This window comes from Niveispirillum sp. FG156 (genome assembly GCF_057809555.1).
Genome location: NZ_JBMDKE010000019.1, coordinates 57,672 through 115,342, shown reverse-complemented (window position 1 = coordinate 115,342; position 57,671 = coordinate 57,672). Strand labels below are relative to the sequence as shown.

The window sequence follows — 57,671 nt, the reverse complement described above, 5'->3', positions numbered from 1 at the left end:
GTTCGGTCTCGTTCCGGCCACCAGCCTCCACCAGCAGGACCTTGTGCCTGCCGCTGGCGCTCAACCGGTCGGCCAGAACGCAGCCGGATGAACCCGCCCCCACGATGATATAGTCGTAAACGGTGTCGGTCATGATCAGCTATTCACGGTTGGGGTGGGGCGGTTGCCCGCCGGGATCAAGCGGGCCAGCAGGGCGAAGACCAGGGTGACACCACCCAGCGCCGTCATGGCCGGGGTCAGGCCACCCGTCAGGCCGGTGGCCAGAGCGACGATGGCACCGCAGGCAAAGGTGCCGCTGAAGAAGGCGGTGGCCCAGATGCCCATGCCACGCCCACGCTGTTCCAGCGGCAGGATCGCCTGCCCCCAGGCCAGCAGGGCCGGGATCACCATGCCGCCGCCAAGCTGCTGAATGGCCGCACCCACGGACACGATCTGCCAGGTCGGCCCCATACCGATGACCAGCTGTCCCGCACCAATCAGCAGTGCCGCCAGCCCCAGCAGACGGCCAATGGGCCAGTGATGCAGGCGACGATACAGGAAGGCGCCGGCGATATAGGTGAGGCTGGTCGCCGCCTGGATCAGGCCGATCTCTGTCGATGATCCGGCCCCCTTGGCATCCAGCACGCGGGCAATGTTCAGCGGTTCGACATAGTAGAGAACGGAGCTGATCAGGGTGACGGTGCCGATCAGCAGCGCCTGCTTCCACGGGAACGCCAGCTGGCGGCGGGTGCCGCCCTGTGCGCTGACCGTGGGGCGTGGTTCATCAATGAACAGCAGCGCCATGATCAGACCGGGAACGGCCGCCAGATAGATGGAGAACGGGCCACGCCAGCTGATATCCGCCAGCGCACCGCCCGCCGCAATCAGCCCCGTCCCCGCCACGGAGGTGGCGACGCCGACCCAGGCGGTCCAGCGGTGACGCTGTTCACCGAAATAATCGCCGATCAGGGCGCTGGAAATGGTGATGGCAAAGGCTTCGGCAATGCCCAGCACGGCACGGCTGGCGATGATCAGGCTCAGATCGGCCACGAACAAGGGCACCAGACCGGCCAACACATAAAGCGCCATGCCACCGATGAAACTGCGCCGCCGGCCATATCGGTCGGCGATGATCCCCGCCAGTGGGGCGAACAGTGCGGCACAGAGCGATGGCGCCGTGACGATGGCCGGGATCAGGAAACCGGCATTGGGATTGGACCCGAATTCCACAAACAGTTTGGGAATGGCGGGAAACAGCGAGACAATCGCCATCACCGGCAGAATCTGGGCATAGATCAGGGTGAGGCCTTTGGCCACCGTCCCCTGACCGGCTTTTGTCACGTCGGTCATGATCACATTCCCGTTTTCGCCGGCCCTGGGCACCATCGGCCCCGCCGGCGGTGAATTCATCAGCAGGCGTTGGCGCGCGCGATGGCACCCAGAACGGCGGCACTGGGCTTGGCCGTGCGGGCAAAGGTCTGGCGGTCCAGACTATGCAGCCCGAACTGCGGCTTGTACCCGAAGCCCCATTCGAAATTGTCGATCAGCGACCAGTGGAAATAGCCCTTCACCGGCACGCCCTCCGCCATCACCTTGTGCAGTTCCGTCAGGGCCGCCGGGATCAGACGTTGGCGCACACCATCATCGGGGCTGTTGACGCCATGCTCGGTCACGATCACCGGCACCTTGGCAACGGAATGGGCATAACGGACCACGCCCGCCAGGGAGGCCGGGTAAACCTCCGCCCCGCCCATGTTGCGGTCACCACCGGCTGGCGGGTTCACGCGGCCCTTGGCATCCCACAACGCGCGTTCATAGTTCTGCACACCGACATAATCATCCTGCTGTGCGGCGCGCAGCCAGGGGGCATAAAGCAGTTCCCGGACGCTGTCGCGCAGGCTGGTGTCGCTGCCCACGGCCTGATCATCGATCATGGCCAGCGTCACGCCGACCGGCAGGTTGCCACGTTCCGCCTTGATCGCCTGCCGACCCAGCGCATGGCCTTTCAGCAGATTGACCTGCACGGCGACCGGATCGGGATACCAGATGTTATTGCCGGTCAGGAAAAGCGGCACGCCGAACCGTTTGGCCACCGCCTCGCACGCGGCCTTGTCCGCCGGTACCAGCCAGTTGACCACCGCCGCCGGCAGCACCGCAGGCAGGTTGCCCGCCAGATTGGGCTCGTTCAAGGTGGCGGCATAGGCAATGCCATCCCCCAGATGGGCCGCCGCCTTGGCGCAGAAGCGGGCGAACAGGGCCGGCGCTTCGGGATTGTGCCAGCCGCCGGCCAGCGCAAACCAAAGCGGGTTGGAGAAATGGTTGAACGTGACCATGGGCGTCAGGCCGCGCACGTGGCAACCCTCAATGATGCGCTTGTAATGGTCCAGCATGGCGATGGAGAACTCACCCTGCCGTGGTTCGATCCGCGCCCATTCCAGGCTGAACCGATAGGATGTCAGGCCCATATTCTTGACCAGATCAAGATCGACAGACCACAGCATGAAGCTGTTGGCGGCATCGCCGGCCACATCGGCATAGGGCGATCCGGGCGCGCGTTCCGCCGTCCAGACGTCGGAATTGATATTGTTGCCTTCCACCTGATAGGCGGCGGTGGAGGCACCCCACAGGAAACCCTGGGGAAACTGACGCTGGCCCGTTGCCGCCAGACCGGGCAAGGGCCGGGCCGCCGCCGCAACACCAAGTCCAGCCAGACCCAAACCGATTTGCCGCCTCGTGAGCATGTTTCCAACTCCCTCATTCATTTTGTTTCGTTTGACCGTTTCAGGTGACCCGTCAGGGTGCCATGCTTTCCACCAGATCCAGGCGGGCGCGGTACGGGTCATCGATGAAACGGGGACCTTGCAGGGTGAAATCCAGTATCTTGTCCGCTGCGGGATCATAGGGGCGCCAATCTGGTCCCCCCTTTGCGCTGGGCACACCGTCGCGGGCAAAGGACACGACGTAATCGTGGAAGGCCGTTGACGTTGCCTCGTCCGCCGGCGTCACCTGCCCCGGAAACCGGACATTGATGGTGCGGAAGACAAACGGAATTTCGCTGGCATGCATCGCCCCCATCGCCGTCGCCTGCTGCGATTGCGCGATATAGGAAAAACGGTAGCTGTAACTGGTGGCGTTTCGCGCCGCTGCCGCGCGGACGACATACCGCGCAGGCTCGATAAACCCACGGTCACCGGCAATCTTCCAGACCATGATCAGGTCATTGGGGCTGGCATAAAGGCGGCTGGCATAAAGGCGGCTGGCCTCATCGGCCCTGGGGCCAAAGCTGGCAAGTGCCCGCGCCGGGTCGCGGTCCAGGGGAAAACCGTCCATGCCGGTCGCACCGACCATCACGGGGATGTGGGGCGACCCATGACCCGCCGCCAGCAGCCGCTCCGGCTCATCCGTCACGAACCGCCCGTCAATATGCGGGTTGATCATCAACTGATCACCGGTTTTCAGCAGGCTCGCCATGCTTGCATCCCCCAGCGTGGATGCCGGCAGCGCCCGCAAGGCTGCAAGACCGGCGGGTCCGGTATCGGTGATGCCGACGGACCGGGCGTAGACCACACCCTTTTCCTCCGCCGCCCTGCGATCCGTCATGCTCATCACGCTGCCGGGGCGCCCGGCGCCCGACATCATGATGGCCCGGCTGAAAAGCCCTTTTGCGGTATCCAGCGACTGCAACATATGCACCGACCGACCACCGGCGGATTCACCGAAGATCGTGACATTCGTCGGGTCGCCGCCGAAGGCAGCGATGTTGCGCTGAACCCATTTCAGCGCCGCAAGCTGATCCATAAAACCGAAATTGCCGGTCGGGCCATCGCCCGCCTCCGCCGTGAGCGCCGGGTGGGCGAAGAAGCCCAGACGGCCAACACGGTAATTGGCACTGACCAGGATGACACCGCTGCGGGCAAAGGCGCTGCCATCATAGACACCCGGCGACGTACCGCCATTGACGAAGCCACCGCCATAAATCCAGAACATCACCGGATATTGGACACCCGGCTTCGCGTCCGCCGGTGCCCAGACATTCAGGTAGAGGCAATCCTCTCCCAGGGGGCCACCCAAGGGTGCAGCATCCCCCGCAAACGGTAATTGCTGACAATCATTGCCAAAGGATTTCGCCTGCCGCACGCCCGTCCAGGAGGCGGGAGGGGCCGGCGCACGCCAGCGCAAGTTCCCCACCGGCGGTGCCGCAAACGGAATGCCCTTGAAAGTGCGGATACCATCCTGCGCCACACCTTCCAGCGTGCCCGCATCCACCCGCACCGTCACATCGGCGGCATGCGCGGCGACCGCCAGGAGAGGGAAAACAACAATAGATGCGATGATGTATAAACGCATTCAGCCCTCCCCAATAAAATCAGCCCATCAAGGCAGGATGATCGTGGCGTGCCGTGCATCGCGCACGAAAACCGGCTGGAACTGCGGCGGGAAATAGGGGTGGCGGAAACGGATGGAGCTGGCCACATGGTGAACGCCCGGCGCCAGACCACCTTCCTTGGGCACGATCACCGTGAAGAAGGTGCCGACATAGAGGCGGGCCACCGTTTCCTCGGCCATTTCCGCATGGCTATATTCCCGATCGCCCACCCGGATGCGGCTCTGTTCAGCGGGATATTCCACCCCGTCGATCACCAGATCGACCCCTTCAATCAGGCTGAGGCGGGAGCTGCGGTAATTGGGCTGACGGATACGCACCTCAAAGCCGGTGCGCGCACCAACGGGGCCGATATTGTGGAAACCGGTGCTCTGGATATGGCTGCGCTCAAGCATGGAGGCTCCCCCCGTGGGCGGCATCGTATTCGGCTTCAAGTTTGCGGATCAGGGCGTGCTGACGGCGCACCTGCTCAACCGATACCCAGGGGTCGCGGGCACCTTCATATTCGCTGGACAGGTAACCCGAATAACCCAGCTTCTTCAGCATGGGGATAATCCGATCCCACGGAATGTGGTGATCATGCAGGTTCTCATCGATGTGATGGAACTTGGCCTGGATGAAGGGCACATATTTGATGACATCGACCAGATGCTCCACCGGCACCTTGATACCGTTGAGGAAACTCAGTGCGCCTTTGCGGATTTCGTCCGTTTCCCCGCCGCCCCATTTGTTCAGGGGACGGTCCTGGAAGATGCCGGTATCGATCATCAGACCGAAATTCTTCGTGCCGGTCCGTTCGATGAAGGCGATGTAGGCATCGGTCACCGGATGGCGGATCGGCGTCGGCGAATGGATTTCCGGCAGGATCACGATGTCCAACTGCTGGGCCAGATCAAGATTGCGTTCCACAGCCGGCTCCCAGATCGGATCGGGGGTCAGGTCGCCATCGATCACCCCGAACTTGGGCCGCAGGAACTTGAAGCCCAGCCGGTGCGCCAGCCGCAGGTCCTGCGCAATCTGCGCCGTCCCCTCCTGCGCACTCATATTGCGGCCAATGGTGATGCGGGTATCCACCCAAGCCGCCATGTTGGTCGGCTCCAGCTTGTACCGGTCCAGCAGGGCGAACCAATTATCCAGCCAGGCCGATGTCGGCTCCGGATAAGTAGGAATGCTGGTTTCACCCAGGATTTCGATACCCGTGGAACCGGTGCCCGCGACATGATCGAAAGCGTCCTCCAGGCTCATCACGGTACCGAGATCTTCGGTGTAGCTATAGAGCGACACCCCGTATTTGAACGCGCTCAAGGCGTTGCACTCCCTCTTGGTCAGGAATTCCTGCATCGCCCCGTGGGGAAGCCGCAGCCTCCCCGCGGGGTCGTGAGGATCAGAAGTTCACGCCCATGCGCACGCCGAGGGTGCGGACGGAGTCGTAGTTGAACCGCTGGGTCAGAGACAGGGTCTTGGCATTGACGGCATCGCCGGCGTCATTGCCGATGGCGTAGGGCCTGATCTGGTTGAAGCAGTTCTTGCAGAACAGGCTGACCGACCAGCTTTCCGCCTTGATCCCCAGATTGGCGTCAAAGCGATCCGTGGTGGGAACCGTCATCCCCGGTGCAAAGCCGGAGTTCAGCGGCGAGCGGTGGTAATAGGTGACGCCCGTGACGCCATCCAGGCTGTCGGTCACCGGCACCGTGTAATCCGCCGTCAAGGTGCTGGTGAACTTGGCCGACAGCGGGACCCGCAAGCCGCCGGCGTCGAACGTGTTATTCACGGCACAGCTTGCATTGGATTGCAGCACATAGCACTGCGCCCCCGGATAGGAATTGAACTTCGCATCCGTGTAGGAAAGCGACGCCCCTAGCGTCAGGCCCCGTACCGGACGGGCCTGCAGGGTCAGATCCGCACCCTTGGTGGTCGCCGTGGCGGCGTTGTTCAGGGTGTTGGCCTGCAGCACCTCGTCAAATGACTGCACCTGAAGGTCGGTGAAACGGGTATGGAAGACCGACGCGGAGATGATCAGCTTACGGTCCAGCAGTGACGACTTGATACCAACCTCGCCACCCTTCGAAATCTCAGGACGCACGCTGATATCAGCGCCCGCCTTCGGTGAGGCGTTGGAGAAACCAGGTCCCTTATAGCCACGGCCATAGAAGCCATAGACGAGGGTGTTCGGGTCAAGGTCATAGTCCAGGCCAACTTTCCAGCTGAAGTTGGTGTTATCGACATCGCCCTTGCTGACATTGTTGGGAACGCCAAGCGTGACGAAATACTTCTTGATGTTTTCCACCAGATCAATGGAGGCCTTGTCATAGGTCAACCGACCGCCGGTGGTCAGCTTCAACTGCTCGGTCAGGGCGTAATTGAACTGACCAAAGGCAGCGTAGCTGCGCACCTGGCTTTCCAGCCGGGAATCCTGCCCCAGGAAGTAAAGGTTGCTGACACTGCAAGCCGGCGGCGGCCCCGCCGTGACGGTGGCGTTCACACAGAAGGGGAAGCGCGGCAGGACGGCGGCGGGCATGTTGTTGAGACCGCCGCGCTGTACCGCATTGTCGGTATTGCTCTGGAAGTAATACAGCCCCGCCTGACCGCCAAAGGGACCGTCATCGGGAAGCGCCAACCGCACTTCCTGGGAGAACTGATCATACTGCGTGCTGTTGGTATTGACGTTCAGGAAATTGACCGGAGTCTGATCGGAGTCATTCGCGTAGGAATGATCCATCTTCTTCCAGGCGGAAATGCTGGACAGCTCCATACCATCATCGAAGACATAGGCGAGCTTTGCCTGAACACCGCCCATCTCGATATCGCGCCAGGATTGGCCGTCCTGGGCGATTTCCAGGTTCTCAGCGCCGGGAACAACGCCGGCACCGCCAAGGATTGTCCGGTACTGCGTATTGGCACCCAGCGACCGGAAGGTTGTATCCCAGAAACCCGAGATGCCGGTGCGCTTGAAATAGTCACCGCCGAGATTGACGGTGAAACCATTGCCGGGATCGCTCAGGAACTTGAGGCGGACACCCTTCTCCTCGACGTCATCTTCATACCGGCCCACAGGTTTCACAAGATTGCGGACCAGCGAGTCCTGGGAACTGTACGTGCCGGCGATACGAAGGGCGCTGGTTTCCGTGACCGGAACATTCAGGGCCGCGCGATTGCGGATGCCCAGGCCGTTCGATCCGGGCCGGAAACGGCTGGTACCCTCCGCGTCGATGAAGCCGCTGGTTTCTCCCAGAACCGGATTAACGGTGGTGATGTTGACCAGACCGGCAGAGGCGTTCTTGCCGAACAGCAGGCCCTGCGGACCGTTCAGAACCTCAACCCGCGCAACATCATAGAAGGCATTGGCAGCAAAGGCGGGAATGCCCAGCACAACATCGTCAACAACCTGCGACACGGTGGACTCAACGGTCGGCGCATAGGTGTTGGTGCCGATCCCGCGAATGGAGAAGGTGTCATCGATGCCGGTCTGCAGGCTGGGCGTCAGCTTGGTGATCGAGGCAAGGTCATTGACCCCGTTGGAGGTCAGCAGGTCGGCAGACACCACCGCCACGCTGGTCGGCACCTTCAGCACGCTTTCGCTACGGCGCTGCGCCGTCACGATAATCTCGGCCAGCACATCATCCTGGACCGATGCCGCCGGGGCCTGCGCCTGGGCAAGACCGGGCACCATGGCGGCGCACGAGGCCAACAGCAGCATCTTGATCGACTGACACGTTCTCATTCTTGCATCTCCCTAATTTTATCTTGGTTTTGTGAGCCCCAATTCGGGCGTGACGGCGCAAAGCCCCGGAAGCACGCCGGGACCAAACATCACTTCCATCAAGAGACAGGGCCGACTGCCGGCCGCCGCAATTCCCTTGCGTCAAACTCGAATTGGAATATAATTTTAGTATGGCTGTTGAAGGACGATGTCAAGTGCCCTTGTTTGCCCCCCGAATGAATCATGCTCCAGAAAGCCGGCGGATCGCGAAGGGGGCGGATACGACAGCATAAGCCATTGTTCTGAAACAAATCCTCTGCCCACCGCGAGAAGCAGCCTGTAGGACAAAACCGACGGCGACAGAACAGTCGGCGGATCAAGGGGCAGAAAATCTCTCGCAACGGACGTTGCGAAATGTGCCGTCTTCGGAGTAAGCAATGCTTATGGTCAAACAGCTGAAATCGCCTGAAAACGGACAATCCCCGGCGCGGTCCCGCCGGGCTCTCGTCCCGTCGGGTGACCCGGTCCCGCTCAGCCTGGACCGGGAGCCGGTGCAGGGACGCAGTCAGGCCTCCTTGAAGCGCATGCTGGCCGCCGCCCGCGATCTGATGCTGGAACGCGATGGCGAGGAATTCACCCTGAACGAGGTGAGCAGCACCGGCAGCGTCTCCATCGGTTCCATCTATCATCGGTTCAGCAGCAAGGACGAACTGGTCCGCGCCGTCCTTGAAGCCGAAATGCATGAGATCGAAGCGGCGGAAACCCTGGTTCAGCAGCAGTCGCTTGACCGCTCCACCTCGCTGGATGAGTTCATCAAGCTCTATGTTCTTGATTTCTTTGAGGTATTGAAGCGCAACTCCCTTTTCATCCGCCTCAATATCCGCCGCGCCGCCACCGACCCGGCCGCCGCCACGCTGGGTGACCTGCATGAACAGCGGGCGGCGAAGCGGCTGCATGAAGCGTTGAAGAAATTTGCGGGCGACATTCCGGGCGATCTCGACCTGAAGGCGTCCTATGCGCTGCATATGATCTTCTTCGCCCTGGCCTGGCAGCTGACGCCGGAAACCCAGCGCCCGACCAAGCCGCAGCAGCACCCGGACTGGGTCGTCCAGGAACTGTGCAAGATGATCAGTTCCTATCTGAAGAACTGATCAGCGCCGGCGCCACGCTGCGCGGGCCTCAAGAACAATCCCCGGCTTTGGAAAGTGAACATCATGATCACGCCGAAGGGCCTTTGCGCCATTCGTCTGGCCGCAGCAATGCTGCTGGTGTCCCCGGTGCTGGCCGGGGAGCCGGATGGCACATTGGACCAGCAGTTCCGCAACCCACCGGCAGAGGCACGGCCGCATGTCTGGTGGCACTGGATGAATGGGAATGTCAGTGCCGACGGGGCGAAACTTGATCTGGAATGGATGAAGCGGGCCGGGATCGGCGGCGTCCAGCTTTTCGAAGGCAATCTGGAAACGCCGCAACTGGTTCCTGAACGGTTGGTCTATATGTCGCCGGCCTGGAAGGATGCCCTCCGCAGTTCTGTCGCGAAGGCACAGGAACTGGGGCTGGACGTCGCCATCGCCTCTTCCCCCGGATGGAGTGCAACGGGCGGCCCCTGGGTCACGCCCGAGGCCGCGATGAAGAAGCTGGTCTGGAGCGGCACCACCGTTACAGGTGGGCGAAAGCAGCGCATTTCCTTATCAGCACCGCCAGACGTGGCCGGCCCCTATCAGGACGTTCCGCAAAACCTCATCAAGCCGGGCAGCGGGGATGGACCCGCCTTCTACCGGGATATTGCTGTCCTGGCCTGGCGGACGCAGGCCGATCCCCTGCCCCAGGCGCAGTTCACGGCCAGCAGCGGCACGGTTCCCGCCCCCTTGATGAATGACGAACGCTATGGCGATACCGTCGACCTGCCCTTCGGTGGCCCGTCATCAGCCGCCTGGGTGATGCAGAGTTTTGAAAAGCCGGTCACCATCCGCTCCGTCGTGGTCGGGCAGCCGGGTGCGCGCGCGTTTGGTTCACCCGTCCCGCCACTGGTCCGCTTGGAGGCCAGTGACGACGGCGTCGCCTTCCGCGAAATCACCACCCTGCCCGCCACACGCTCCCCCGTTCGCTCCGCCTCCTTCGCCCCGGTGACGGCACGGTATTTCCGTCTTACTCTGTCGGTGGAGGCCTCTTCCGCCGGCGGTCCGCCCCCGGTGGCATCCGGCGTCGCCCTGCCTCGGTTTCCGGTTCCCCCGGCAAGCTACCGCCTTTCCGAATTCCGCCTGGACAGTGCCCCGCGCATCCATCGGGCAGAGGAAAAGGCCGGGTTTGCCACCGTTCCCGACTATTACGCCATCGCCACACCCGCCGAAGCCGTCGGCAGTGCCCCGGCGCCGGGGGACGTGATCGACCTGACCCGTCACCTGCGGCCCGACGGCACGCTGGATTGGACCCCACCCGCCGGACACTGGCGTGTCGTCCGGTTGGGATATTCCCTGACCGGGCATCAGAACGCACCAGCGCCGAAGGAAGCAACGGGGCTGGAGGTAGACAAGCTGAACGCGCAGCATGTCAGGGACTACGCCAACCATTATTTCGGCATGTACCGCGACGCGGTGGGGGTGGAACTGATGGGGGAGAAGGGCATCCGTGCCCTGCTTTCTGACAGTATCGAGTCCGGTCCGCAGAACTGGACCGACACGATGCTGGCCGAGTTCCGGTCCCGGCGGGGTTATGACGCCCTGCCCTGGTTGCCTACCCTGACCGGTGCCGTCATTGGCGGGGCGGAGGCCAGCGACCGCTTCCTCTGGGATTTCCGCCGCACCATCGCCGAACTGCTGGCCGAAAACCATTATGGCGTACTGGCCAGGGCCGCCCGCGACCATGGCCTGACCTACTATGCCGAAGCGCTGGAGGATCAGCGCCCGCAGCTTGGCGACGATATGGAGATGCGGCGTCATGCCGACATTCCCATGGGCGCCATGTGGACGCTGCCCAAGGGGGGACAGCCCAAGCCCACCTATGTCGCCGACCTTCAGGGTGCGGCATCGGTGGCCCACCTTTATGGTCAGAAACTGGTGGCCGCCGAATCCTTCACGGCTTTTGGACAGCCCTGGGCCTTCTCACCCCGCGACCTGAAACCAACCGCAGATACCTTGTTCGCCCTAGGCGTCAACCGGCCGATCATCCACACCTCACCGCATCAGCCCTTCACCGACGGGCGGGTCCCCGGCCTGGCATTGGCCACGGTGCTGGGCCAGTATTTCAGCCGGGGTGAAACCTGGGCCGAACAGGCGCGGGGCTGGACCAACTATCTCGCCCGCTCCTCCTACCTGCTGCAACAGGGGCAGTCGCAACGGGATATCGCCTATTTCCATGGGGAGGAGGCGCCGATCACCGGGCTTTATGGTGAACGCCCCCTGACCGATATCCCCGCCGGATACGCGTTCGACTTTGTCGGTGCAGATGCACTGCTGAACCAATTGTCCGTCGAAAACGGTGATCTGGTGGGCAAAAGCGGGGTGCGCTATCCCATTCTGGTGCTGGGCGGTTCCAGCCGGATGATGACGCTGCCCGTCCTGCGCCGGATCGCGGCCTTCGCGGCAGCGGGTGCCACGATTGTGGGTCAGAAACCCGTGGGCACGCCGAGCCTTGCCGATGATGCCGGTACGTTCCGGACACTGGCCGATCAGCTCTGGGCGTCAGACCGCCTTCATCCCGATCTGGACACAGCCCTAAAGACCCGCAACCTGACACCGGATTGGGATGCCGGTGCCTTGGCGGGGGATATTCAGGTGCTGCACCGCCGTCTGGACGATGGCGACCTTTATTTCGTCAGCAACCGCAGTACCGGCCCTCTCAACGGTGAGATCAGCTTCCGAATCAGCGGCAAGGCACCGGAACTGGCGCGGGCCGAAACCGGTCACATAGACCCGGTATCCTACCGGATCGCAGAGGGCCGCACATATCTGCCGCTGACAATGGATGGGCATGAGGCATTCTTCGTGCTGTTCCGCAAAGCCGCCCTGGTGGACAAGCTGGACCTGCAAACCCCACCCCTGCGGCCCCTGCTTGAACTGACAGGGCCATGGGAGGTGCAGTTCCAGGCGGAACGCGGTGCCCCCGCCCAAAGCCGCTTCGACCAGCTTATGTCATGGACGGAACGGACGGAACCGGGCATCCGCTATTTCTCCGGCACAGCCACATACAGCCGGACATTCGATCTGCCAAAAGGCCGGACCGGGCAAAACCAACCGGTACATCTCGACCTTGGAGATGTGCGCGATATAGCCGAGATCAGCATCAACGGCCAGCCGGCGGGTCTGCTATGGCATCCGCCTTACCGGACGGAGATCACATCCCATCTGAAGCCGGGCCGGAACCGGATTGAGGTGAAGGTGACCAATCTTTGGGTCAATCGCCTGATCGGCGATGCCCAGCCGGGGGCGGAAAAGATCACCTACACCCAGGCCCCCGCCTATAGTGCGGATGCCCCACTGCTGTCTTCCGGTCTTCTGGGACCGGTACAATTGCTGACGCGATAATACTAACGGTCAAAATTCTTGACCGTTAGTATCCGCGCCGACTGGCGCGGCGGCGGCCCATGCCGCCGAAGCCTTTAATCCCGATGAGTCGGGATTAAAGGCCGCCGGTATAAACCCACATTCCGGGTCGGCGAACCGACCCGGAAGCAGGACCCTGGTCAGAACCGGGCCTTCAGTTCCACGCCAACCGTGCGCGGCGGGGCCTTGGTGGTGAAGTTGAAGACGGTGGTGTTGGGCACGACCAGGACCACACCATCGACATTATACCGCTTGTCGAACAGGTTACGGGCATAGAGCGTGGCGCCCCAGGTCTCGTTCTCCACGCCCAGACGGACATTGACGAGGTCCAGGGCCGGACGTTCCGTGCCCGGCGTGTTCAGCGTGTCAAAGAACATCGGACCGGTGCGGTTATATTCCACACGCGCCGACAGATCATAGTCGGCGAAGACCGGGACCGTATACTGCGTACCCAGGATCACGTCATACTTGGCCGTGAAGGGGAAGCGGTTGCCCACAGTCTGCGGCAGTTCGGCGTTCTTCTTGATCTCGCTGTCCAGATAGCCATAGCCGAAGAACAGGTCCAGACCCTCGGCAATGCGCGCCTGCCCGTCCAGCTCGAAGCCCTTGATCTGATTGCGGTCCACGATGGAGATCACGCGCGACAGGGAGAAGGGGAAGAACTGGAAGAACTGTGCGTTCTCCACCTTCGTGCTGAACGCTGCGACATTCAGGGTCAGGCGCCCATCCAGTAGACGGCTTTTCACGCCGGCTTCATAAGAGGTGGAGCTTTCTTTGCCGAACTGATCCTGGACCGTGGTGTTGCGGACGCCATCGACATTGATGATGTTGAAGCGGCTGCCCAGCGGATTGAAACCGCCCGAACGGAAGCCCTCGCCATAGGTGGCGTAAAGCGACACATCCTCGGTGGCTTTCCAGCGCAGGGAGACGCGCGGCTGTGCGGCGCTGAAATTATCCGACCGGACCAGACCCGTGACATTGGGAATGGGGGAGTAGGCGGCCGGCGTCAGGTTCTTGGACTTGCGGTCTTCCTTGTCGTACCGCATGGCGGTGGAGATTTCGAGTTCGGGCGTGATGTCATAGGCCAACTGACCGAACAGGGCCCAGGCCTCGTTTGCATTGTCGGTCCAGGTAACGGCCACGATGGGGTTGGCGGGACCGCCCAGCGGATCGGATACGATCACGCCCTGACCCAGATCGTTGCCACGGTTCAGCACGACCTCGCGGTTGAACTTGATGTAATAGGCACCGGCGATATAGCGCAGGCGGTTTTCACCCGGCGAGGTGAAGCGCAGTTCGAAGGAGGTATCGTCCTGATTACGCTCCTGATACTGCGTCCCGTCGCGCAGGGTCGGGCCGTAACCTTCGATCAGGGCCGGATTGGTGAAGAAGGCCGACGGGGCCGGACCACCGGGGAACGGCACGCCGAACAGCGCCAGATCGACGGCGCCCTCACCGCCCATATTCTCTTTCAGGTCATGATAGGCGGCGGTGAAGGTCAGGGTGCCGGCATCGCTGTTCCAGTCGATCTTGCCCGACAGGTCGACACGTTCCTGATTGTTGAAGCTGCGGACATTGCCGGCATAGGGGATGGACGTGTCCTTGATGTTCACGCCATTGACGAAGCCGGGCGTACCCGCCGTCTGATTGTTGAAATTGAAGGCATAGCCCTCGATCTCGCCATAGCCGGCGGACAGATCGACCTCGATATCCTCCGTCGCCTTATAGACCAGACGACCGCGCACCAGGCTTTCAGTGAAGGGATCTTCCTTCTCCTTCAAGGTGATATTGTCGTAATAGCCCTTGCGATCCTTGTGTACCGCCGTGATGCGGGCGAACAGCTTGTTCTCCACCAGCGGACCGCCGACATAGCCGCCGACCTTGTATTCATTGCCGCGGAACTCATAACCAGCCTGCACCTGCCCCTCGGGCGTGTCGCCGGGCTTCTTGGTGTTGACCAGGATGGCGCCGCCAATGGCGTTGCGGCCATAGATCGACCCCAGCGGCCCCTTGATCACCTCGATCTGCTCAATATCCACCATTTCCTGGTTGAAGGCGTTGGGATTGGGCACCAGCACGCCGTCCAGCACATAGGCAAAGGGCGGTTCGGCATCGCGCGGCTGGATCACGCCACGGATATGCACCTGACTTTCGCCGACATTGGTGGTCTGCAGGAAACTGACATTGGGCGTCAGGGCCAGGAAATCAGCCGGGCCGGAAATGCCGGCCTTTTCAATGGTCTCTGATGTGAAGGCCGCCACGGCGACCGGGGTTTCGCGTGCCGTCTCGTTACGCTGGCGGGCGGTAACGACGATCTCCTCCAGCATGATCGGGTTGCTGGCGCCCGCCGACGGGACGTTCTGCGCCTGGGCCGGCATATTGGATACAATCATGGATGCACAGATGGCCGTGCCGGTCAGCAGGTGGCCTAAGGAAATACCGTTGCGCATGATCTCTTGTCTCCGCTGTTCTATGGATTTTATTGATTTTCTGGGGTTGGCCCGACTATTCGCCGTACCGCTCGCCTCAGCAAAAACTTATATGAGATTCCGCTTTCGGCAAGCACCGATGCATGACATTGTATACTTTATGGATGGAATGTGACGCGAAAGCCGCGCTGGCCCCCAAAGGCTGCGCAGCGCAGGGATCTGTCACTCAACGTACCGGCCCGGCAGAACGGATGGGTGGTGCGAACAGGGTTCCTTGCGCTAAGAACAAGCGTCACACCGCCGGGACGGAACCCACCAGGACATGCAGCGATGAGTAATGCCGTCGAAAAGGCCTATGCCGAAATCCGCGACGCCATCCATGCCGGCCGATTCCCCCCCGGCGCGCACCTGAAGGAAGGCGAACTGGCCGACCTGATCGGTGTCAGCCGCACGCCGATCCGCGAGGCGCTGCGCCGGCTGAATGCCGAGGGGGCGGTGAAGTTCATGCGCAACCACGGCGCCTTCGTCGCCGACTGGTCGATGGACGAGATCAAGGAAATCTTCGACCTGCGCGCCATGCTCGAAGGCTACGCCGTCGAACGCGCCGCCGAACGCGCCAGCCCGGAACAGGTGGTACGCCTGCGCCAGTTGGCGGAGGAGATGCTGGCACTGGAAGCCAAGGGCACACCCGACGCCCTGTCCCGCATCGCGGAGGCCAATGGCGAATTCCACCGCCTGATCATCCAGGCCGCCGGTACACAACGCCTGTCCTTGATGATGGCGCAGGTGGTGGAGGTCCCACTGGTCCTGCGCACCTTCCACCGCTACAACGCCGAGGCGCTGCGCCGCAGCCTGCGCCACCATATGGAGATTGTATCAGCGTTCGAGGTGCGCGACGGCGCCTGGGCCGGCTCCGTCATGCGCAGCCACATCGCCGCCGCCTGGCACGCGATTGAGGCAAGCCGAGCGGAGAAGGCGACGGGGGTAAGGGAGGCAGCGGAGTGAGGGGGACTGGTGGTAAGGCGGGTATTGCCTTACACTGCATGCTGATGGTGCGGGAGAACGGTCATGGGCGTGATGCTGACAGTTACGGCGAAGGGACAAGTGACCTTCCGCAAGGAAGTGCTGGAGCATCTCGGTGCCGGGCCGGGCGATCAACTTGAAGTTGAGATGTTGCCATCTGGCCGTGTAGAGGTCCGCGTCGCAGCCAAAGAAGGAATTGGGGGCTTCATTGGGTGCTTGCGCTCGACCAGAGCCAGTCCTCCTTCTATTGACGAAATGAATGAGGCGATTAGTAACGGGTGGGCCGGCAAGCCGTGATCGTTACCGCCGACACGAATATCCTGGTTCGTGCTGCCGCCATGGATGATCCGGTGCAGTCGCACAAGGCCGCTAAATTACTGGCTGAAAGTACGTCGATTATTATCACCCTGCCGACATTATGCGAGTTTGTTTGGGTGATGAGAAGGAGCTACGGACAAAATCACAGTGAAATTGCGTCAATCATCCGGCGCCTGTTGGTTACGAACAAGGTTCAGACGGATCGGGCTGCGGCAGAGGCGGGGATTCAGTTTCTCGATATGCATGGCGATTTCGCGGATGGCGTCATTGCCCATATTGGCGCCAAGGCAGGTGGCGAAGTATTTGTGAGTTTCGATAAAAAGGCGGTCAAATTAGTCGAACAAGCCGGACATAGAGCCTGGGACCTGAACACGGACAGGTGATTGGCGGGGCTTATCGCCCCGCCAATCACCCAAATCAAGCAGCACGTACACTCTCCTGCGTTGCCGGATCGACCGGGGCCGGCAGGCCGGTTTCGGCCTGGCAGCTCGCGCGCAGCTGGTCGATCGTGCCGCCGAAATTGAACAGGCTGGTATCGCCGCGTGCCGTGCGCAGGCTGTCGCGCAGGGCTTCGGTCGCGGTCGCGTCCACCGATCCATTGGCGGCCAGGACCACACCATAGCGCCGGGCACCATCCACCGTCACCAGGCCGCGCTTGACGTCCGCCGCCACCAGCGCGGGATCGCGGGCCAGGGGGTCGCCCCAGCCGCCGCCGCCCCAGGTATCGAAGATCAGCAGGTCGCCGGGGCGGACCTGGATATCGTCGATCTTGGCGGCCAGCACCTTTTCCGTACCATCTGCGCGGATGAGAACGCGGCGGGAGCGCCAGCCCGGCTCGCCGCCATTCACGCCCCAGGGATAGGTGAACCAGCGGTCATCATGGATGGCGATGGCGCCGGGTTCCAGGAAGCGATAGGCGATGCGGACACCATTGCCGCCGCGATGCAGGCCCGGCCCGCCGCTGTCAGGAATGGTTTCATACCGCTCGATCCGCAGCGGAAAATAGGCTTCCAGGAACTCGTTGGGCACATTGGTGAAATTGGGCCACAGGGAATGTCCGTCCGGCCCGTCACCAAAGGGCCGGCCCGGAATGCCGCCGAACCCGATCTGAAACAGCTGATAATATTTCCCCGACCCGCGATAGCTGCCCGACAGCATCAGATGTGGGGAGGAAGAGAAGCCGGCAGCGTTCAGGAATTCCGGCGTGCGTTGCCCCAGAAGTGCACCCAGCACGTCGAAGACGCGCCCGATGCCGTGGGTACGGCAGGACAGGGCCGCCGGATATTTCGGCTTCAGCAGCGATCCTTCCGGGATGCGCGTTTCCACCAGATCATAGAAGCCGTCATTGAACAGGATCTGCGGGTCGAAGACCATGATCATGTAGATGCCGAAGAACATCTTCAGCATGTTTTCATTGAGATAGAAGTTGATAGAGCTTTCCGACTGGGGCGAGGTGCCTTCCCAGTCCAGGATCACCTTCTCCCCCTCGCGCCACATGGTGGCCTTCAGCTTGTAGGGGCCATAGCCACGACCATCGTCGCAGATATAATCCTCAAAGCTGACCTTCTCCTCACTGATCGATGTGGCGATCAGCTTGACCATGGCGCGTTTGTTCCGCTCCAGCAACTCTCCTGTCGCAGAAACGAATATTTCTGTACCGAAACGGCTGCACAGCTCCGTGATGCGGCGCGCAGCGATGCGGCAGGACGCGATGATGGCGTTCAGATCCGACCGGCACCAATCCCGCGTGCGGGTATTGTTCAGGACCAGTTCCAGCAGATCCTCATTCAGCACACCCTTGCGGTACAGCTTTACCGGCGGGATGCGGATGCCTTCCTGGAAAATGGAGGTGGCGTCGGTGGGCAGGCTGCCCGGCACCTTGCCGCCGACATCGGTCTGATGTCCGAAATGGCAGGTCCAGGCGACCAGCTTGCCATCCTTGAAGACCGGCAGGATCACCAGCCAGTCATTCAGATGGCTGATGGCCCCTTCGACCGAATAGGGGTCGGACAGCCAGATGATGTCGCCTTCTTCGATGGTGCCCTTGTAGTTCTTCAGAAAGCCGCCGAGGAAGGAGCCGAATTGCCCCACCACCATCTTGCCTTCATTATTGGCAATCAGGGGGAAGGCGTCGCCCTGTTCGCGGATGCCGGGCGACATGGCCGTGCGGAACAGGGTGGCGTCCATTTCGGCCCGCGCATTGCGCAGGGCGTTTTCAATAATGTCCAGCGTGATCGGGTCAATGACGATCTTCTGAAACGGGGTCGGGTTGGTTTCGATGATCTTGGCAACCATGGGTCTATCCCTCTTTCCAGAAGTATCGTCAGGCAGCAGCGAGCGGGCGGATCAGGATCAGCCCGTAATCGTCAACCTCCGCCCCATGGTCGGGCAGCAGCACGGTCGTGCTGTCCATTTCACAGATGATGGCGGGACCCGTGATGAAATCCCCGGCCTTCAGCTTCGCCCGGTCATAGATGACAGCCGAATGTTCCTTGCCATCGGCCCAGATCGCATGGTCGCGTACCTTGGCCGCCGACGGATCGCCATCACCCTTGGGCAGCTTCTCCAACCGGATGGCCGACGCCTTGCCCAGGGCCGTGGCGCGCACCGTCACCAGTTCACGGTCACTGTCCAAGCAGAAGGTGAAAAGCCGCTCATGCTCCTTGTCAAACGCAGCGGCCAGTGCCTCCAGCCCGCCATCGGCAAACCCGTCCAGGGATACGGGCAGCGACACCTCGAACGCCTGACCGGAGTAACGCACGCCCGCCTCGAAGGTGATTTCCTGATCACCTTCTGCAACGCCCTCCGCCAGCAGTTCACGCGCCACGGCGGCACGCAGGTCGGCCAACAGGCCCGCCACATCCCCATTGCTGACATCGGCAAAAACCTTGCCCACCGACTTGGCCCGTTCGGCGCGCAGACGCGTGGTGGCGTCACCAAAGGCGCAAAGCACACCGGGGCTGGGCGGCACGATGACGGGCCAACTGCCCAGCAGCTTGCCCAGCGCATTGGCATGCAGCGGCCCGGCGCCGCCAAAGGCCACCAGCGCGAAATCGCGCGGGTCGTAGCCCTGCTGAACGGAGATCAGGCGCAGGGCACCCATCATCGTCTCATTGGCGATGGAGTAGATGCCATTGGCCGCCGTCGACAGATCAATGCCCAGCGTGTCGGCAATGCCCTGCACTGACGCCGCCGCCGCTGGCCGGTCCAGCCGCATGGTACCGCCCAGCAACTCCTCCGGCAGGTAACCCAGCACGACATTGGCATCGGTCACGGTCGGCTTGTCCCCGCCACGCGAGTAGCAGACAGGGCCAGGCACGGCACCGGCCGACGCCGGGCCGACGCGCAGCGCCTTGGTCAATTCCGGCACAAAGGCGATGGAGCCGCCGCCGGCCCCGACAGTGCGGATATCCAGAGAGGTGGCGCGCACCTTCAGGTCACCACATTCGGTCTCCCGCGCCAGACGCGGTTGACCATTTTCAATCAGCGCCACGTCGGTGGAGGTACCGCCGACATCAACAGTCAGCAGGTTTTTGAAGCCCGACTTGCCGCAGACCCACAGGGCGCCTGCCACACCGCCGGCAGGCCCGCTCATCAGCAGATTGACGGGATGATCCTGCGCCTTTTCAAAGCTCATCAACCCGGCATCGGAACGCAGCAGGTTCATCTGCCCGTTCATGCCGGCCTTGTTCAGCTCGGCCTTCAGGTTGCGCACATAATTGGCGACACGCGGGCGGACATAGGAATTGGCGACGGTGGTCAGGGCGCGTTCATATTCCTGCATCTCCGGCAGGACTTCGGATGACAGCGACACGGGAAGGTCGGGGAAAACCTCCCGCGCGATCTGTCCCGCCCGCACCTCATGCGCGTCATTGCGGTAGGCATTGATGAAGGCGATGGTCAGGGCCTCGATCCCCTCCCCCTTCAGCTTTTCCAGGGCGACGCGCAGGGCAGCCTCGTCCAGCGGCGTGACGATGGAACCATCCGCGCCAATGCGTTCCGGCACCTCCACAGTGCATTCCAGCGGGGCCGTCAGCGGCGGCTTGTTCCAGACGATCCAGCCGGCCAAACCACCGGGCACGAAGCTGCGCGCGATGTGCAGAACCTGGCGGTAACCATCGGTGGTCACCAGCCCCACCCGCGCCCCCGTGCTGGTCAGCACCGTGTTGGTGGCGACGGTCGTGCCATGCATGAAAAGCTGCACATCCTTGGGGTCGATCCCCGCCTTGGCGCAGATTTTCAGGGTGCCGGTGACAACGGCCACCGACGGATCGTGTGGGGTGGAGGGCACCTTGTCGCGGAAGGTTTCACCCGTCTCATCCTCGATCAGCAGCAGGTCCGTGAAGGTTCCCCCCACGTCCACGCCGAGCCTGTAAGCCATTCTAAAACTCCTGTTCCCGAATGTTTTCTGCTTTTGATGCGGCGTGGATTTTTCCCGCCGCTATTGCGTCTTGGCCGGCGGCGGAAAGATGCCCGCCCGGCCCAGCATCGCCGGATTCCGGCGTCCGATGATCCCTTCCAACCAACTAGCGGCCTCAATGACGGCGGCAAGGTCCACGCCGGTCCTGATCTTCATGCGGTTCAGCATGTAGACCAGATCCTCGGTCGGGATATTGCCCGTAGCCGCCGGCGCGAAGGGGCAACCGCCAATGCCGCCCAGCGAGCTGTCCAGCACACCCACACCCGCCATCACGGCGGCATAGGCATTGGCGATGCCGGTGTTGCGGGTATTGTGGAAATGGGCGCGCAACCGGATACCGGGCAGCGCCGCCGACACAGCGGTAAACCGTTCCACCACATCAGCGGGGCTGGCCACGCCGATCGTGTCGGCTAGCGCAATTTCATCCACGCCATGGTCGGCGGCACGTTTCGCCACCTCCACCACGCGCTCCACCGGCACCTCCCCTTCAAAGGGGCAGCCGAAGGACGCGCCGATGGTGATGCTGGTCGGCATCTTTGCGGCCTTGGCCGCCGCCGCCACCTCTGCCCAGCCCGTCAGCGTCTCCATCGTGGGCGCGCCATTGTTGCGCTGACTGAAGGTATCGGACGCCACCAGGACGTAATTGACCTCCGTCACCCCGGCGGCCAGTGCCCGGTCGAACCCACGGCCATTCATGGCCAGCCCGATATAGGAGATGCCATTGCCACGCGGCAACGCCGCCAGCACTGCCTCGGCATCGGCCATTTGCGGCACCCGCTTGGGGTTCACGAAGCTGGTCACCTCGATCCGCCTTGCACCCGCCGCAATGGCACGGTTGATCAGCTCCACCTTCTGATCGGTGCTGACGGGAGTGGCTTCGTTCTGCAATCCGTCGCGAGGGCTGACCTCGACGATTTCCACCTGGGAAGGCATCCGCTGCTTCCTTGCTACAGGCATGCGGGCCTGCCGCCCGACGCGCCCTGATCACACTCAAATGTATACAACCATGCGGCAAGCGGCCCTGACAAGAGGATTTAAACAGCAGATTTAAGCCCAGCCACCCCTTGCCATCTGGCCTTAATATGTGCATCTTTTAGCGGAATTCCAGTCGCCCGCCCTTCACCGGCGGACATGCTGACCGACAAAACCGAATGTATACATTGATCGGGAGATGATGGTGACGGACCAGGGCATCGACACCAATGACGGCACGGGACAGGTGGCCAAGCGCCAAGGCCCCCTGACGGACCTGCGCGTGATCGAGATGGGGCAGCTTTTGGCCGGCCCCTTCTGTGGTCAGCTGCTGGCCGATTTCGGGGCGGAGGTGATCAAGCTGGAACAGCCCGGCAGCGGTGACCCGATGCGCGAATGGGGCCGGGAAAAGCCGCATGGTAAGTCGCTCTGGTGGCCCGTGGTCGCCCGCAACAAGAAGTCGGTGACCCTTAACCTGCGCGAAAAGCAGGCGCAGCAAATCGTACGCGATCTGGTCGCCAAGTCCGACATCCTGATCGAGAATTTCCGCCCCGGCACCATGGAGCGCTGGGGCCTGGGTTATGATGTGCTGTCGCAGATCAATCCCAAGCTGGTGATGGTGCGCGTCACCGGCTTCGGTCAGACGGGTCCCTATTCGTCCCAGGCCGGCTATGGCTCCATCGGGGAGGCCATGGGCGGTCTGCGCTATGTCGTGGGTGATCCGTCCACGGCGCCATCCCGAATGGGCATTTCCATCGGCGACAGTCTGGCCGCCACCTATGCTGCCCTGGGCGCCCTGATGGCGGTCCATGCGCGCGAACGCACGGGTCGGGGCCAGGTGGTGGACAGCGCCATTTACGAGGCTGTACTGGCCATGATGGAAAGTCTGGTCACGGAATATGACCAAACCGGTTATGTCCGTGAACGTACCGGCCCCATTCTGCCCAATGTCGCGCCCAGCAATGTCTACCCGGCCAGCGACGGCCAGATGATCCTGATCGCTGCGAACCAGGACACCGTGTTCAAGCGTCTGGCCGAAGCCATGGGCCGCCCGGAACTGGCCACCGACCCGCGCTATGCCACGCATTCGGCGCGCGGTGCCGTGCAGCAGGAACTGGACGATCTGATTTCCGACTGGACCCGCACGGTCGAATCCGGCTTGCTGCTGGACCTGATGGAAAAGCATGGTGTACCCGCCGGTCGCATCTATCGCGCACCGGAGATGATGGAAGACCCGCATTTCAAGGCGCGGCAGAACATCATCAAGGTAGCGCATCCGATCTTCGGCAAGCTGGCCATGCAGAATGTGGCTCCGCGCCTGTCCGATACGCCGGGCGGGGTGGTTCATCCGGGACCGGAACTGGGTGAGCACACGGCGGAGGTGCTGGGCGGTATTCTGGGGCTGGGCGAGGACCGTCTGGCCGAGTTGAAAACCGCAGGGATCATCTGACCATGGCACAGGACCTGGATGCCGATTATGCGCAGGCGGGGTTCGGCAATCGGCTGGGCTGGGGCAAGCGCCCTGCCCTGCTGATCATCGATTTCGTGAACGCCTATCTGGACCCCGCCTGCCCCCTCTATGCGGGGGTGGAGAAGGTGCGGGGACAGGCGGCAACCTTGTTGCTGGCCGCCCGCGCAGCGCGCATCCCGGTCCTTCACACCAATGTCGCCTATACGCCGGGCGGTGTGGATGGCGGCATTTTCTTCCGCAAGGTCAAGGCCCTGTCCTGTTTTGAGCGCGGCCTGCATCCGCACTGGGCATCCTTCGCAGACGGCCTGGAACCCATTGCGGGGGAACCCGTCATCACCAAGCAGTATGCCAGCGCCTTTTTCGGCACCTCCCTGGCCTCCACCCTGGCGTCCAGTGGCATTGACACATTGCTGATCGCGGGCTTGTCCACCTCGGGCTGTGTCCGCGCGTCAGCGCTGGATGCCTGTCAGCACGGGTTTGTGCCCCTGGTGGTGCGAGAGGCCGTTGGCGATCGCGACACACGTGTGCATGAAGCCAACCTGTTCGACCTTCACGCCAAATATGCCGACGTCATCGGGCTGGAAGAAGCGGTCACCCACCTGGGTGCCCTGCGGGCCTAGGCACTCCTGCACCCCTTCTCCCAATGGCGATTTATTGGCCGGGCTGTCAATTTCCCCTTCATAAAGGCATGGGAAAGTGTCAATGTTGATTGACACTCTTCGGGGGAAACGTGTCCCATGCCTAAGCCGTTTCCATTCTCCGCCATCGTCGGTCAGGAGGATATGAAGAAGGCGCTTCTGCTTGCGGCGGTTGAACCGCTGCTGGGCGGGGTGCTTGTCATGGGTGACAGGGGCACAGGCAAATCGACCGCTGTACGCGCCCTGGCCGAACTTCTGCCCAAGATCGAGACGCGCACCAACTGCCGTTATAACTGCCAGCCGAATGACCCACAGCCGGCCTGCGCCCGCTGTCAGGCTGCGGGGGCGGAAAAGCCGGCATTGGTGAAAATCCGCACGCCCATGGTCGACCTGCCGCTGGGCGCGACGGAGGACCGGGTCTGCGGATCGCTGGACATTGAAAAGGCGCTGGTAGCGGGGGAGCGGGCGTTCGAGCCGGGCCTGCTGGCCGCCGCCAACCGCGGCTTTCTATATATTGATGAGGTCAATCTGCTGGAAGATCACCTGGTTGATCTGCTGCTGGACGCGGCGGCATCCGGCGTCAACGTGGTGGAACGGGAAGGGTTGAGCATCCGGCACGCCGCCCGCTTCGTGCTGGTCGGCAGCGGCAATCCGGAGGAAGGCGACCTGCGGCCCCAATTGCTGGACCGGTTCGGCCTGTCGGTGGAAGTACGCACCATCATGGACCTGAAGCAGCGGATTGAGGTGATCCGCCGCCGCGACGCCTATGAAACTGACCCGGAAGCATTCGTGGCAAGCTGGGCCAAGCGGGACACCGCCATCCGCAGCCGGGTCGTGGCCGCGCGCAAGATCATGAAGCAGGTCGTAGTACCCGATGCCATCCTGTTCCGCCTGTCACAGCTATGCATGCGGCTGGGCATCGATGGGATGCGCGGTGAACTGACCCTGATGCGGGCGGGGCGCGCATCGGCGGCGCTGGACGCGCGCTTGGAGGTAAACTGGACGGATATCGAGGAGGTGGCACCGATGGTGCTTTGCCACCGTCTGCGCCGCGATCCGATGGACGAGGCGGGAACCGCCCCCCGGATCGAACGCGCCCTGGCGGCCCTTGATGCCGGGCACGGCCATGCATGAAGATGGCGACGGCCCCTTCGACGCGTTGCAGCGGCAGAGCGAGGATCGCTGGCGCGACGCAATGATGGCGGCGCGGATTCTGACAGTGGCTGGGCCGGAGATCGGGGGGCTTTGGCTGACAGCGCGGGCCTCGGGTATCCGTGATCATTTCCTGGATCATCTCTGCGCCCTGACCCAGCCGCGCCGGGCAACAAGGCTGCCGCCGGGTACCACCGCCACGGCGCTGTGCGGGCATCTGGATATTGCCCGATCCACGGCGGCAGGGCGCATTGTCTGGGACAGCGGCATCCTGGCCGCGGCGGATGGGGGCATCCTGTTCATTCCCATGGCCGAACGGCTGGACCCCGGTGCGGCGGCCATGATCGCGGAGGCCATGGACACACGCACCTGCCCCCGTTTGCGGCCAAACGCCAACGAAGCACGGCACCCCAGCCGCGTCACCATCGTTGCCCTGGATGAGGCATCGGCACCGGAGGAGATGATACCGTCCTGCCTGTCCGACCGGCTGGGTCTGCATATCCAGCTGGATGGCGTGATGCTGCAAACCATTAAAGCGGTAGTGCCGGACACGGCACGGGCATCCGCAACGGACTGGCGGTCGGTTCGCCTGAACGATGGCATGTTGGAGCAGCTTTGCACCATCACAAGCGCAACCGGTCACATGTCTGTCCGTCTCCTCCATCACGTATCAAAGGTGACCCGCATCCATGCGGCCCTTGGTGGGCGGGTGGTTGCGGAGGCACAGGATGCCGTGGCGGCCCTGCGTCTTTGCCTGGGCGTCAGACTGACGCAAAGCCAGCCTTCAGCCGACCAGGCCCCACCGCCACCAGAGCCCGCCACCGCGCAGGATGCGCAGAACCAGCCCCCACCCGGAGAGGCCAGCGAAAGCGACGGCAATGGAATGCCGCGAGATTTGGACAGCCTGACGGAACTGCTGGCCGCTGTGGAACAGGGGGCGATCGACGGCCTGACTTTGACGGTCGGTGAACGGGCGGCACGGCAGGGAAGCCGTACCGGCAAAGGCGGGGCGACCGCCCGCAATGTCCGGCGCGGTCGTCCCTTCGGCAGCAGCAATACGCCGCCCTTCCCCGATGCCCGGCCCGATTTGGTGGAAACCCTCCGCGCCGCCGCCCCTTGGCAGCGGCTGCGTACCCGCCTGATGGTGGCGCAGACGGGGATCACCCCCACCGGCCTGCTGATCCGGAAGGAGGATTTCCGCTATCGCCGGCGGCAGCATCAACAGGCATCGACAGCCATCTTCGTCGTGGATGCCTCGGGCTCCACGGCATTGGAGCGGCTGGGGGAAACCAAGGGGGCCATCGAACAATTGCTGGCCAGTTGCTATGTCCGCCGGGATGAGGTGTCGTTGATCGCCTTCCGGGGCAAGGCCGCCGAAATCCTGATGCAACCGACCCGGTCGCTGGTGGCTGCCAAACGCAAGCTGGCGGCCCTGCCGGGCGGGGGACCGACGCCGCTCGCCTCCGGGCTGGAGCGCGGGTTGGAAATGGCGCTGGCCGCGCGCCGCCGGGGCAGCACGCCGGTCGTGGTGGTCATGACCGATGGCAGCGGCAACATCGCCCTGGACGGTACCGCCGACCGCGCATTGGCCGGACGTCAGACAGAAACCATCGCCCGGCTATATCGTGCACAGGGCCTGAAATCCATCTGCATCGATATTGCGCGGCGGCCGCGTGACAGCGTCACCAATCTGGCGGGTCTGCTGGGCGCGGACCTGCACCTTCTGCGTCAGGCCAACGCCGCCCACATGTCGGAGATTGTCCGCGCCTCCATGCATCGGGGGCCACCCGCATGATGGACGGCACCTGGCTGGACTGGAACAGGGACGGACTGGACTGGCCCCATCGGGCGGCCAGCCGCTTTGTCGATGTCGCCGGACTGCGCTGGCATGTGCAGGAAATGGGGCCTGCCGACGCGCCGGTCGTGCTGCTGCTGCATGGGACCGGGGCGGCCAGCCATTCCTGGCGTCATCTGCTGCCGATACTGGCCGCCACACACCGCGTCGTGGCGCCGGACCTGCCCTGTCATGGCTTCACCCGGCCACAAAGCTGGCCCGACCTGTCGCTGAACGGCATGCGGATGGCGGTGCAGGCGCTGATCACCACCCTTGGCATTGTGCCGGCGGTGATTATCGGTCATTCGGCGGGTGCGGCCATCGCGGTGTCGTTGGGCAGGGGCGACGCGGTCAAACCGCCCCCCACGGTGGTGGCCATTAATGGCGCCTTTCGGCCCATCCGGGGGGACCGGATCTTCTCTCCCCTGGCAAAGGCGCTGTTCGCCGCCCCCCTGTCGGCCAGCCTGTTCGCGGCGGCGGCGCGGGGCGGCTGGTTCGGCGATAACCTGCTGACGGCCACGGGATCAAAGATCGACAATGCCGGGGCAGTGCTCTATCGCCGCCTGCTCACCTCCTCCAGTCACGTGCGCGGTGCGCTGGGGATGATGGCAGCATGGGATCTGACACGGTTCGATGCCTTGCTGGCGGCCCTTCCCGTCCCGCCCACGCTGATCGCCGCAAAGGATGACCCCATGGTTCCCTGGTCAGACACGCGCCATGCGGGGGATATCGCGCGGGATGCAAGGTTAAGGCCGGTGGATCGTGGCGGTCACCTTCTGCATGAGGTCAGGGCCGATATGGTCGCGGGATTGATTGCCGACGCCATACGGGCCTGCCCCGCCAGCCGGGTGGATGCCGCATGAACATGATCACCCCCCATATCAGGCCCGACGCCCAGGCACCCGACCCGTCACGGCCCCAGGCCGTGGTCATCGGTGCGGGTGTGGGCGGCCTGTCGGCGGGTGCCCTGCTGGCGGCACGCGGCTACGGCGTCACCATCATCGATCCGCTGGATGCACCGGGGGGCCGGGCCTATGCCCACCGGCAGGATGGTTTCGTCTTCGATGCCGGCCCGACCATTATCACCGCGCCCTGGATGTTTGAGGATCTCTGGCGTGATTGCGGCGGGCGCCTTTCCGATGATGTGCAGATCCGGCCCTGCAATCCGTTCTACAAGATCCGTTTCGATGACGGTGCCTGGTTCAACTATTCCGGCGATCCGGCGGCCATGGAGGCAGAGGTTGCACGGTTCGACCCGCGCGACGTTGCGGGCTATCGCAGCTTCATGGATGAAAGCCGCCAGATTTATGAGGTGGCTTTTGAGCAACTGGCCGATCAGCCTTTCCACAGCCTTGCCTTCACCGCCAAAACCCTGGCAGGACTGGTCCGCCTGGGCGGATATCGTTCCGTTTATTCGGTTGTTTCCAAGCATTTCAGGAACGAACGGCTTCGCAACATCTTCTCCTTTCATCCGCTGCTGATTGGCGGCAATCCGTTTTCCGCCACCTCCTTCTATTGCCTGATCGCGCATCTGGAGGGGCGGTATGGGGTGCATTATGCCGTGGGGGGCACAAACGCCCTGGTCCATGGCATCGCCAATCTGGTCCGCCGCAATGGCGGCGTCATCCGGCTGGGGCAGACGGTTGAAACCATCCTGACGGAGGGGCGCCGGGCCACCGGTGTGCGCCTGAAATCGGGAGAGATTGTGCCGGCGGACATCGTCATCTCCAACAGTGACCCGGCCACCACCTATGGCAAACTGTTGAGCCATCACCCCCGCCGCCGCTGGACCGATGCCAAAATCGCGCGCGGTGATTATTCGATGGGGCTGTTCGTTTGGTATTTCGGCACCAACCGCCGCTATGACGATGTCTATCATCACACCATGCTGTTCGGCCCCCGGTACAAGGGCCTGTTGACCGACATCTTCAAGCGGCAGCATCTAGCCGATGATTTCAGCCTTTACCTGCACCGCCCCAGCGCCGTGGACCCCAGCGTGGCACCTGACGGCTGCGACGCCTTCTATGTGTTGAGTCCGGTTCCAAATCTGGGTGGCACCACGGACTGGCAGGACATGGCGGAAACCTATCGGCAGCGGATCGCGGCTCATCTGTCGCGCACGCTTCTGCCTGATCTGGAGCGCCATGTCGTCGTGTCCAAGATGGCCACGCCGCTGGATTTCCGCGACCGGCTTCTGTCCTGGCAGGGGGCGGCATTCGCGTTGGAACCCAAACTGCTGCAAAGCGCCTGGTTCCGCCCGCATAACCGCAGCGAGGAGTTGGACAATCTGTTCCTGTGCGGGGCGGGGACGCATCCGGGCGCGGGGCTGCCCGGTGTTCTGTCGTCCGCGCGGATCGTGGATGGGCTGGTTCCGGATGCCGCTGCGGTCACCGGTCACGGCAGGGGGAGCAACCGACCGTGAAGGACAGGCAACCCGCTAATGATTGCGACGATATCGGGATTTCATCCGACGGCTCTGACAAGGGCCGCTTGGCCCCGCGACGGACGGTGGACATGAATTACGGCTTTACCGGTGACGGGGTGGATCTGGATGCCTGCACCGCCTCCATCCGGCGCGGATCGAAATCATTTCACATTGCCTCCCTGCTGTTGCCACGCAGCACACGTCAAGCGGCCCACGCGCTCTACGCCTTCTGCCGCCATTCCGACGATCTGATCGATGATAAGGCCCGGCGGCCCGACGCCCTGCTGCGCCTGCGGCAGCGGCTGGACAGGATTTATGAGGGTGTGCCTTGCGACCATGCCTGTGACCGCGCCTTTGAACGCATCGTGGGCGGTCACAGCATTCCCAAGACCATCCCACTGTCCCTGCTGGACGGGTTTGCCATGGATATGGTGGACCGGCGGTACCGCAGCATTGCGGAGGTGAAGCAATATGCGGCGCGGGTGGCCTCTACTGTCGGGCTGATGATGTCGCTGGTCATGCGGACCGGCGATGCCTGGACCCTGGCGCGGGCCGCCGACCTGGGCCTTGCCATGCAGTTGACCAATATCGCCCGCGATGTGGGGGAGGATGCACGCAATGGCCGGCTCTACCTGCCACTGGACTGGCTGCGCGACGCCGGGATAGAGGGCGATGCCTTTCTGCGCAATCCCCGTTTCACGCCGGCGCTGGCCGGGGTGGTAAAACGGCTGCTGGATGAGGCGGATCGCCATTACCTGCTGGGCCATGCCGGTATCGCCCGCCTGCCCGCAGGCTGCCTGCACGCCATCCGCACCGCCGCCCTGACCTATCAGGATATCGGGCGCTGCATCGCCCAAAACGGCTATGACAGTGTTTCCCAGCGCGCCCGGACCACGCTGTCGCGCAAACTGTCCCTGGTGTTGCGGGCCAGCCGGCCTGTCATCCTGTCCCCGGATAGGGCCGCCATGGCCGCATCGGCGCCCGCCGATCCGTCGGTTGCTCGCCTTGTTGCCGCCGCAGCCGACGCCTTTGCAGCGGCGGAAAGCCAGCGTGTGGCGACGGAAAGTCAGGGATCACAGATTGAGCGGGTAACCAGCATCCTGATGGATCTCCACCGGCGGCGGCTTGAAGACCGGCGCGCACGACGCCTGCAACGCTGGCAGAAGGTGGCGCATCTTGGCTGAGAATTATTTTGGGCTGATCGAGGCGGGAATGGTCTTCGGCCTCGCCATCGCCTTCTACATATGGCAGCGGCGTGACCTGCGCCGGTATGAGAAGCAGGATCGCGCCGCGCGGGAGGCCAAGCAGGCCAAGACAGACGATAATACCCCGTGAATTCAGCCCGACCGGGCCTGACGCGGCATGCGGAATGGCAGCATCAACCGCACCAATGGATTGGACAGCCGGCGGCAATCCAGCGTCTCATGGACCATCTCCAGTCGTTGTCCACCCAGCGTGGTCTCTATGCAGGCCCGTGTATAAAAGGGCGAATCCTCCAGCCGCTTAACAAGCGTCGGGGACCAGTCCGCGTCACAGGCAACACCACTGCGCACGCCCCAGAACCCACGCGGCAGTTCCTGACGCACCGGCAGGTCAAGGATATCAGGCGTTCCTGAAGCGCTGTACCGAAGGGCCAGACGACGGGGCGCCCCAATGCGCGGTATGGCATCATAAAGGATGACGGCATCTCCCCCGGCACCCACATTGCCCCGCGCCCAGTCCCAGCCCATGAAATCCTGTTCAATCGGGCGCGGCCCATAATTCATGTCATGATAGGCACGCCCCCGCCAGCCACCGCCCGGCAGCGCATCGCAGCTGACAATCGCCGTGGCCTTGGGCATGCGGGGGGACCAGACATGCCGCCCCTCCGCATCCAGATCGACATGACCATCGCTGACAATATCCGGGTGCAACTCAACGCGGCCCGAGACGCGGCGTGGCATCAGCCGCTGCCCCGGCCAGGGCAGGGCCGTTTCCGTGAAATCGATCACCAGCCTGCCATCGCGCATGGCCATGCCGCTGGACCCGATCCGCAGGTGATCCCGCCCACGGTCCAGACTGGCCTGCCCGCGTTCGGTCATGCACCAGATATTGCCGTTCGGGCCATAGAGCGCGACGTTGAAGGCGACATGATCCTCGGGTCGCCCCCGCCCGGACCAATGATAATAGGGGGAGAAGACGGAGCCGACGAAGGCAATGATGGTCAGGGCGTAGTGTCCGCAATCACTGACCGCATCGGCATACCACCAGTGATAGCCACCGGGCGGGACCGGCCGATCAAAGCCCGGTCCGCCAGCAACCGTTCGGCTGCGATCTTGCCCGACAGGGCCGCCATCGGTACTCCCGGCCCCGGATGCACGCTGCCCCCCGCCAGATACAGGCCCTTGATCGGGCCCTGCGACGATGGCCGCCGGAAGGACGCCATGGCGCCATGCGATGCCATCCCGTACAGCGCGCCGCCCGTACCCGGAAACAGACGGTTGAAACCATCCGGTGCCGTTATCGACATCACCCGTCTGTCCAACGGCAGGGTCAGCCCGTTGCGGGCCAGACGGTGTTCCATCGAAGACAGACATCGGTCGATCTCGCTTTCCGTATAGGCATGGTCATCGCCGTCCGCCGGCATGTTCATCAGGCTATAAAGCCGTTCCCCGTTGCCCGCCGCCGTCCCGCGCAAGGCGCCGGCATCGCTGCGGTCCTGGGCACAGACATAGATTGTGGGGTCCGCCGGGGGGCGATGTTGACGCAGGATGGCGTCGAATTCCGCCTTGTAATCGTCGGAAAAGAAAACTGTGTGATGGGCCAGCGGTACGCCCGACGTGATGGCCGGACCGCAGGCCACCAGCGCAGACAAAGACCGCTGCCCCATCCGCCGGCGCGGCACCTTGCCCGGCTCCAACAACGGGACCAGGGCCGCGGCATCACCATTGAAGATCACCGATGCCGCCCTGATCTGCCGCTGCTGGTCAGTCGTGACACCCGTGACGGTACGGCCCGAACGGTCCTTATCGATGGACACGACATTCTCTGCGAACCGGAACACGACCCCCAGACGTTCCGCCACCGCCATCAGGCGCCGGGCCAGCAGATGCATGCCCCCCTGGACGATCCACACGCCATCCTGTTCCACATGCGCCACCAGCATCAGCGTGGCCGGCGCCAGGAACGGCGACGAACCGCAATAGGTGGCATAGCGCCCGAACAATTGCCGCATACGCGGATCGGCAAAATAGCCCGACAGCGCCGACCAGAGCGTGCTGTACGGCTTCAGCGCCAGCAGTGACCCTGGCCGGTGCAGCCCGATGCGGGCCGACAGCGATAGCGGATTGGGCCGGGGCGCATCAATGAAGCTGCGTTCCAGCAATCGATAGATGCGGGCGCTGTCATTGGCAAAGCGTCGGAAGCCCGCAGCCTCCCGCGCGCCCGCGAAATCGCCGATGGCATCGGCGTTGCGGCCCACATCCGCGAACAGGTCCAACCCGTCACCGCCCTGCCAGTAATGCCGGGCCAGCAGGTCGGAGCGGACCAATCCAACCTCCCTCTCCAACGCCGTGCCGCATCGGGAAAGAAGCGTATCGAACACCCACTTCATGGTCAGAACGGTCGGACCGGCATCGAATGAATGCCCGCCAGCCGCGACCTGCCGCAATTTTCCGCCCGGCCCCGCCGCGCCATCAATCACCACGACCCTAAAACCGGCACTGGCCAGAACCAGGGCAGCCGACAGGCCGCCCATCCCGGCACCAATAATCACCACGTCATTTTCAGTTCCGCCGCTCACGCCCGTCCCTCGCGGATTGACATTCGCTTAAGGTGTGTCAATTTAGATTTACACTTTTTATCGTCAAATGAAATTGACAAATAAGTGCAAGGAGACGGCCCCATGGATTTGCCAGAGCGCATCGAAACCGGACTGCAGCTCGCCCTGCGGCTGTCCACGGCCAATGGCTGTCCTCCACTTCTGGCCAAGGGGTTGCGCCACGCGGTCTTTCCCGGCGGCGCCCGCATCCGGCCCCGTCTGTGTCTGGCCGTGGCAACGGCCTGCGGTGACCAGGACCCAAAGGCCGCCAATGCGGTTGCCGTGGGGATTGAGCTGCTGCACTGCGCCTCCCTGGTGCATGACGACATGCCCTGCTTCGACAATGCCGCCACCCGCCGGGGACAGACATCCGTGCATACGGAGTTCGGGGAGGATATTGCCCTTCTGGTGGGTGACGGCCTGATCGTGGCGGCGTTTGAGACGGTGGCGCGGGAAACCCTGCACAACCCCCGCCTTACAGCGCCGTTGATTGCCACCATCGCCAAGGCCGTGGGGTCACCCTATGGGCTTGTCGCCGGCCAAGCATGGGAGAGTGAGCCGGAGATCGACATCACCCAGTATCATCGCGCCAAGACGGCATCGCTGTTCGCGGGCGCGGTCTCCGCCGGCGCGTTGGCCTCAGGCGGCAACCCGCAGGATTGGCTGACTTTGGCCGATGCCCTGGGTTCCGCCTATCAGGTTGCGGATGATCTTTATGATGCCATCGGCCTGACGGGCAGCATGGGCAAACCGGTGGGCCAGGATGGGCGCAATGGCAAGCCCAATATCGCAATCTCGCTCGGCATTCCCGCCGTGCTGAACCATCTGCGTACCCTGGTGGAAACGGCGGCGGACAGCGTGCCCGATTGTGCCGGACGCGATGCGTTCCGCGCGATGATCCGGAACGAGGCGACGCGGCTGATGCCAAAGACGCTCTCTGTCAGCGCAGCTTGACACAGGCATGTCGGCACAATCCGCCAAAAGCCAGATTATGCCGCCGGCCCTGACGGAGAACCTGCCGCTTGCCCTGCGCCTGCGGCTCTGGCGCAACCGGCTTGTGGCCTCGCCCCGGTTCCGCCGGCTGATTGCCCGGCTCCCCCTGTTGCGCAGCATTGGCAACCGCAAGGCCAATGACCTGTTCCGCCTGACGGGCGGCTTCATCTTCTCCCAGGTGCTGCTGGCCGGTGTCCGGCTGGGGCTTTATGAGACCTTGCAGGACGCACCGGCAACAACCGGGGCCCTGGCGGCGCGTCTGGGCATCCCGGAAGGGCGCCTGCGCGTGCTGCTGCGGGCCAGCACTTCCCTGAACCTTCTTATTGAACCGTCACCCGACTTCTGGGTCCTTGATGATGCCGGGGCCGTGCTGGCCAGTGACCGGGGACTCGGTGCCATGGTGCTGCACCATGCCATGCTGTATCGCGACCTGACCGAACCCGACCAGTTGCTGCGCACTGCCGGCGCACAGACGGAACTGCGCCAATACTGGGCGTATGTACGGGAAATGGGGACCGGGGGGCCACAGGCCGCAGAGGTCGATGGCTATTCCCTGCTGATGCGGGAAAGCCAGGCCATGATGGCCGACTGTATCCTGGCAGCCTATGATTTCGGACAGACGCGCATCCTTCTGGATGTCGGGGGCGGCGACGGCGCGTTCCTGGCAGCGGCAGCCGACCGCCATGCCGGCCTGGAACTGCGGCTGTTCGACCTTCCCGCCGTCGCCGACCGTGCCGTCCACCATCTGGAATCACTGGGGTTGGGCGCGCGTACACGGGTTCATGGCGGGGATTTCGTTCACGACCCGCTGCCCGATGATGCCGACTGCGTCACCCTGGTCCGGATTCTCTGCGACCATGATGATTCGCGGGTGGCGGCCATTCTCGCCAATCTCCACCGGTCGTTGCGTCCCGGAACGACGCTGATCGTCGCTGAAGCCATGGATGGAAAGTCGGAAGGCGCGCGGCTCAGCGCCGCCTATTTCGGCTTCTACTTCCTGGCCATGGGGTCCGGGCGTTGCCGTAGCGCACAGGAAATCGCCGGATTTCTGTCATCCGCCGGCTTTCAGGCGGTTCGCACGGTGACCACGTCGAACCCGCTGATCGCCACTTTGGTCACCGCGCGCCGATAGCAAGGCGGTGCCGGACGGTTAAAAAGTGTAAATATTGATTGACAGTTATATGTGTCAACTTAATATGACACTTGCGTAATCAGAAGCTATGCCTTGGGGAGGCGACAAGATGTACGCGTCGGCCATCGTGTTCGAGAAACCGGGAGAAGTCGCCGTTCGGCGGCTGGCTCTCCACGTTCCCGGCCCCGCCGACGTCGTGGTCGAGACGGTTGCCAGCGGCGTTTCCACAGGAACGGAGAAGATGCTGTTCCAGGGGACCATGCCGCGCTTTCCCGGAATGGCCTATCCCTTGGTCCCTGGGTACGAAACCGTCGGTCGCGTGGTTCAGGCCGGACCTTTGTCCGGGCATCAGATTGGCGAGATGGTGTTTGTACCGGGTGCCAGTTGCTATGCCGATGCGGCGGGCCTGTTCGGGGCCAATGCGTCACAACTGATCGTGCCGGGCACACGGGTATTCACGGTCGGCCCGGACCTGGAAGAGAATGGGGTGCTGCTGGCCCTGGCGGCAACCGCGCACCACGCGGTGATGCGGGCACGGGGGCCGGTTGATCTGGTTGTTGGCCATGGCGTGCTGGGGCGGTTGATCGCCCGCATTGTGATGGCCCTTGGTTTTGCGGCACCGACTGTCTGGGAAAAGGCGTCTGCGCGCCGTCCCGGTGCCACCGGTTACACAGTGACCGATCCCGGTGATGACGGCGATGCCCGCTACGGCACCGCCATTGATGCCAGCGGCGATGCCGCCGCCATCGACGGGATCATCACACGCCTGAGCAAGCCGGCGGAGCTGATTCTGGCAGGATTTTACGGAGAACGCGTTGGCTATGCCTTCGCGCCGGCCTTCATGCGGGAACTGACGTTGTCCATCGCTGCGGAATTCCGCCCGGAGGATGTTTCCGCCGTCATCGCGCTGGTGGAAACCGGGCGCCTGTCCCTCGACGGGTTGCTGACGCATCGGGCCGCACCGGCCCAGGCGTCATCCGCCTACTCAACCGCGTTCAACGACCTCGGCTGCCTGAAAATGGTGATCGACTGGAGGAAAGCCGCATGAGTCTTGATCTGGACGTCCGCAGCAGCCCGAAAACCATGAGCAGGCGCCTGCGTGAAGAGGCGGCCATCGAACCCGATGCGCCGCATGTCGGCAAGGTCACCAAGGAAACCCAGATCATTGCCATCTATGGCAAGGGCGGCATCGGCAAGAGCTTCACGCTCGCCAACCTGTCCTACATGCTGGCGCAGCTGGGCAAGAAAGTGCTGCTGATCGGGTGCGACCCGAAAAGCGATACGACATCGCTGCTGTTCGGGGGCCGTGCCTGCCCCACCATCATCCAGACGGCCTCGCGCCGCAAGGATGCGGGCCAGGAAGTGTCCATCTCCGACGTCTGCTTCAAGCGCGATGGCGTGTTCGCCATGGAGTTGGGCGGGCCGGAAGTGGGCCGTGGCTGTGGCGGTCGTGGTATCATCCACGGGTTTGAAACGCTGGAGAAGCTGGGGTTCCATGAATGGGACTTCGACTTTGTCCTGCTGGACTTCCTGGGCGATGTGGTCTGCGGCGGCTTCGGCCTGCCGATTGCCCGCGACATGTGCCAGAAGGTGGTGGTTGTCGGCTCCAACGACCTCCAGTCGCTGTATGTCGCCAACAATGTCTGCTCGGCGGTGAAGTATTTCCGCAATCTGGGCGGCAATGTCGGTGTGGCCGGTCTGGTCATCAACAAGGATGACGGCACCGGTGAGGCCCAGGCCTTTGCCGACGCCGTCGGCATCCCGGTCCTGGCCTCCATCCCGCAGGATGAGGATATTCGCCGCAAAAGCGCCAACTACCAGATTATCGGCACGCCCGATAACCGCTGGGGTCCGCTGTTTGAGGCGCTGTCCATCAATCTGGCCGAAGCCCCGCCGGTGCTGCCCCGCCCACTGGATCAGGATGGCCTGCTGGGCCTGTTCGATGCCAGCCAGACGGGTGGCAATTTCCAGCTGGAACCGGCCACGCCGGAAGATATGTGCCCTGCGGGTGCGCTGAAACGCGCCTCGCTCGAAGTCATCTACGACCGGGTCTGAGGGGCACATAAGATGGACGACCAGCCTTTGGACTTCACACGCGACGCTGCCGGCGAGACGGCCCTTTCGGGGGACGACGGACACTCTGCCACTGCCGCCGGGTGCCATGGCGGTGTCGAACTGTCACGTGCCGCTGCCCGTGCGGCTGGTAATGACGAGGTGATGGACCGGCTGGAACGCGACTACCCCAAGGGGCCGCATGACCAGCCGCAATCCATGTGCCCGGCCTTCGGGTCACTGCGCGTCGGCCTGCGCATGCGGCGGGTGGGGACCATCCTGTCGGGGTCGGCCTGCTGCGTCTATGGCCTCACCTTCACCTCGCACTTTTACGGTGCCAAGCGCTCTGTCGGCTATGTGCCGTTCAGTTCGGAGACGCTGGTCACCGGCAAGCTGTACGAGGATATTGTCGAGGCGGTGCATCAGATGGCCGATCCAGGCAAATATGATGCCGTCATCGTCACCAATCTCTGCGTGCCCACAGCCTCTGGCGTGCCGCTGAAAATGCTGCCGAAGCAGATCGATGGGGTGCGTATCATCGGCATCGACGTCCCCGGCTTTGGCGTGCCCACGCATGCGGAAGCCAAGGATGTGCTGTCGGGCGCCATGCTGGCCTATGCAAGGCAAGAGGCAGAGGCCGGCCCGGTGCAGATGCCGCGCGCCGGTCTGAAGGACAAGCCGACAGTGACGCTGGTGGGGGAAATGTTCCCCGCCGACCCGGTGGTGATCGGCAATATGCTGGAGCCGATGGGTCTGGCCGTGGGGCCGACCATTCCGGTGCGCGAATGGCGCGATCTCTATGGGGCGCTGGACTGCGCCGCTGTTGCGGCCATCCACCCCTTCTATACGGCGACGTTCCGGGAATTCACCGCCGCCGGTCGGCCCATCGTGGGGTCAGCCCCCATCGGGCTGGACGGTACCGATGCCTGGCTGTCGGCCATCGGACAGCGCTGCGGCGTGCCGCAGACGCGGATTGATCAGACGCGCAACGCCATGCGTGCGGCCATCACGGCGGGCCTTGCCGCCAACCGCATCAATGGCCGCATCACCCTGTCGGGCTATGAAGGGTCGGAACTGCTGGTCGGACGGTTGCTGGTCGAACTGGGGGCGGACCTGCGCTATGTCGGCACGGCCTGTCCCAAGACGCCGTACAATGCCGAAGATGCGGAATGGCTGAAGGCCAAGGGCGTGATCGTCCGCTTCCGCGCCTCCCTGGAACAGGATCTGGCGGCGTTTGCCGAGTTCAAGCCCGATCTGGCTATTGGCACCACGCCCGTGGTGCAGAAGGCCAAGGAAGCGGGAACGCCGGCCCTTTACTTCACCAACCTGATTTCCGCCCGTCCCCTGATGGGCCCGGCGGGTCCGGGGTCGCTGCCACCGGTCATCAACGCCGCCATTGCCAACAAGCATCGCTTTGATGCCATGAACGCCTTCTTTGAAGGTGTCGGCACCGGTGATGCCGCCGGTATCTGGGAAGATGTACCCCAGGACCGCAGTGCCTTCCGCCGCAAATACGGTGCCCGTGTCAACCAATCGCGCAATGCGGTCGAGAATGGAGATAGCGTCGGATGCTGATCCTCGACCATGACAGAGCCGGTGGCTATTGGGGCAGCGTCTACGCCTTTACGGCGATCAAGGGGCTGCAGGTGATCATCGACGGCCCCGTGGGCTGCGAGAACCTGCCTGTCACCTCCGTCCTGCACTATACCGACGCCCTGCCCCCGCATGAGCTGCCGATTGTCGTCAGCGGCCTGTCGGAGGATGAGCTGGGCCGCCACGGCACCGAAGGGGCGATGAAGCGGGCGCGTCTGGCGCTGGACCCTAACCTGCCCGCCGTGGTGGTGACTGGGTCGATTGCAGAGATGATTGGCGGTGGCGTGACACCGGAAGGGTCGAACATCGTCCGCTTCCTGCCGCGCACCATCGACGAGGATCAGTGGCAAAGTGCCGACCGCGCCCTGAAATGGCTGTGGACGGAATTCGGGCCCAAGGGTGGCAAGGTCCCCGCCCCACGGCGCCGGCCCGAAGGGGCCAAGCCGCGTGTCAACATCATCGGCCCGATCTATGGCACCTACAACATGCCGTCTGACCTGGCCGAAATCCGGCGTCTGGTCGAAGGCTTGGGGGCCGAGATCAACATGGTCTTCCCCCTGGGAAGCCATGTCGATGATGTGCGCAAGCTGGCCGATGCCGATGCCAATATCTGTCTGTACCGGGAATTCGGGCGCCTTTTGTGCGAGACCTTGGATCGACCCTATTTGCAGGCCCCCATCGGTATCCATTCCACCACGGCCTTCCTGCGCCAGCTGGGCGAGATGCTGGGCCTGGACCCGGAGCCGTTCATCAAACGGGAAAAGCACACGACGCTGAAGCCGCTCTGGGATCTCTGGCGGTCGGTAACGCAGGATTTCTTCGGCACGGCCAGCTTCGCCATCGTGGCGGGCGAGACCTATACGCGCGGCGTGCGCAATTTCCTGGAAGAGGAAATGGGCCTGCCCTGCGCCTTCGCGGTGCAACGCAAGCCAGGGGTCAAGACCGACAATGATGCGGTCCAGGACCTGATCACCGGCAAGCCGCCGATGGTGATGTTCGGTTCCTTCAATGAACGCATGTACATGGGCGAACGTAGGCAGCGGGGCAAGTTCATCCAGCTCTCCTATCCCGGTGCCATTGTCCGCCGCCATATCGGCACGCCGGTCATGGGCTATTCGGGGGCGGCTTGGCTGATCCAAGAGGTCTGCAACGCCCTGTTCGACATGCTGTTCGAGATCCTACCCCGGGCAGGTGAACTGGATGCCATCGAACCGACAACAACCCGGAGCGGCGCCATGCCCTGGTCGGCGGATGCGCAGGCGCTCCTGGAGCGTCGCATCCTTGCGGAACCGGTTCTGGTCCGGATTTCAGCTGCCAAGCGCATGCGCGAAGCAGCCGAACGTGAGGCGCGCCGCGACGGTGCGTCGGAAGTCACGCTGCGTCATTTCGACGGGGCGGCGAAGGTACACGCTTGAAGAAGTAATCAGAGGATGCCGTCAAGGGATGGCAGCGGGGAGGACAAATGATGTTCAGCATTGGACATGGGGGCGCCAGGGACCGCCAGTTGGAGCGCGCGGAAATGCGCCTCGTCTTCCTGATCTCCTATCCGCTCTGCCTGGTGGCCGCGATGGCCAGCCGGATCACCCACCTTTTCGACCGCCGGGCTGTGCGCCCGGTGCAGTCCATCTTTGCCGAGGCCCGTTCGTCGGCCCACGCCGCTATTGGTTACGCGTTCAACGTGTAACCGCTTCCTTGCCGGTGTGCTCGACACCGTCAAAAACCCGGTAATGCCGCCATGGTGGCACTGCCGGAACCCTGCCGCGGGGGCGCCGCGGCATTCGAGACTAGGAGGTGGATTTGATGGCTGACTCATCAAACGTCTCACTTTCGGGTCTGACCGAAAGCGAAGCTCGCGAGGTCCATTCGTTCTTCATCCAAGGCTTCCTGATCTTCACGGCGATCGCTATCGCCGCGCATGTTCTGGTCTGGATGTGGCGCCCGTGGATCCCTGGGCCCAATGGTTATGCCTCTCTGGAAGGCATTGGCCAAACGGCACAATCACTGCTGCCGATGATCGGCTAAGGAGAAAGCGACATGTGGAGAATCTGGCTGATGTTCGACCCGCGCAAGGCGCTGGTTGCACTGTCCGTGTTTCTGTTCACGCTCGCCATCCTGATCCATTTCGTCCTGTTGAGCACTGAACGGTTCAACTGGCTGGAGGGCAAGCCCCTCAAGACCAGCGCGATCGAACATTCGCTCTCCCTGGATGCGGATCAACCGAGCGTCGGCTGAGAACCTCAAGACGGCAGCAGGCGTGGCCGGTGACGGCCCCGCCCGCCGCCAACTTTCACCAAAAGACATCGCCAACTGGATGACCAACTGGCTGGCCTCTCTCGGAGGGCACGTACATGGCGCTGCTCAGTTTTGAACGCAAATATCGCGTGCGCGGTGGAACGCTGATCGGCGGCGACCTGTTCGACTTCTGGGTCGGGCCCTTCTATGTCGGGTTCTTCGGCGTCACTACCGCCTTTTTCGCCGCTTTGGGTACGGCGCTGATCCTGTACGGGGCGGCGATCGGGCCAACATGGAATATCTGGCAGATTTCCATTGCTCCCCCTGACTTGTCCTATGGGCTGGCGCTTGCGCCGCTGAAACAAGGGGGGCTTTGGCAGTTGATCACCGTCTGCGCCTTGGGGGCCTTCTGCTCCTGGGCATTGCGCGAGGTGGAAATCTGCCGAAAGCTGGGGATCGGGTACCACGTGCCTTTTGCCTTCTCCTTCGCCATCTTCGCCTATACGACGCTGGTGGTGTTCCGCCCGCTGCTGCTGGGCGCCTGGGGGAACGGCTTCCCATACGGCATTTTCAGTCATCTCGACTGGGTGTCCAACGTCGGGTACCAGTATCTGCACTTCCACTATAATCCTGCACACATGATCGCCGTGTCGTTCTTCTTCACGACGACGCTGGCGCTGTCGCTGCATGGTGGTCTGATCCTGTCCGCTGCCAATCCCGGTGCCTCGCTGGACGAGCCGGGCAAACAGGCAGAGGTGAAGACGCCGGAATATGAAGACACCTTCTTCCGCGACATCATCGGCTATTCGATAGGCACCCTGGGCATTCACCGGCTGGGCCTGATCCTGGCGCTGAATGCCGGCTTCTGGAGTGCCGTCTGCATCATCATCAGTGGGCCCTTCTGGAACAAGGGCTGGCCCCAGTGGTGGAGCTGGTGGCTTGAACTTCCGATCTGGCGCTGAGGAGGAAGTGTGATGGCACAATATCAGAACATCATCACCCCGATCCAAGTCAGCGGCCCCGCCGAAGAAGGCATGCCGCTGCCCCGGGGTGACAGTCCGCGCACCGGAAAGCCGTTCTTCGTGCGTCTGTTCGGCATCATCGGCAATGCGCAGATCGGACCGATCTATCTAGGATATCTGGGCACCCTGTCGCTGGTCTTCGGCTTCATCGCGTTCGAGATCATCGGTCTCAACATGCTGGCCTCTGTCGGCTGGGACCCGATTGAGTTCGTGCGGCAGCTTTTCTGGCTGGGCCTGGAGCCGCCGGCGGCCAAATATGGGCTGAAGGTGCTGCCGCCGTTGGCGGAAGGGGGATGGTGGCTGATCGCCGGCTTCTTCCTGACCCTGTCGGTTCTGCTCTGGTGGGTTCGCGTCTATCGCCGCGCACGCCAGCTGGAGATGGGCACGCATGTCGCCTGGGCCTTTGCGGCGGCGATCTGGCTGTTCCTGGTGCTGGGCTTCATCCGCCCGCTGCTGATGGGCAACTTCTCTGAGGCGGTACCATTCGGCATCTTCCCGCATCTGGACTGGACGGCCGCCTTCTCCATCCGCTACGGCAATCTCTACTACAACCCCTTCCACTGCCTCTCCATCGTCTTCCTGTACGGATCGGTCCTGCTGTTCGCCATGCATGGCGCGACGATCCTGGCGGTGGGCAAGTATGGCGGCGAGCGTGAGCTGGAGCAGATCACCGACCGGGGCACCGCCTCGGAACGTGCCGCCCTGTTCTGGCGCTGGACGATGGGTTTCAACGCAACCATGGAATCCGTTCACCGCTGGGCTTGGTGGTTCGCCATCCTGACCCCGCTGACGGGCGGCATCGGCATCCTGCTGACCGGCACCGTGGTCGACAACTGGTACCTGTGGGGCGTCAACCACGGGCTTGTCTCACCGCTGCCCGACATGTGGCCCAACGTCGTCGATCCGGCGCAATAAGGGAGGGAGGACCATGAAACTCTGGTTACCATTCGCCGCCTCCGCCGGCGCCCTGCTGGCCGTGGCCAGCTTCGTCGGGGCCGGCTGGGATGCACCGCCTGTCGCCACCGACCAGCTCGGGTTCCGCGGAACCGGTATGTATCACCACCGCGACGTGGAGACGGAGGCAGCCCTGAAGGCCGCCAACGTCGCCCCGCCCGCCCCGTGGGAGGCTGATCCGTCAGGTGACAAGGCCTCCGCCCTTTATCAGAACGTCCAGGTCCTGGGCAATCTGTCGGGCGACCAGTTCAACCAGTTCATGGCCTCCATCACCGAATGGGTGGCGCCGGAAGCTGGCTGTAACTACTGCCACAACCCGGACAATATGGCGTCGGACGAGATCTATCAGAAGGTCGTCGCCCGCCGCATGATCCAGATGACCCAATCGATCAATGTCGATTGGAAGGCCCATGTCGCACAAACGGGCGTCACTTGTTACACGTGCCATCGCGGCAAGGGCGTACCGGCCCAGGTGTGGAGCACTACCCTGGATCCCAAACCGGCGGGCAACATGACCTCCAACCGCAGCGGCCAGAATGTCGTCGCGGTCAATGCCGGCAAGACATCCCTGCCGCAGAATGCCCTGTCGGATTATCTGCTGGGTGACAAGCCGATCCGGGTCCATTCCACAACGGCCCTTCCCACGGGCAAGAATCCCGCCGGGACCAAGGAAACCGAAGAAACATGGGCACTGATGGTGCACATGTCGGAATCGCTCGGCGTGAATTGCACGACCTGCCACAACACCCGCGCCTTCAATGACTGGGACCAGAGCCCGCCACAGCGGGTAACCGCCTGGCACGGCATCAAGATGGCTCGTCATCTGAACGTAAACTATATGCAGGGTCTCACCCCGGTATTTCCGGCCAACCGCAAGGGGCCGGAGGGCGATGTCCTGAAGATCGGTTGTGCGACCTGCCATAACGGCGTGCAGAAGCCGCTCTATGGCGTGTCCATGCTGAAGGATTACATCGACGCGGTCGCGGTCAAGGGTTCGACCGACGTGCCGAACTTCAGCACCTATATTCCGGGCAAGACCGAAGTGCTGGGTGGCGCCGCCGCCACGCCCGTTACCCAGCCATAAAGGGCCTGCTGCGGGCACGTCCCGCAGCTTTCCCTGTCATGGGCCGTCGTTCCCCCATGACGGCGACAACTCCAGGGGGAGCCGCAAGGCTCCCCCTGTTTTCTTTTGTCCGGCACATGTGAAACGGGCCCGCAGTCGCCGGCGCTCATCGCTGATCCATGTCTTTGAAAGTCAGGCCGCCTGGCCAAAGGACAGGTCGGGAAACCGGTCCAGATAGATCCGCAGCCACGGTGTGAAGCTATCCGGATCGTGCGCGATTTCGCGCCGGAGGTTGGCCAAGCTGATCCAGCGGGTGGCTGCAACCTCTTCTGGGTCCGGCAACGGGACCAAGCGGGTCCGGTCGGCCGACGCGCTGAACAGCGTCACACGCTCATGCTCGCGCAGGCCGGCGCCGACATCGGCCTCATAATCGACGGTCTGGTGACGCCGCAGGGGCAGCGTGATCCCCAGTTCCTCCGTCAGACGGCGGACGGCGCAATCCTCCACCCTTTCCCGCCAGTGCGGGTGGGAGCAGCAGGTATTAGCCCAGAGGCCACCGCAATGATACTTGCCCTGCGCACGTTTCTGCAGCAGCAGCCGGTCCCCGTCAAAGACGAAGACCGACACCGCCAGATGCAGCTGGCCCGTGATATGGGCCTGCATCTTTTCAATGGGATAAAGCGATCCGTCGGCGGCCACCGCCGGGATGATGATTTGTCGATCAATCATGCCCATGGCCGCCTCCCGGGATCAGGCGACCTGGCGCGCCAGGGCACATTGCGACCAGAGCGACGACAGCGCATCGGCCAGATGCTTGATATCGGCATCCGTATGCAGCGGCGTCGGCGTGATGCGCAGACGTTCGGTGCCGACCGGAACGGTAGGATAGTTGATGGGCTGCACGTAGATCCCGAACTGATCCAACAGGATGTCGGAAATCCATTTGCACTTGGCAGCATTGCCCACCATCACCGGCACAATATGGCTGGGATTATGCATGTGCGGGATGCCGCGCGTGTCCAGCGCCTGGCGCACCTTGGCCACCGTCGCCTGGTGGCGGGCTCGTTCGACCTGGCTTTCCTTCAGATGCCGGATTGCCTCGGTGGCACCGGCGGCCAGCGCCGGCGGCAGGGCCGTGGTGAAGATGAAGCCGGATGCGAAGGAGCGGACGAAATCGACCAGCACTTCCGATCCCGTGATATAACCGCCCATGCAGCCATAGGCCTTGCCAAGCGTCCCTTCGATGACCGTGATCCGGTCCATCAGGCCTTCGCGTTCCGCCACACCGCCGCCGCGCGGGCCGTACATGCCGACGGCATGTACTTCATCGATATAGGTGATGGCACCGAATTCATCGGCAACGCCACAGATCTCCTTGATCGGCGCGATGTCGCCATCCATCGAATAGACGGACTCAAACGCGACCATCTTGGGCAGCTTGGGATCATCAGCGGCCATCAGCTTGCGCAGATGCTGATAATCATTGTGCCGGAAAACACGGCGTTCACAGCCAGAATGGCGGATGCCCTCGATCATCGAGGCATGGTTGAGGGCATCGGAATAGACAATGATGCCGGGAATGCGCGACAGCAGGGTGCCCAGCGCCGCCCAGTTGGAGACATAGCCGGAGGTGAAGATCAGGGCCGCTTCCTTGCCATGCAGGTCGGCCAGCTCCTTTTCCAGCTGCACATGGTAATGATTGGTGCCGGAGATATTGCGGGTGCCGCCGGCCCCTGCCCCGCATTTGGCGATGATTTCTGTCATCCGCCCGGTCACCTTGGGGTTCTGTCCCATACCCAGATAGTCATTGGAACACCAGACGGTCACTTCGCCTGTTTCGCCATCGGCCCGATGGACTGTCGCCCTGGGAAAGGCACTGCACTGACGCTCCAGCTCAGCGAAGACGCGGTAATTGCCCGCCGTCTTGAGGTTGAGCAATGCCTGCTGCATATGAGCGAAAACGTCCATCTTTAATCCCCTTTCCGTCCCTGTATCCCAGATTTATTGCTGCTTGTCGGCCGCCGGCCCAACAATGGGCGGGTGGCCATGTTTGCCCCCGCCCGGCACCGCCCAGCGCCAAAGCGCCGTATCGGAAACGGGAAGGACGAGAACCAGATGTTCAAGGATGGCCAGCGCCATGAAGGTCGCCAGCAGTGAGTGCCCGACCACGGAATGATCCTGTGTCGCCTCATTGGCCGCGATGACCAGAAGGACGAACAGGGCCACCGCCACCCCCATCAGAAGATAGAAAAGCGGCGTCAGGTGGTCGGTCTTGAAGTAGCTTTTCAGATGCGCGATGCGGCTTGGCATCAACTCGCTGATCGCATTGGGCGCCCCGAAGAAGATCAGCAGCTTTGCGGAAATCCGCATCCCCCACAGCAGTCCGAATGCCGCCAGACCGAACAGGTTGGGACTGTCCGACAGCATCAGCCACAGCACCAGCCCCGTGATCAGGATGGCGATCTCATGATCGCAGATCGCTTCCCACGCCGCCCGAAACCGCGCGAACCCGGACAGGGCCGGCGGGCATTCCCCGGACCGACCGCCCATCAGCACGCCGGTCAGGAACGCCGCCTCATGCCAGGCCCAGACCAGTAGCGCTCCGAAGAACCCGGCATAGGACCCGAACGAGGTTTTCTCCTGCCCCCCGATCCACATCAGACCGACGCCGGCGACGCCGAACAGCGTCATCAGCGGCATGACCTGCACCGGACCCCAGCCACCACGTTCGGTCCGATGGACCATGGCCAGCACAAGCCCGGTCGACAGCCACCAGACCCCGATGGCGATCAGCACAACGATGACCGGGTTGGCGATTTCCATGGCGCCCTACCAGACCGGCTGAAGGCGCGAGGTCGCGGGGATCGCGTTCGTCTTGGCCGGGATCATGTACATGCGCAGGAAGTTGACACCCGCCGCCGCAGCCCACCAGACCTTGCCGACCGCGCCCACCACGCCACCGCGCTGCTTGGCGGCCATCATGCGCTGGTTGATCCGTTCCATACGCCGGAACCCCTCGTGCAGGGCGGGATTGTCCAGATCCAGGACCAGCGGGAAGCATTGGCGCGAAATCTCCGACGTCAGGCGGAAGACGCGCATGTCGTAATCATCAATATTCACGCCCATGGCGGCATGGAAAGCCGGGCGCATATGGTCGCGCACATACATGGTGGCAAACACGGCCAATAAGAAAAACTTGATCCACAGCTTGTTGACGCCCTGCATCAGCCGTTCATCGGACCGGATGATCAGGGAGAACGCCTCACCATGCGAGAATTCGTCGTTACACCATTCCTTGAACCATTTGAAAATCGGATGAAACCGGCGATCCGGGTTCTTTTCCAGATGGCGGAAGATGGTGATGTATCGGGCGTAGCCGATCTTTTCCGATAGGTAGGTGGCGTAATAGATGAACTTGGGCTTGAAGTAGGTGTACTTCTTGGCTTTGGCCAGGAAGCCCATATTGACACCGATGCCGAAATCCTTCAGCGCGTCATTGATGAAGCTGGCATGGCGGGACTCATCCCGGCTCATATAGCCAAACAGCTCACAGATTTCCTTGTTGGTTCCCCGGCGCTTCATCTCCTTGTAAAGGACGCAGCCGGAAAATTCCGACGTCAGGGAGGAGACCAGGAAATCGGTCAACTCTTCACGCAGCGCCGGTTCAAGATCGTTGATGTCGATATTGTCCCAGTCGGCATTGCGGCGGAAATGTCCCCTGTTCGGGTCGCTGCGCATCTGCGCGATCAGGGCGTCCCATTCGGCGCGCACAGGCTCCACATTGATCCGATCCATCTCTTCGAAATCGGTGGTGTAGAAGCGCGGCGCCAGCATGGTGGAGACCATCGCGCTGCGCGTGGTGTCATTGACCGCAGCCAGCTTTTCCTCGATCGAGGGTTCATGGTCGTGGAGATCGGCCTTCAGTGCCTGGTTGCTCATGACAGCGTCCTCTCCGTGAAGTTGAATTCGCACAGTTCCAGCATATCCAGATCACCGGTCGCCCGCGTCCAGGCCCGCTCCAGCGCACCGGCGCGGGTGATGGTGGCCTGCCGCCGGAAGCTGCGGCTTTGCCCATAGGGAACCTGCACCGGTGCGCCATGCACCAGCACCTCGTCACCCGGATGGACGATGACGCCATTATCGAAGCGCAGATGAGCGCCCAGCGCTTCGAACGTATTGTTGATCTCGACAGTGCAGTCGACAGTTTCGCGCCGCCGCATCAGGGCAAAAACCGGGTTCATGGCTTTGCTCCCCCTTGCAGGCCGAGCAGGGCAGCAAAGGCTGCCGCATTGTCCCGGCCAAATGCGTCAAGATAGATGCGTTCACCCGTCGCGGTGTCGGACAGGCTGACCCGACCGGACTCCCAACGGATCAGACGATAGGGCGCGTCCTTGGGTGCGGCAGCCACATCGCGCATCCGTTCAAAGGCCCGTAACGAGCCACGAACGAACCCGCCCTCATCAACGGGATAGTCAGCGATCACCGCCCCCGTCGTGGCATCCGTGACCATCACCCTGTCACCTGCGGCGCGGGTGATGGTGATGTCGCGGATCGCGACAGGACGGCTCGCCTCCTCCCGCACCACGCCGATCCCCGTTTCCTGACCGAACATAACGGCGGCAGTGGCGAAGATCAGAAGCGTAGCGGTGGACAGCAATATCCAGCGCGGGAACCGGTTCGTCCCCCGCCGCTTCCGGCTGTCGAGATAACCCAGGCTAAGCGCGGATGGCATCATCCCCTCCTATTCCGCATCAACAGCATGCGGGATGGTATCAACCGAGTTGGCAGCCACCCGCAGACGCGGATGGTCGGACCGGACGCTGGCATTCTGTCCATAGGCCAGGGTCATAATGGCGGCCACCGCTTCGGCGTCGGCCAAGCAGATCAGGCTGGGTTCCGGGGATGCAAACCGCCAGCCGCGCACATGCGGCCATTGCACCATCCAGGACAGCCGGTAGCCCTTGCGCAGGGCCATGGCGATGGTCCCCGCCTTGCCGCCCAACCGGCCCAGCGCGACCGTATCAATCTGGCTGAAGGGCAGATTGAGGGTCATCGACAGGGCCACACCGAACCGCATCACCACCCGTTCGCTGGTGACGGTGTAAAGCGTCGTCCGCTCCACCGCCCAGGCGAACAGTTCCAGCAGCCCCAGCGCCAGTGCCGCCAGACCGATCAGGACAGCAACAGAGAACAGGATGCCACCCGCTGGCTGGCCGTCAGCCGCACCGGCAGCGGCCGCCCACAGGCCCAGGATGACGAAATAGCCGCCGATCCAGTTGCTTTTGAGCACATGCTTTGCCACCAGCCGGGCGGAGGGACGCCCCTGCCAGAGGATGTCCTCACCTGCCGGCAGATGCCCCGGCAGGCCGGGGATCGGCTCAATCTCATGTTCACGGGCGATAAATTGTTTCACAGCAGCGACTCCTGTCTGTCACTGACGGCGTACAGAAGACCGGCACCGAAATAGGCGGCGATCTTGTCTTCCTCACGCAGGGTCACGATCCCGTCCTGCGCCGTGGCCGGCACATCCGCGAACTGCGCCGCGGTGACCGCGTGAACATAAAGCTGACGCCGGTTGCGGCCCGCACCCTGCACCACGACGAAGTTGTTGGGCAGCAACACGTTGCGCGCACCAACAGCCACTTCGTAATAGCGGATCAGATGCTCTGACCGGTCCACCCAGACATCGGCAACGGTGCCCGCCACCTTGCCATCGCAGGCGACGACGGACAGGCCGCGCGGATCGGTTTCGCCTTCGGCAATCGCAAAGCCGGCGGCGTTGCGCAGCGGTACGATGCGTGCCTCACCATGGGCCGTCATATCAGGACGTTCCGCCCGCTCCGCCCAGGAACCGGGACCGATGCCAGCCAGAAGCGGGTTGCCCAGCGGCTCAATCGGGGAACCCGGTGCCTTGGCAAAACGCTTGGCCGACAAAGGCCGCGTGTCGCGCACAAAATCCGGCACCTGCTTGGCACCCTGACCATGCGGCAGAACGAAGGTCTTTTTCGGGGGAATGAACAGGAACGGGTTCTTGTTGTACCGTCCCGTCGCATCCTCCTCCAGCGGGTAGCCTTCCCGCCGGTCCTCCTGCCGCAGGTACCAGATAAGGCCCGCAAAGAAGAGCCAGAAGGCGTAGAGCACCATCTGCGCCACATCGAGGCTGCCGCCGAGAGAACCGGTCATTTTTGTCCCTCCAGTTGATGGCGCTTGCGCCGGCGTTCAGCCGGGCATCTCCGCCAGGCCCAAACGCATGTCACCAGAACCCACCGCCCGGTAGCGCAGGCCCGTCAGGGGTCCGATCACTGCCAGGCAGACGAAAAGCAGTACGATTTCAAAACTGTAGACAGTGAGATAGCCGGCAGCGCGGGTCGTCATCGCCTCACCCAGGCGCCCATCCAGCGCCAGGGAGTTCACGCCATTCTTGATCAGACCCGCCGCCAGCAGGGAGCAGCCCATGGCCGTGGACTGAACCGCCCCCCAGGCACCGACCACAATGCCGCTTTCCGACCGTGCCGATACCGCCATGGCCCCCAACAGGGTGCCCACGGAGAACAACCCGCCCCCCAGCCCGACACCGGCAGCACCCAGATAGAACAGGCTGTGAATTTCCAGCGGCTCCGCCAGGATGATCACCGAAAAGGCGCTGATCCCGATCAGCAGGCCGCGCGCGGCGATGCGGTACATCTCCCCGCCCCGGCCCAGGCTTTTCGCAGCCCAGGCGAAACCCGCCATGGTGCCCGCCGCCCAGAAACCGGTCAGCAGGGTCGTGCGCCCCACCGACATGCCCAGGATTTCACCGCCATAGGGTTCCAGCAGGATATCCTGCATGGAGAAGGCCGCCGACCCGACCGCAACGGCCAGCAGCAGGCGCACCGTTCCGGCATCGCTGCGATACTGGGCAAGTGCGTCCCAGAAGCCGGCGCGGGTACCGCGTTCGGCAACCCGGGCGGGGTTGCGGGCCTCCTGCTTCCAGATGGCGATGACATTGAGGACGATGGTGAAAACCGCTGTCCCCTGGATCACTTGGATCAGGTGCATGGCGGAGAAATCCACCAAGGCCACGGAGTAGAAGGCAGACGCCCCGATCATGCCGACCAGCAGCATGACATACAGCAAGGCGACCACACGCGGCCGCTTGTCCGCCGGGACCAGATCACTGGCCAGCGCCAGCCCAGCCGTCTGTGACATGTGCATGCCAAAACCGGTCAGCATGAAGGCACCGAAGGCGCCAACCGCACCCGCCCATTCCGGCCCCACCGTCTGCGATTGCAGCAGCAGCAGGGCGAACGGCATGATGGCCAGCCCCCCGAACTGCAACAGGCTGCCCAGCCAGACATAGGGCACGCGCCGCCAGCCAAGGACGGAGCGATGGGCATCAGACCGGTAACCGAAGAACAGGCGCAACGGCGCGGCCAGGACCGGGATGGCGATGGCCGCGGACACCAGTTCCACCGGCACACCCAGTTCCACGATCATCACGCGGTTCAAGGTGCCGTTCAGCAGCACCATGACGCAGCCGACCGAGATCTGGAACAGAGCCAGCCGCAGCAGGCGCGACAGCGGCATCTCCATAGACGCCGCATCCGCGAACGGCATGTAACGGGTCCCCAGCTTTTGCCAAAGCCCGATGATCCTGCGGTTGGCGGCGCCCATGCTCATGGCCGGAAGACCTCCATCGCCTGGGATTTATAGAAACCGATGGAAACGCGTTCCGTCCGCCCCACAAGCCAACCCGCCATGTCCGCGCTGGCGACGAGGTTGGCAACAAGATCGTCGGTATCCACCGGATAGATGGAAGGAGAGCGGTTGCCGCGCGGGAAGGCCCGGCCTGCCGCCAGCATGGTGCGCAGGAAGCGCGAGCCGGGCGCCAGCGTGAAAACCATCTTGCGGTCGGTACGCGCCGCCAGTTGTTCCAGCACGCGCGTCGCGTGCGCGGCCTCATAATGGATCAGCACATCCATGGCCATCACGGCATCGAACCGGCCATGCCGCGCATCCAGCATGTCGCCGCTGTCGAACCGCACCGTGCCTGCATGCGCGCCGGCAGACCGATACTCTGACGCGCGCTGACGGGCGAAGTCCACCATCTGCGCCGACAGGTCGATGCCCAGAACCTCGGCACCACGGTCCATCAGTTCCAGCGACATCACGCCCGATCCGCAACCGGCATCCAGAATACGCCAGCCCGTCAGATCCTTCGGCAGCAGGCCCATCAGTATCTGGCGCATGGTGTCCCGGCCCCGGCGGACGGTCGCGCGGATGCCGCTGACCGGCTGTTCACCGGTCAGCTTCTTCCAGGCGTCCAGTGCCGTGCGATCGAAGTAATGTTCGATCTCTCCGGTCCGGCGAATGTGATCGACATGCGTCATCGCGGGCTCCCCGTCACTCGAACCCAAGGAAATCAAAGATCTGCCGGTCCTTCATCGGCTCCACCAGCAGCCCCGGCGTCCCCGCCCACAGCGTTTCGGCCAGTTTCAGATATTCCTGCTGAATGGCCACGATCTCCGGGCTGTCACCCATTTCGAACAGGGTGCTTTTCTTCAGGCGGCTCAGGCGCACCTGATCGCTGTCCGGGATATGGGCCAGACGCTTCAGGCCGATGGCGGCGTTGTAGCGGTCGATCTGATCGGTTTCGCGCGACCGGTTGGCAATCACGCCACCCAGCCGCACCTCATAATTCTTCGACTTGGCCTTGATCGCCGCGACAATGCGGTTCATGGCGAAGATGCTGTCGAAATCATTGGCCGCCACGATCACGGCCCGTTCGGCATGCTGCAACGGCGACGCGAAGCCACCGCAGACGACATCGCCTAGCACGTCGAAGATCACGACATCGGTATCGTCCAGCAGATGATGTTCCTTCAGCAGCTTGACCGTCTGCCCCACCACATAGCCGCCACAGCCCGTGCCCGCCGGCGGCCCACCCGCCTCGATGCACTGCACGCCGTTATAGCCCTGGACCATGTAATCCTCGGGCCGCAACTCCTCTGAATGGAACCCCACCTTTTCCAGCACGTCGATGACGGTGGGGATCAGGCTTTTGGTAAGGGTGAAGGTCGAGTCATGCTTGGGATCGCAGCCGATCTGAAGCACCCGCTTGCCCAGCTTGGAAAAGGCGACGGCAAGGTTGGAGGAGGTGGTGGATTTGCCGATCCCGCCCTTGCCATAGACGGCGAAGACCTTGGCCCCGTCGATCTCCATGGTCGGGTCGAGATGGACCTGCACACTGCCCTCCCCGTCAGCGCGTTCGCGCAGCGACTGAACCAGCCGTGCATCCTGTTCCACGCTACGGGTATTGATTTGAATGTTCATTCGGCAGCCTCCCTTGCTACGCCTTCCAGACGGTCTTCCAGTTCCTCTCCCGCCCGACGCAGGGCATTGAGGGTTTCTGTGTCCGGCTGCCAGTAATTGCGCTCATGCGCCTCCATCAACCGGGCCGCGACGCGGGCCGTAGAGGCGGGATTAAGGCTCGACAGACGCTGGCGCATCTCAGGGTCGAGCACGAAAGTCTCGGTCATCTGCTGATAGACCCAGGGGTCGATGCCGCCCGCCGTGGCCGACCAGCCCAGCGTATTGGTCACCTGCGCCTCGATATGGCGCACGCCCTCATAGCCATGTTTCAGCATCCCCTCGAACCATTTCGGGTTCAGGGTGCGGGTACGGGTTTCCAACGCCACCTGTTCGCCGAGCGTGCGGACCTTGCCCTCACCCTGCGTCTGGTCGGAGATGAAGACCGGCAGGGTGGCGTCACCCTTGGCCCGCGACACAGCCTTGGTCAGGCCGCCCAGCGTATCGAAATAATGTTCGATGGTGGTGACCCCAACCTCGACCGAGTCCAGGTTCTGATAGGCCATGTCCACATCGCTGAGGATGGAGTCCAGCACGGCAGCCTGATGGCTGGTCTTGCCCTTGCGGTTGATCGCAAAGCTTTTGCGCTGGGTATAGGTCTCGGCAATTTCCTCATCATCCGTCCAGGAGGAGGAGCCGATCAGCATGTTCACATTGGCGCCATAGGCCCCTTCGGCATTGGAGAACACGCGATAGGCTGCCGCCTCCAGCACGCAAGCATGCGCCTCGCAATAGGCCAGGGCATGCTTGCGGATAAAGTTCATCTCCACCGGCTCATCCGCCGTGGCGGCCAGGTAGCTGGCCTCTGCCAGCATGCTGGCCTGGATAGGCAGCAGGTCGCGGAAAATACCGGACAAGGTCATGACCGCGTCGATGCGGGGACGCTTCAGCTCTGACAGCGGGATCAGTTCCGCTCCACAGACGCGGTTATAGGCATCCAGGCGCGGGCGGGCACCCATCAGGGCCAGGGCCTGCGCCATCGGCGCGCCGCCGGTCTTCAGATTATCCGTACCCCACAGAACAATGGCGACGGTTTCCGGCAGGCGTCCGTCGATCTGGCGATACCGCTCTATCACCCGGGCCGCCTGCCGTTCCCCATCCTGCAAGGCATAGGCGCTGGGGATACCGAACGGGTCGAAACCGTGGATATTGCGGCCCGTGGGCAGCAGGTCGGGCGTGCGCAACAGGTCGCCCGAGGGTGAGGGCATGATGAACCGCCCATCCAGGGCGCGGACCAGCCCGTCCAGTTCCTCATTCCGTGCCAGCCCGGCATTCATGGTCGAAAGGCGGGCAATGGTCGCACGCTTGGCGTCGTCGGCACCACGCAACACCAGATCGATAGTGCGGGCATCCTGATCGACAATGGCAGTGGTCAGGACGGTGTCACCGCGCAGGAAGGCAGCATCCTCCATCCCCGTCACGACATGCCCCAGCAGTTCAAGCCGCTGTGCCCGATCCATGCCCTGGCCCGCCACATGCAGGCCATGGGGGATCAGGGCATATTCCAACTCCATCATCTGCTGCATCAGATACTGCACCACCTGTGCCTCATCGGCGTCGGGCGGCGCGGGGCTGAGGTCCAACTGTTCGGCCTGGACGCGGATCAGGGCCATCATGCGGCTGCGTTCCACCGCCGCCTCGGGCTCGGTCGTGCGGTAACGGTCAAGGCTGACCTTCAACTCGCTCAACCCCTTATACAACCCGGCCTGGGTGATGGGCGGGGTCAGGTAGGAGACGAGCGTGGCCGCCGACCGGCGCTTGGCGATGGAGCCTTCTGACGGGTTGTTGGCGGCATAGAGATAGATATTGGGCAAGGCACCCAGGATGCGGTCAGGCCAGCAGGTGGCCGACAGTCCCGTCTGCTTGCCCGGCATGAACTCCAGCGCACCATGCGTGCCGAAATGCAGCACGGCATCGGCCCGGAACGTCTCGCGCAGATAGGTGTAATAGGCGGCAAAGGCATGGGTAGGGGCAAACCCGCCCTCAAACAGCAGCCGCATCGGGTCGCCTTCATACCCGAAGGAGGGTTGCAGCCCGACAAGCAGATTGCCGAACTGCCGACCCAGCACGAAGATACCGCGCCCGTTGCTGAGGATACGGCCCGGTGCCGGGCCCCACTGCACCTCGATATCGGCCAGATGGCGTTCCCGGCGCACATGATCGTCCGCCGATACAACGACATGGACATTGGCCTCCGTCCCGTGAAGGGCCGCATTGCCTTCCAGCAGCATGGTACGCAGCGTATCGACACTGTCGGGCACGGCGACGTCATAGCCTTCGGCGGCCAGACGCTGCATCGTGGCATACAGGCTTTCAAATACCGCCAGGAAGGCGGCAGTGCCGATGCTGCCGCTGTTGGGCGGATAGTTGAACAAGGTGACGGCGATGCGCCGTTCCCGCCGCTGCTTGCGGCGCAGGTCGACCAGGGCGGCCAGCCGACCGGCCAGCAGCTCCACCCGCTCCTCATCCGGCTGCATGCAGGCGCGGTTGGCGGGGCATTGGCCCAGCTGGCGGGCGCAGGTGCAGGTTTTGGGCTTGGTGCCCCCCTCCGACCGGCCACCGATGACCATGGCGCCGGTCGCCCCATCCAGTTCCGGAATGGCGACCATCAGCGTGGTCTCGATGGGGGTCAGGCCCTGGCCGGATTTCTGCCAGCCTTCCTTGGACTGAAACTCCGTCACGAAGGCGGACAGGTAGGGCACATCCAGCTTGCCCAGGGTGCGGGCGGCGGCGGCACTGTCGCTATAGGCTGGACCACCGACCAGGGAGAAACCGGTCAGCGAACATAGCGCGTCGATGGCCACACCGCCGCCATCCGTTTGCATGAAACGCTCCACCGCCGACCGCATGTCCAGGCCGGAACAGAAGGCCGGCACCACGCGATAGCCCCGCCCCTCCAGCGCGCTGATCACCCGGTCATAATGGGCAGTGTCGCCGGACAGGATATAGGTGCGCATCAGCAGTAGGCCGATGGTACCGCGCGGTGACGGCACGCCGGGCAGTGTCGACAACTGCGTCGTGACACGCGGGTTCAGGCGCGGATGGTAAAGGCCGACATCGGGATATTCGACAGGGTCGCCCGCCGTGACGCGGGTTTGCAGGCCTTTGCGGTCGCCGCGCGCATATTTGGCGACCAGCAGGCGGATCATGTTGGCGACATTGTCTTCCGACGCGGCGATCCGGTATTGCAGGGTCAGGAAATAGTTGCGCACATCCTGCGCCGTGCCGGGGATGAAACGCAGCAGCTTGGGCAAGCGTCGCAGCATGGCCAACTGCCGCTCGCCCGCCGTCTTGCCGCTGTCCCGGCCGCCACGCGAACTGGAGCCCCGGAGCTTCTTCAGAAGCGCCAGCGGGCCCTTCTGCTCGTCGCTCATCCGGAAGCGGCCCATGGTCGTGTATTTCATGACCGTGCCGGCAGACATGCAGCAGACCATGGCGTCGCATTCGCGGTGCCGCGCCTCAAGCACGTCGGCGATGGCCTTCACATGTTCTTCCACGAAGATCATGGAGACGATGATGATGTCGCCGGCCAGGATGTCCGACCGGCAGGCGGCCAGACGGCCCGCATTTTCCGCCCAATCCGTGGCAGCGTGGACCGTCAGCGTCAGCCCCGGCAATTCGCGCGTCAACGCCAGACGGGCGGCATCCACCGCCGCCACGATGTGATTGTCCAGCGTTACCAGCACCACCCGAACGGGAGTGCTGTCAGCGGGCGAAATGGGCTTTCGCGTCATACAGCGTCTCCACGGTTATCGGGTGAATCCCCTTGCCCTGGGCAAAGAGTTCGGTGTTGCGCCGGGCCTTGCCCCGGACAAAGAACGGGACTTTCTGTAGTTCCCTTTCAGCCTCCAATGTCCAGGCAGCGATGACCCCGGTCGGGGCGGCTGCCACCACCGGGGCCGGCGCTGCCTCCACCGCCTTGATGGCCGGTGCCTGCGGATGCAGGTGTGACGCGGTGGCGCCGTCGTTGAATTCGAAATCGTCCCGGAACATCTGCAACAGATGTTCCTCCAGCCCCATCATCAGCGGATGGACCCAGCTGTCGAAAATGACATTCGCCCCTTCGAACCCCATCTGGGGGGAATAGCGGGCCGGGAAATCCTGCACATGCGTCGGCGCAGAGATGACGGCGCAGGGAACGCGCAGCCGCTTGGCGATGTGGCGTTCCATCTGTGTGCCCAGCACCAGTTCGGGCCG

51 protein-coding genes (2 of these 51 cut by a window edge) are annotated in these 57,671 nt (G+C 63.2%); 25 read left to right on the top strand and 26 right to left on the bottom strand.

Translation table 11 applies throughout. From position 1 onward, the window contains the following. The 7 genes from ACODSP_RS14020 to ACODSP_RS13990 form a co-directional block, all read right to left on the bottom strand. Positions 1-133, bottom strand: partial view of a GMC family oxidoreductase gene (locus ACODSP_RS14020; protein ID WP_488966186.1) — the 5' portion only. The gene continues 1,481 nt to the left of window position 1, outside the view; 133 of the gene's 1,614 nt are visible here — the first part of the coding sequence; it begins with the start codon at positions 131-133; the stop codon falls past the left edge of the window. 2 nt (positions 134-135) lie between these two features. Next, complete coding sequence (locus tag ACODSP_RS14015) at positions 136-1,329, bottom strand: MFS transporter (RefSeq protein ID WP_488966185.1); 1,194 nt, start codon at positions 1,327-1,329, stop codon at positions 136-138. 59 nt (positions 1,330-1,388) lie between these two features. Continuing rightward, positions 1,389-2,720: a family 1 glycosylhydrolase gene (locus ACODSP_RS14010; protein WP_488966184.1), complete on the bottom strand. Its 1,332-nt coding sequence runs from the start codon at positions 2,718-2,720 to the stop codon at positions 1,389-1,391. Positions 2,721-2,772: 52 nt separating this feature from the next. Further along, positions 2,773-4,326 carry a carboxylesterase/lipase family protein gene (locus ACODSP_RS14005; RefSeq protein WP_488966183.1) on the bottom strand — a complete coding sequence of 518 codons (1,554 nt, stop codon included), beginning with the start codon at positions 4,324-4,326 and terminating at the stop codon, positions 2,773-2,775. A 27-nt stretch (positions 4,327-4,353) separates the two neighbouring features. After that, positions 4,354-4,758 carry a C-glycoside deglycosidase beta subunit domain-containing protein gene (locus ACODSP_RS14000; protein WP_488966182.1) on the bottom strand — a complete coding sequence of 135 codons (405 nt, stop codon included), beginning with the start codon at positions 4,756-4,758 and terminating at the stop codon, positions 4,354-4,356. After that, complete coding sequence (locus ACODSP_RS13995) at positions 4,751-5,668, bottom strand: sugar phosphate isomerase/epimerase family protein (protein ID WP_488966181.1); 918 nt, start codon at positions 5,666-5,668, stop codon at positions 4,751-4,753. The genes ACODSP_RS14000 and ACODSP_RS13995 overlap by 8 nt, the downstream gene beginning before the upstream one ends. 79 nt (positions 5,669-5,747) lie before the next feature. Then, complete coding sequence (locus tag ACODSP_RS13990) at positions 5,748-8,084, bottom strand: TonB-dependent receptor (RefSeq protein ID WP_488966180.1); 2,337 nt, start codon at positions 8,082-8,084, stop codon at positions 5,748-5,750. 416 nt (positions 8,085-8,500) lie between these two features. Between ACODSP_RS13990 and ACODSP_RS13985 the strand changes: the two genes are divergently transcribed. Both ACODSP_RS13985 and ACODSP_RS13980 read left to right on the top strand, forming a co-directional pair. Next, a complete protein-coding gene (locus ACODSP_RS13985) occupies positions 8,501-9,214 on the top strand; it encodes a TetR/AcrR family transcriptional regulator (RefSeq protein WP_488966179.1) in 714 nt (237 codons plus the stop codon). 63 nt (positions 9,215-9,277) lie between these two features. After that, complete coding sequence (locus ACODSP_RS13980) at positions 9,278-12,586, top strand: glycosyl hydrolase (RefSeq protein WP_488966178.1); 3,309 nt, start codon at positions 9,278-9,280, stop codon at positions 12,584-12,586. A 158-nt stretch (positions 12,587-12,744) separates the two neighbouring features. Here ACODSP_RS13980 and ACODSP_RS13975 read toward each other — a convergent pair whose 3' ends face one another. Then, positions 12,745-15,054, bottom strand: coding sequence for a TonB-dependent receptor (locus ACODSP_RS13975; RefSeq protein WP_488966177.1), 2,310 nt, complete (start codon positions 15,052-15,054; stop codon positions 12,745-12,747). A 309-nt stretch (positions 15,055-15,363) separates the two neighbouring features. Here ACODSP_RS13975 and ACODSP_RS13970 point away from each other — a divergent pair, with 309 nt between their 5' ends. The 3 genes from ACODSP_RS13970 to ACODSP_RS13960 all read left to right on the top strand — a co-directional run bounded on the left by ACODSP_RS13970 (position 15,364) and on the right by ACODSP_RS13960 (position 16,757). After that, entirely contained in the window at positions 15,364-16,038 is a 675-nt protein-coding gene (locus ACODSP_RS13970; RefSeq protein ID WP_488966176.1) for a GntR family transcriptional regulator, read from the top strand. Between the two features lie 63 nt (positions 16,039-16,101). Beyond that, positions 16,102-16,353, top strand: coding sequence for an AbrB/MazE/SpoVT family DNA-binding domain-containing protein (locus tag ACODSP_RS13965; RefSeq protein WP_488966175.1), 252 nt, complete (start codon positions 16,102-16,104; stop codon positions 16,351-16,353). Beyond that, entirely contained in the window at positions 16,350-16,757 is a 408-nt protein-coding gene (locus ACODSP_RS13960; RefSeq protein WP_488966174.1) for a type II toxin-antitoxin system VapC family toxin, read from the top strand. The genes ACODSP_RS13965 and ACODSP_RS13960 overlap by 4 nt, the downstream gene beginning before the upstream one ends. Before the next feature lie 34 nt (positions 16,758-16,791). Here the strand turns inward: ACODSP_RS13960 and ACODSP_RS13955 are convergent, their stop codons facing one another. The 3 genes from ACODSP_RS13955 to ACODSP_RS13945 are packed head-to-tail and all read right to left on the bottom strand — an operon-like array spanning position 16,792 to position 21,727. After that, entirely contained in the window at positions 16,792-18,669 is a 1,878-nt protein-coding gene (locus ACODSP_RS13955; RefSeq protein ID WP_488966173.1) for a hydantoinase B/oxoprolinase family protein, read from the bottom strand. A gap of 28 nt (positions 18,670-18,697) precedes the next feature. Further along, positions 18,698-20,755 carry a hydantoinase/oxoprolinase family protein gene (locus ACODSP_RS13950; protein WP_488966172.1) on the bottom strand — a complete coding sequence of 686 codons (2,058 nt, stop codon included), beginning with the start codon at positions 20,753-20,755 and terminating at the stop codon, positions 18,698-18,700. Between the two features lie 60 nt (positions 20,756-20,815). Next, positions 20,816-21,727 (bottom strand): hydroxymethylglutaryl-CoA lyase, encoded by a 912-nt coding sequence (locus tag ACODSP_RS13945; protein WP_488966171.1) that lies wholly within the window; start codon positions 21,725-21,727, stop codon positions 20,816-20,818. Between the two features lie 238 nt (positions 21,728-21,965). Between ACODSP_RS13945 and ACODSP_RS13940 the strand changes: the two genes are divergently transcribed. The 8 genes from ACODSP_RS13940 (at position 21,966) to ACODSP_RS13905 (ending at position 30,621) form a co-directional block, all read left to right on the top strand. Next, positions 21,966-23,216, top strand: coding sequence for a CaiB/BaiF CoA transferase family protein (locus ACODSP_RS13940; RefSeq protein ID WP_488966170.1), 1,251 nt, complete (start codon positions 21,966-21,968; stop codon positions 23,214-23,216). A gap of 2 nt (positions 23,217-23,218) precedes the next feature. Further along, positions 23,219-23,857 carry an isochorismatase family protein gene (locus ACODSP_RS13935; RefSeq protein WP_488966169.1) on the top strand — a complete coding sequence of 213 codons (639 nt, stop codon included), beginning with the start codon at positions 23,219-23,221 and terminating at the stop codon, positions 23,855-23,857. 117 nt (positions 23,858-23,974) lie between these two features. Next, a complete protein-coding gene (gene bchI, locus ACODSP_RS13930; RefSeq protein WP_488966168.1) occupies positions 23,975-25,009 on the top strand; it encodes a magnesium chelatase ATPase subunit I in 1,035 nt (344 codons plus the stop codon). After that, positions 24,987-26,822, top strand: a complete 1,836-nt coding sequence (locus ACODSP_RS13925) for a VWA domain-containing protein (RefSeq protein ID WP_488966167.1) — start codon at positions 24,987-24,989, stop codon at positions 26,820-26,822. The genes bchI and ACODSP_RS13925 overlap by 23 nt, the downstream gene beginning before the upstream one ends. Then, positions 26,819-27,724: an alpha/beta fold hydrolase BchO gene (gene bchO / locus ACODSP_RS13920; RefSeq protein WP_488966166.1), complete on the top strand. Its 906-nt coding sequence runs from the start codon at positions 26,819-26,821 to the stop codon at positions 27,722-27,724. The genes ACODSP_RS13925 and bchO overlap by 4 nt, the downstream gene beginning before the upstream one ends. Continuing rightward, positions 27,721-29,283: a phytoene desaturase gene (locus ACODSP_RS13915; protein ID WP_488966165.1), complete on the top strand. Its 1,563-nt coding sequence runs from the start codon at positions 27,721-27,723 to the stop codon at positions 29,281-29,283. Before bchO ends, ACODSP_RS13915 begins: the two co-directional genes overlap by 4 nt. Next, positions 29,280-30,470 (top strand): phytoene/squalene synthase family protein, encoded by a 1,191-nt coding sequence (locus ACODSP_RS13910; protein ID WP_488966164.1) that lies wholly within the window; start codon positions 29,280-29,282, stop codon positions 30,468-30,470. The genes ACODSP_RS13915 and ACODSP_RS13910 overlap by 4 nt, the downstream gene beginning before the upstream one ends. Next, complete coding sequence (locus tag ACODSP_RS13905; RefSeq protein WP_156344427.1) at positions 30,463-30,621, top strand: hypothetical protein; 159 nt, start codon at positions 30,463-30,465, stop codon at positions 30,619-30,621. The genes ACODSP_RS13910 and ACODSP_RS13905 overlap by 8 nt, the downstream gene beginning before the upstream one ends. Positions 30,622-30,623: 2 nt before the next feature. Here the strand turns inward: ACODSP_RS13905 and ACODSP_RS13900 are convergent, their stop codons facing one another. Both ACODSP_RS13900 and crtD read right to left on the bottom strand, forming a co-directional pair. Next, entirely contained in the window at positions 30,624-31,484 is an 861-nt protein-coding gene (locus ACODSP_RS13900) for a carotenoid 1,2-hydratase (protein ID WP_488966191.1), read from the bottom strand. A gap of 5 nt (positions 31,485-31,489) precedes the next feature. Beyond that, positions 31,490-33,067 (bottom strand): 1-hydroxycarotenoid 3,4-desaturase CrtD, encoded by a 1,578-nt coding sequence (gene crtD / locus ACODSP_RS13895; RefSeq protein WP_488966163.1) that lies wholly within the window; start codon positions 33,065-33,067, stop codon positions 31,490-31,492. A 102-nt stretch (positions 33,068-33,169) separates the two neighbouring features. Here crtD and ACODSP_RS13890 point away from each other — a divergent pair, with 102 nt between their 5' ends. From ACODSP_RS13890 to pufC, 12 genes are all read left to right on the top strand, one after another. Then, complete coding sequence (locus ACODSP_RS13890) at positions 33,170-34,039, top strand: polyprenyl synthetase family protein (RefSeq protein ID WP_488966162.1); 870 nt, start codon at positions 33,170-33,172, stop codon at positions 34,037-34,039. Positions 34,040-34,046: 7 nt separating this feature from the next. Next, positions 34,047-35,210 carry a methyltransferase gene (locus ACODSP_RS13885; RefSeq protein WP_488966161.1) on the top strand — a complete coding sequence of 388 codons (1,164 nt, stop codon included), beginning with the start codon at positions 34,047-34,049 and terminating at the stop codon, positions 35,208-35,210. 109 nt (positions 35,211-35,319) lie between these two features. Further along, on the top strand, positions 35,320-36,258 hold the full coding sequence (gene bchC / locus ACODSP_RS13880) for a chlorophyll synthesis pathway protein BchC (protein ID WP_488966160.1): 939 nt from the start codon (positions 35,320-35,322) through the stop codon (positions 36,256-36,258). Between the two features lie 35 nt (positions 36,259-36,293). Further along, the gene (locus ACODSP_RS13875) at positions 36,294-37,265 is read left to right on the top strand and encodes a chlorophyllide a reductase iron protein subunit X (protein ID WP_054166382.1); all 972 of its coding nucleotides are present in this window, start codon (positions 36,294-36,296) and stop codon (positions 37,263-37,265) included. A 12-nt stretch (positions 37,266-37,277) separates the two neighbouring features. Beyond that, on the top strand, positions 37,278-38,837 hold the full coding sequence (gene bchY, locus ACODSP_RS13870; RefSeq protein WP_488966159.1) for a chlorophyllide a reductase subunit Y: 1,560 nt from the start codon (positions 37,278-37,280) through the stop codon (positions 38,835-38,837). Next, positions 38,831-40,270: a chlorophyllide a reductase subunit Z gene (bchZ, locus tag ACODSP_RS13865; protein WP_488966158.1), complete on the top strand. Its 1,440-nt coding sequence runs from the start codon at positions 38,831-38,833 to the stop codon at positions 40,268-40,270. Before bchY ends, bchZ begins: the two co-directional genes overlap by 7 nt. Before the next feature lie 47 nt (positions 40,271-40,317). Then, positions 40,318-40,539 carry a hypothetical protein gene (locus ACODSP_RS13860; protein ID WP_488966157.1) on the top strand — a complete coding sequence of 74 codons (222 nt, stop codon included), beginning with the start codon at positions 40,318-40,320 and terminating at the stop codon, positions 40,537-40,539. Positions 40,540-40,655: 116 nt separating this feature from the next. After that, a complete protein-coding gene (pufB, locus tag ACODSP_RS13855; RefSeq protein ID WP_054166378.1) occupies positions 40,656-40,877 on the top strand; it encodes a light-harvesting antenna LH1, beta subunit in 222 nt (73 codons plus the stop codon). Positions 40,878-40,889: 12 nt separating this feature from the next. After that, on the top strand, positions 40,890-41,087 hold the full coding sequence (pufA, locus tag ACODSP_RS13850) for a light-harvesting antenna LH1, alpha subunit (protein WP_054166377.1): 198 nt from the start codon (positions 40,890-40,892) through the stop codon (positions 41,085-41,087). 116 nt (positions 41,088-41,203) lie between these two features. Beyond that, a complete protein-coding gene (pufL, locus tag ACODSP_RS13845) occupies positions 41,204-42,049 on the top strand; it encodes a photosynthetic reaction center subunit L (protein ID WP_488966156.1) in 846 nt (281 codons plus the stop codon). A 12-nt stretch (positions 42,050-42,061) separates the two neighbouring features. Further along, positions 42,062-43,024 (top strand): photosynthetic reaction center subunit M, encoded by a 963-nt coding sequence (gene pufM / locus ACODSP_RS13840; RefSeq protein ID WP_488966155.1) that lies wholly within the window; start codon positions 42,062-42,064, stop codon positions 43,022-43,024. Positions 43,025-43,037: 13 nt separating this feature from the next. Continuing rightward, positions 43,038-44,147 (top strand): photosynthetic reaction center cytochrome PufC, encoded by a 1,110-nt coding sequence (gene pufC / locus ACODSP_RS13835; RefSeq protein ID WP_488966154.1) that lies wholly within the window; start codon positions 43,038-43,040, stop codon positions 44,145-44,147. 171 nt (positions 44,148-44,318) lie between these two features. On the opposite strand, the gene idi is transcribed toward pufC, so the two are convergent. The 13 genes from idi to bchB form a co-directional block, all read right to left on the bottom strand. Then, positions 44,319-44,861 (bottom strand): isopentenyl-diphosphate delta-isomerase, encoded by a 543-nt coding sequence (gene idi / locus ACODSP_RS13830; protein ID WP_488966153.1) that lies wholly within the window; start codon positions 44,859-44,861, stop codon positions 44,319-44,321. 15 nt (positions 44,862-44,876) lie between these two features. After that, positions 44,877-46,094: a 5-aminolevulinate synthase gene (gene hemA / locus ACODSP_RS13825; protein WP_488966152.1), complete on the bottom strand. Its 1,218-nt coding sequence runs from the start codon at positions 46,092-46,094 to the stop codon at positions 44,877-44,879. 33 nt (positions 46,095-46,127) lie between these two features. Next, entirely contained in the window at positions 46,128-46,949 is an 822-nt protein-coding gene (gene puhE / locus ACODSP_RS13820; protein ID WP_488966151.1) for a putative photosynthetic complex assembly protein PuhE, read from the bottom strand. A 6-nt stretch (positions 46,950-46,955) separates the two neighbouring features. Beyond that, entirely contained in the window at positions 46,956-48,065 is a 1,110-nt protein-coding gene (gene acsF / locus ACODSP_RS13815; protein WP_488966150.1) for a magnesium-protoporphyrin IX monomethyl ester (oxidative) cyclase, read from the bottom strand. Continuing rightward, complete coding sequence (locus ACODSP_RS13810) at positions 48,062-48,367, bottom strand: hypothetical protein (protein ID WP_488966149.1); 306 nt, start codon at positions 48,365-48,367, stop codon at positions 48,062-48,064. The genes acsF and ACODSP_RS13810 overlap by 4 nt, the downstream gene beginning before the upstream one ends. After that, a complete protein-coding gene (gene puhC / locus ACODSP_RS13805; RefSeq protein ID WP_488966148.1) occupies positions 48,364-48,858 on the bottom strand; it encodes a photosynthetic complex assembly protein PuhC in 495 nt (164 codons plus the stop codon). The genes ACODSP_RS13810 and puhC overlap by 4 nt, the downstream gene beginning before the upstream one ends. Positions 48,859-48,867: 9 nt before the next feature. Continuing rightward, complete coding sequence (gene puhB / locus ACODSP_RS13800) at positions 48,868-49,539, bottom strand: photosynthetic complex putative assembly protein PuhB (RefSeq protein WP_488966147.1); 672 nt, start codon at positions 49,537-49,539, stop codon at positions 48,868-48,870. Beyond that, a complete protein-coding gene (gene puhA / locus ACODSP_RS13795) occupies positions 49,536-50,309 on the bottom strand; it encodes a photosynthetic reaction center subunit H (RefSeq protein ID WP_488966146.1) in 774 nt (257 codons plus the stop codon). The genes puhB and puhA overlap by 4 nt, the downstream gene beginning before the upstream one ends. Before the next feature lie 36 nt (positions 50,310-50,345). Next, positions 50,346-51,785, bottom strand: coding sequence for a BCD family MFS transporter (locus ACODSP_RS13790; RefSeq protein ID WP_488966145.1), 1,440 nt, complete (start codon positions 51,783-51,785; stop codon positions 50,346-50,348). Further along, a complete protein-coding gene (gene bchM, locus ACODSP_RS13785) occupies positions 51,782-52,495 on the bottom strand; it encodes a magnesium protoporphyrin IX methyltransferase (RefSeq protein ID WP_488966144.1) in 714 nt (237 codons plus the stop codon). Before bchM ends, ACODSP_RS13790 begins: the two co-directional genes overlap by 4 nt. 13 nt (positions 52,496-52,508) lie before the next feature. Then, positions 52,509-53,327: a ferredoxin:protochlorophyllide reductase (ATP-dependent) iron-sulfur ATP-binding protein gene (gene bchL, locus ACODSP_RS13780; protein ID WP_444732431.1), complete on the bottom strand. Its 819-nt coding sequence runs from the start codon at positions 53,325-53,327 to the stop codon at positions 52,509-52,511. 107 nt (positions 53,328-53,434) lie between these two features. After that, positions 53,435-57,208, bottom strand: coding sequence for a magnesium chelatase subunit H (locus ACODSP_RS13775; protein ID WP_488966143.1), 3,774 nt, complete (start codon positions 57,206-57,208; stop codon positions 53,435-53,437). Beyond that, a protein-coding gene (gene bchB / locus ACODSP_RS13770; protein ID WP_488966142.1) for a ferredoxin:protochlorophyllide reductase (ATP-dependent) subunit B crosses the window boundary here: on the bottom strand, positions 57,180-57,671 show its 3' end. It continues 1,053 nt past the right edge of the window; the window shows 492 of its 1,545 coding nt (coding positions 1,054-1,545); its start codon lies off the right edge, out of view — the gene reads right to left on this strand; its stop codon occupies positions 57,180-57,182. The genes ACODSP_RS13775 and bchB overlap by 29 nt, the downstream gene beginning before the upstream one ends.

Bases quoted from the DNA above. Each gene is read 5' to 3' on its own strand.
- pufC (WP_488966154.1), top strand. From the start codon at position 43,038: ATGAAACTCTGGTTACCATTCGCCGCCTCCGCCGGCGCCCTGCTGGCC.
- ACODSP_RS14000 (WP_488966182.1), bottom strand. From the start codon at position 4,758: ATGCTTGAGCGCAGCCATATCCAGAGCACCGGTTTCCACAATATCGGC.
- ACODSP_RS13985 (WP_488966179.1), top strand. From the start codon at position 8,501: ATGCTTATGGTCAAACAGCTGAAATCGCCTGAAAACGGACAATCCCCG.
- bchY (WP_488966159.1), top strand. From the start codon at position 37,278: ATGGACGACCAGCCTTTGGACTTCACACGCGACGCTGCCGGCGAGACG.
- ACODSP_RS13775 (WP_488966143.1), bottom strand. From the start codon at position 57,208: ATGACGCGAAAGCCCATTTCGCCCGCTGACAGCACTCCCGTTCGGGTG.
- ACODSP_RS13990 (WP_488966180.1), bottom strand. From the start codon at position 8,084: ATGAGAACGTGTCAGTCGATCAAGATGCTGCTGTTGGCCTCGTGCGCC.
- puhA (WP_488966146.1), bottom strand. From the start codon at position 50,309: ATGACCGGTTCTCTCGGCGGCAGCCTCGATGTGGCGCAGATGGTGCTC.
- ACODSP_RS13955 (WP_488966173.1), bottom strand. From the start codon at position 18,669: ATGGTTGCCAAGATCATCGAAACCAACCCGACCCCGTTTCAGAAGATC.
- ACODSP_RS13975 (WP_488966177.1), bottom strand. From the start codon at position 15,054: ATGCGCAACGGTATTTCCTTAGGCCACCTGCTGACCGGCACGGCCATC.
- ACODSP_RS13970 (WP_488966176.1), top strand. From the start codon at position 15,364: ATGAGTAATGCCGTCGAAAAGGCCTATGCCGAAATCCGCGACGCCATC.
- acsF (WP_488966150.1), bottom strand. From the start codon at position 48,065: ATGAGCAACCAGGCACTGAAGGCCGATCTCCACGACCATGAACCCTCG.
- ACODSP_RS13980 (WP_488966178.1), top strand. From the start codon at position 9,278: ATGATCACGCCGAAGGGCCTTTGCGCCATTCGTCTGGCCGCAGCAATG.
- ACODSP_RS14015 (WP_488966185.1), bottom strand. From the start codon at position 1,329: ATGACCGACGTGACAAAAGCCGGTCAGGGGACGGTGGCCAAAGGCCTC.
- ACODSP_RS13935 (WP_488966169.1), top strand. From the start codon at position 23,219: ATGGCACAGGACCTGGATGCCGATTATGCGCAGGCGGGGTTCGGCAAT.
- ACODSP_RS13810 (WP_488966149.1), bottom strand. From the start codon at position 48,367: ATGAACCCGGTTTTTGCCCTGATGCGGCGGCGCGAAACTGTCGACTGC.
- pufB (WP_054166378.1), top strand. From the start codon at position 40,656: ATGGCTGACTCATCAAACGTCTCACTTTCGGGTCTGACCGAAAGCGAA.
- bchM (WP_488966144.1), bottom strand. From the start codon at position 52,495: ATGACGCATGTCGATCACATTCGCCGGACCGGAGAGATCGAACATTAC.
- idi (WP_488966153.1), bottom strand. From the start codon at position 44,861: ATGGGCATGATTGATCGACAAATCATCATCCCGGCGGTGGCCGCCGAC.
- ACODSP_RS13965 (WP_488966175.1), top strand. From the start codon at position 16,102: ATGGGCGTGATGCTGACAGTTACGGCGAAGGGACAAGTGACCTTCCGC.
- ACODSP_RS13940 (WP_488966170.1), top strand. From the start codon at position 21,966: ATGATGGTGACGGACCAGGGCATCGACACCAATGACGGCACGGGACAG.
- hemA (WP_488966152.1), bottom strand. From the start codon at position 46,094: ATGGACGTTTTCGCTCATATGCAGCAGGCATTGCTCAACCTCAAGACG.
- ACODSP_RS13915 (WP_488966165.1), top strand. From the start codon at position 27,721: ATGAACATGATCACCCCCCATATCAGGCCCGACGCCCAGGCACCCGAC.
- bchI (WP_488966168.1), top strand. From the start codon at position 23,975: ATGCCTAAGCCGTTTCCATTCTCCGCCATCGTCGGTCAGGAGGATATG.
- ACODSP_RS13950 (WP_488966172.1), bottom strand. From the start codon at position 20,755: ATGGCTTACAGGCTCGGCGTGGACGTGGGGGGAACCTTCACGGACCTG.
- puhC (WP_488966148.1), bottom strand. From the start codon at position 48,858: ATGCCATCCGCGCTTAGCCTGGGTTATCTCGACAGCCGGAAGCGGCGG.
- puhE (WP_488966151.1), bottom strand. From the start codon at position 46,949: ATGGAAATCGCCAACCCGGTCATCGTTGTGCTGATCGCCATCGGGGTC.
- pufL (WP_488966156.1), top strand. From the start codon at position 41,204: ATGGCGCTGCTCAGTTTTGAACGCAAATATCGCGTGCGCGGTGGAACG.
- ACODSP_RS13890 (WP_488966162.1), top strand. From the start codon at position 33,170: ATGGATTTGCCAGAGCGCATCGAAACCGGACTGCAGCTCGCCCTGCGG.
- ACODSP_RS13885 (WP_488966161.1), top strand. From the start codon at position 34,047: ATGTCGGCACAATCCGCCAAAAGCCAGATTATGCCGCCGGCCCTGACG.
- ACODSP_RS13925 (WP_488966167.1), top strand. From the start codon at position 24,987: ATGCCGGGCACGGCCATGCATGAAGATGGCGACGGCCCCTTCGACGCG.
- bchZ (WP_488966158.1), top strand. From the start codon at position 38,831: ATGCTGATCCTCGACCATGACAGAGCCGGTGGCTATTGGGGCAGCGTC.
- ACODSP_RS13875 (WP_054166382.1), top strand. From the start codon at position 36,294: ATGAGCAGGCGCCTGCGTGAAGAGGCGGCCATCGAACCCGATGCGCCG.
- ACODSP_RS13860 (WP_488966157.1), top strand. From the start codon at position 40,318: ATGATGTTCAGCATTGGACATGGGGGCGCCAGGGACCGCCAGTTGGAG.
- ACODSP_RS13790 (WP_488966145.1), bottom strand. From the start codon at position 51,785: ATGAGCATGGGCGCCGCCAACCGCAGGATCATCGGGCTTTGGCAAAAG.
- bchL (WP_444732431.1), bottom strand. From the start codon at position 53,327: ATGGAGATCGACGGGGCCAAGGTCTTCGCCGTCTATGGCAAGGGCGGG.
- ACODSP_RS14005 (WP_488966183.1), bottom strand. From the start codon at position 4,326: ATGCGTTTATACATCATCGCATCTATTGTTGTTTTCCCTCTCCTGGCG.
- pufM (WP_488966155.1), top strand. From the start codon at position 42,062: ATGGCACAATATCAGAACATCATCACCCCGATCCAAGTCAGCGGCCCC.
- ACODSP_RS14010 (WP_488966184.1), bottom strand. From the start codon at position 2,720: ATGCTCACGAGGCGGCAAATCGGTTTGGGTCTGGCTGGACTTGGTGTT.
- ACODSP_RS13945 (WP_488966171.1), bottom strand. From the start codon at position 21,727: ATGCCTTCCCAGGTGGAAATCGTCGAGGTCAGCCCTCGCGACGGATTG.
- bchC (WP_488966160.1), top strand. From the start codon at position 35,320: ATGTACGCGTCGGCCATCGTGTTCGAGAAACCGGGAGAAGTCGCCGTT.
- pufA (WP_054166377.1), top strand. From the start codon at position 40,890: ATGTGGAGAATCTGGCTGATGTTCGACCCGCGCAAGGCGCTGGTTGCA.
- bchO (WP_488966166.1), top strand. From the start codon at position 26,819: ATGATGGACGGCACCTGGCTGGACTGGAACAGGGACGGACTGGACTGG.